The organism is Thioclava sp. NS-SX20, from assembly GCF_057380695.1.
This window is the reverse complement of sequence record NZ_CM170816.1, coordinates 2163475-2219919: the sequence shown is the minus strand read 5'-3', so window position 1 is coordinate 2219919 and position 56445 is coordinate 2163475. Positions and strand designations below refer to the sequence as shown.

54 protein-coding genes (2 of these 54 cut by a window edge) are annotated in these 56445 nt (G+C 61.8%); 25 read left to right on the top strand and 29 right to left on the bottom strand.

Features of this window, described 5'->3' with window-relative positions; all coding sequences use genetic code 11:
• From AC2ISB_RS10870 to AC2ISB_RS10805, 14 genes are all read left to right on the top strand, one after another.
• A protein-coding gene (locus tag AC2ISB_RS10870) for a hypothetical protein (protein ID WP_406736045.1) crosses the window boundary here: on the top strand, positions 1-396 show its 3' portion. The gene continues 315 nt to the left of window position 1, outside the view; only the last 396 of its 711 coding nucleotides appear in the window; its start codon lies off the left edge, out of view; it ends in the stop codon at positions 394-396.
• 24 nt (positions 397-420) lie between these two features.
• On the top strand, positions 421-822 hold the full coding sequence (gene ybgC, locus AC2ISB_RS10865) for a tol-pal system-associated acyl-CoA thioesterase (protein WP_339108222.1): 402 nt from the start codon (positions 421-423) through the stop codon (positions 820-822).
• Between the two features lie 117 nt (positions 823-939).
• Positions 940-1635, top strand: a complete 696-nt coding sequence (gene tolQ / locus AC2ISB_RS10860) for a protein TolQ (RefSeq protein WP_339108221.1) — start codon at positions 940-942, stop codon at positions 1633-1635.
• A gap of 3 nt (positions 1636-1638) precedes the next feature.
• Positions 1639-2109 (top strand): ExbD/TolR family protein, encoded by a 471-nt coding sequence (locus tag AC2ISB_RS10855; RefSeq protein ID WP_339108220.1) that lies wholly within the window; start codon positions 1639-1641, stop codon positions 2107-2109.
• 25 nt (positions 2110-2134) lie between these two features.
• Complete coding sequence (locus tag AC2ISB_RS10850; RefSeq protein ID WP_486574996.1) at positions 2135-3466, top strand: cell envelope biogenesis protein TolA; 1332 nt, start codon at positions 2135-2137, stop codon at positions 3464-3466.
• Between the two features lie 146 nt (positions 3467-3612).
• Positions 3613-4941, top strand: a complete 1329-nt coding sequence (gene tolB / locus AC2ISB_RS10845) for a Tol-Pal system beta propeller repeat protein TolB (protein WP_406721616.1) — start codon at positions 3613-3615, stop codon at positions 4939-4941.
• Positions 4942-5007: 66 nt separating this feature from the next.
• Positions 5008-5541, top strand: coding sequence for a peptidoglycan-associated lipoprotein Pal (pal, locus tag AC2ISB_RS10840; RefSeq protein ID WP_339108217.1), 534 nt, complete (start codon positions 5008-5010; stop codon positions 5539-5541).
• Positions 5541-6383 (top strand): tol-pal system protein YbgF, encoded by an 843-nt coding sequence (ybgF, locus tag AC2ISB_RS10835; protein ID WP_339108216.1) that lies wholly within the window; start codon positions 5541-5543, stop codon positions 6381-6383. The genes pal and ybgF overlap by 1 nt, the downstream gene beginning before the upstream one ends.
• A 9-nt stretch (positions 6384-6392) precedes the next feature.
• The gene (gene tilS / locus AC2ISB_RS10830; protein WP_486574994.1) at positions 6393-7697 is read left to right on the top strand and encodes a tRNA lysidine(34) synthetase TilS; all 1305 of its coding nucleotides are present in this window, start codon (positions 6393-6395) and stop codon (positions 7695-7697) included.
• A gap of 93 nt (positions 7698-7790) precedes the next feature.
• On the top strand, positions 7791-9704 hold the full coding sequence (ftsH, locus tag AC2ISB_RS10825; protein ID WP_339108214.1) for an ATP-dependent zinc metalloprotease FtsH: 1914 nt from the start codon (positions 7791-7793) through the stop codon (positions 9702-9704).
• 198 nt (positions 9705-9902) lie between these two features.
• On the top strand, positions 9903-10490 hold the full coding sequence (locus AC2ISB_RS10820; RefSeq protein ID WP_486574991.1) for an MOSC domain-containing protein: 588 nt from the start codon (positions 9903-9905) through the stop codon (positions 10488-10490).
• Positions 10491-10653: 163 nt separating this feature from the next.
• Positions 10654-10959, top strand: a complete 306-nt coding sequence (locus AC2ISB_RS10815; protein ID WP_339108212.1) for a chorismate mutase — start codon at positions 10654-10656, stop codon at positions 10957-10959.
• A complete protein-coding gene (folD, locus tag AC2ISB_RS10810; RefSeq protein WP_339108211.1) occupies positions 10956-11858 on the top strand; it encodes a bifunctional methylenetetrahydrofolate dehydrogenase/methenyltetrahydrofolate cyclohydrolase FolD in 903 nt (300 codons plus the stop codon). The genes AC2ISB_RS10815 and folD overlap by 4 nt, the downstream gene beginning before the upstream one ends.
• A 214-nt stretch (positions 11859-12072) precedes the next feature.
• Positions 12073-13056 carry a LytTR family DNA-binding domain-containing protein gene (locus AC2ISB_RS10805; RefSeq protein WP_486574989.1) on the top strand — a complete coding sequence of 328 codons (984 nt, stop codon included), beginning with the start codon at positions 12073-12075 and terminating at the stop codon, positions 13054-13056.
• On the opposite strand, the gene AC2ISB_RS10800 is transcribed toward AC2ISB_RS10805, so the two are convergent.
• From AC2ISB_RS10800 to AC2ISB_RS10740, 13 genes are all read right to left on the bottom strand, one after another.
• Positions 13053-14363 carry a P-loop NTPase family protein gene (locus AC2ISB_RS10800; RefSeq protein ID WP_486574987.1) on the bottom strand — a complete coding sequence of 437 codons (1311 nt, stop codon included), beginning with the start codon at positions 14361-14363 and terminating at the stop codon, positions 13053-13055. The two genes, AC2ISB_RS10805 and AC2ISB_RS10800, sit on opposite strands and share 4 nt — an antisense overlap.
• Before the next feature lie 117 nt (positions 14364-14480).
• Complete coding sequence (locus AC2ISB_RS10795; protein ID WP_339108208.1) at positions 14481-14987, bottom strand: A24 family peptidase; 507 nt, start codon at positions 14985-14987, stop codon at positions 14481-14483.
• 1 nt (position 14988) lies between these two features.
• A complete protein-coding gene (locus tag AC2ISB_RS10790) occupies positions 14989-15849 on the bottom strand; it encodes a tetratricopeptide repeat protein (protein ID WP_339108207.1) in 861 nt (286 codons plus the stop codon).
• A gap of 24 nt (positions 15850-15873) precedes the next feature.
• Positions 15874-16434, bottom strand: coding sequence for a tetratricopeptide repeat protein (locus AC2ISB_RS10785; protein ID WP_339108206.1), 561 nt, complete (start codon positions 16432-16434; stop codon positions 15874-15876).
• A 14-nt stretch (positions 16435-16448) separates the two neighbouring features.
• A complete protein-coding gene (locus AC2ISB_RS10780; protein ID WP_339108205.1) occupies positions 16449-17429 on the bottom strand; it encodes a type II secretion system F family protein in 981 nt (326 codons plus the stop codon).
• 24 nt (positions 17430-17453) lie between these two features.
• Positions 17454-18422, bottom strand: coding sequence for a type II secretion system F family protein (locus tag AC2ISB_RS10775; protein WP_339108204.1), 969 nt, complete (start codon positions 18420-18422; stop codon positions 17454-17456).
• Positions 18423-18424: 2 nt separating this feature from the next.
• Positions 18425-19864 carry a TadA family conjugal transfer-associated ATPase gene (locus AC2ISB_RS10770; protein ID WP_486574983.1) on the bottom strand — a complete coding sequence of 480 codons (1440 nt, stop codon included), beginning with the start codon at positions 19862-19864 and terminating at the stop codon, positions 18425-18427.
• Positions 19865-19891: 27 nt separating this feature from the next.
• Positions 19892-21160 (bottom strand): CpaE/TadZ family protein, encoded by a 1269-nt coding sequence (locus tag AC2ISB_RS10765; RefSeq protein WP_339108202.1) that lies wholly within the window; start codon positions 21158-21160, stop codon positions 19892-19894.
• A 218-nt stretch (positions 21161-21378) separates the two neighbouring features.
• Entirely contained in the window at positions 21379-22026 is a 648-nt protein-coding gene (locus AC2ISB_RS10760) for an OmpA family protein (protein WP_339108201.1), read from the bottom strand.
• Between the two features lie 3 nt (positions 22027-22029).
• Positions 22030-23385: a type II and III secretion system protein family protein gene (locus tag AC2ISB_RS10755; RefSeq protein WP_406721281.1), complete on the bottom strand. Its 1356-nt coding sequence runs from the start codon at positions 23383-23385 to the stop codon at positions 22030-22032.
• 195 nt (positions 23386-23580) lie between these two features.
• Positions 23581-24444, bottom strand: coding sequence for a Flp pilus assembly protein CpaB (gene cpaB / locus AC2ISB_RS10750; protein WP_339108199.1), 864 nt, complete (start codon positions 24442-24444; stop codon positions 23581-23583).
• 50 nt (positions 24445-24494) lie between these two features.
• On the bottom strand, positions 24495-24737 hold the full coding sequence (locus AC2ISB_RS10745) for a hypothetical protein (protein WP_486574980.1): 243 nt from the start codon (positions 24735-24737) through the stop codon (positions 24495-24497).
• Positions 24738-24866: 129 nt separating this feature from the next.
• Positions 24867-25079 carry a pilus assembly protein gene (locus AC2ISB_RS10740; RefSeq protein ID WP_486574978.1) on the bottom strand — a complete coding sequence of 71 codons (213 nt, stop codon included), beginning with the start codon at positions 25077-25079 and terminating at the stop codon, positions 24867-24869.
• A gap of 498 nt (positions 25080-25577) precedes the next feature.
• On the opposite strand from AC2ISB_RS10740, the gene AC2ISB_RS10735 reads away from it, so the two are divergent.
• On the top strand, positions 25578-26357 hold the full coding sequence (locus AC2ISB_RS10735; RefSeq protein ID WP_486576793.1) for a lytic transglycosylase domain-containing protein: 780 nt from the start codon (positions 25578-25580) through the stop codon (positions 26355-26357).
• A gap of 439 nt (positions 26358-26796) precedes the next feature.
• Here AC2ISB_RS10735 and AC2ISB_RS10730 read toward each other — a convergent pair whose 3' ends face one another.
• The 5 genes from AC2ISB_RS10730 to tldD all read right to left on the bottom strand — a co-directional run bounded on the left by AC2ISB_RS10730 (position 26797) and on the right by tldD (position 33865).
• Positions 26797-27441 carry a CoA transferase subunit B gene (locus AC2ISB_RS10730; protein ID WP_406736058.1) on the bottom strand — a complete coding sequence of 215 codons (645 nt, stop codon included), beginning with the start codon at positions 27439-27441 and terminating at the stop codon, positions 26797-26799.
• A gap of 3 nt (positions 27442-27444) precedes the next feature.
• Complete coding sequence (locus AC2ISB_RS10725) at positions 27445-28146, bottom strand: CoA transferase subunit A (RefSeq protein WP_406721279.1); 702 nt, start codon at positions 28144-28146, stop codon at positions 27445-27447.
• 124 nt (positions 28147-28270) lie between these two features.
• Positions 28271-31045: a type I DNA topoisomerase gene (gene topA / locus AC2ISB_RS10720; protein WP_486574976.1), complete on the bottom strand. Its 2775-nt coding sequence runs from the start codon at positions 31043-31045 to the stop codon at positions 28271-28273.
• Positions 31046-31158: 113 nt separating this feature from the next.
• Positions 31159-32271, bottom strand: coding sequence for a DNA-processing protein DprA (dprA, locus tag AC2ISB_RS10715; RefSeq protein ID WP_486574974.1), 1113 nt, complete (start codon positions 32269-32271; stop codon positions 31159-31161).
• Between the two features lie 172 nt (positions 32272-32443).
• On the bottom strand, positions 32444-33865 hold the full coding sequence (tldD, locus tag AC2ISB_RS10710; protein ID WP_486574972.1) for a metalloprotease TldD: 1422 nt from the start codon (positions 33863-33865) through the stop codon (positions 32444-32446).
• A gap of 407 nt (positions 33866-34272) precedes the next feature.
• On the opposite strand from tldD, the gene cyoE reads away from it, so the two are divergent.
• The 6 genes from cyoE to AC2ISB_RS10680 all read left to right on the top strand — a co-directional run bounded on the left by cyoE (position 34273) and on the right by AC2ISB_RS10680 (position 40177).
• A complete protein-coding gene (cyoE, locus tag AC2ISB_RS10705; protein WP_339108191.1) occupies positions 34273-35244 on the top strand; it encodes a heme o synthase in 972 nt (323 codons plus the stop codon).
• Complete coding sequence (locus AC2ISB_RS10700; RefSeq protein WP_339108190.1) at positions 35241-35405, top strand: hypothetical protein; 165 nt, start codon at positions 35241-35243, stop codon at positions 35403-35405. Before cyoE ends, AC2ISB_RS10700 begins: the two co-directional genes overlap by 4 nt.
• A 113-nt stretch (positions 35406-35518) precedes the next feature.
• Complete coding sequence (thrC, locus tag AC2ISB_RS10695; RefSeq protein ID WP_406721275.1) at positions 35519-36916, top strand: threonine synthase; 1398 nt, start codon at positions 35519-35521, stop codon at positions 36914-36916.
• Positions 36913-38172, top strand: a complete 1260-nt coding sequence (locus AC2ISB_RS10690; protein WP_486574969.1) for a M16 family metallopeptidase — start codon at positions 36913-36915, stop codon at positions 38170-38172. The genes thrC and AC2ISB_RS10690 overlap by 4 nt, the downstream gene beginning before the upstream one ends.
• Entirely contained in the window at positions 38172-38756 is a 585-nt protein-coding gene (locus AC2ISB_RS10685) for a GNAT family N-acetyltransferase (RefSeq protein WP_406736063.1), read from the top strand. The genes AC2ISB_RS10690 and AC2ISB_RS10685 overlap by 1 nt, the downstream gene beginning before the upstream one ends.
• Before the next feature lie 20 nt (positions 38757-38776).
• Positions 38777-40177: an FAD-binding oxidoreductase gene (locus tag AC2ISB_RS10680; RefSeq protein WP_486574967.1), complete on the top strand. Its 1401-nt coding sequence runs from the start codon at positions 38777-38779 to the stop codon at positions 40175-40177.
• 298 nt (positions 40178-40475) lie between these two features.
• Here the strand turns inward: AC2ISB_RS10680 and AC2ISB_RS10675 are convergent, their stop codons facing one another.
• From AC2ISB_RS10675 to AC2ISB_RS10665, 3 genes are read right to left on the bottom strand one after another with little or no spacing between them, the layout of a single operon-like run.
• Complete coding sequence (locus tag AC2ISB_RS10675) at positions 40476-41006, bottom strand: adenine phosphoribosyltransferase (RefSeq protein WP_339108185.1); 531 nt, start codon at positions 41004-41006, stop codon at positions 40476-40478.
• Positions 41007-41037: 31 nt separating this feature from the next.
• On the bottom strand, positions 41038-41904 hold the full coding sequence (locus AC2ISB_RS10670; protein WP_406736065.1) for an S-methyl-5'-thioadenosine phosphorylase: 867 nt from the start codon (positions 41902-41904) through the stop codon (positions 41038-41040).
• 10 nt (positions 41905-41914) lie between these two features.
• Positions 41915-42517 (bottom strand): flavin reductase family protein, encoded by a 603-nt coding sequence (locus tag AC2ISB_RS10665; protein ID WP_339108183.1) that lies wholly within the window; start codon positions 42515-42517, stop codon positions 41915-41917.
• Between the two features lie 112 nt (positions 42518-42629).
• Here AC2ISB_RS10665 and AC2ISB_RS10660 point away from each other — a divergent pair, with 112 nt between their 5' ends.
• Positions 42630-43130, top strand: a complete 501-nt coding sequence (locus AC2ISB_RS10660; protein ID WP_406721270.1) for a GNAT family N-acetyltransferase — start codon at positions 42630-42632, stop codon at positions 43128-43130.
• Positions 43131-43187: 57 nt separating this feature from the next.
• A complete protein-coding gene (locus AC2ISB_RS10655) occupies positions 43188-43961 on the top strand; it encodes an EcsC family protein (protein ID WP_486574964.1) in 774 nt (257 codons plus the stop codon).
• A gap of 98 nt (positions 43962-44059) precedes the next feature.
• On the opposite strand, the gene ptsP is transcribed toward AC2ISB_RS10655, so the two are convergent.
• Both ptsP and AC2ISB_RS10645 read right to left on the bottom strand, forming a co-directional pair.
• Positions 44060-46300 carry a phosphoenolpyruvate--protein phosphotransferase gene (gene ptsP / locus AC2ISB_RS10650; protein WP_339108180.1) on the bottom strand — a complete coding sequence of 747 codons (2241 nt, stop codon included), beginning with the start codon at positions 46298-46300 and terminating at the stop codon, positions 44060-44062.
• Between the two features lie 57 nt (positions 46301-46357).
• Entirely contained in the window at positions 46358-47620 is a 1263-nt protein-coding gene (locus AC2ISB_RS10645) for an aspartate kinase (RefSeq protein WP_339108179.1), read from the bottom strand.
• Positions 47621-47821: 201 nt separating this feature from the next.
• Here AC2ISB_RS10645 and AC2ISB_RS10640 point away from each other — a divergent pair, with 201 nt between their 5' ends.
• On the top strand, positions 47822-49345 hold the full coding sequence (locus AC2ISB_RS10640) for a pyruvate kinase (protein WP_486574961.1): 1524 nt from the start codon (positions 47822-47824) through the stop codon (positions 49343-49345).
• On the opposite strand, the gene AC2ISB_RS10635 is transcribed toward AC2ISB_RS10640, so the two are convergent.
• The 3 genes from AC2ISB_RS10635 to AC2ISB_RS10625 all read right to left on the bottom strand — a co-directional run bounded on the left by AC2ISB_RS10635 (position 49342) and on the right by AC2ISB_RS10625 (position 51761).
• The gene (locus tag AC2ISB_RS10635; protein WP_486574959.1) at positions 49342-49794 is read right to left on the bottom strand and encodes a DUF1178 family protein; all 453 of its coding nucleotides are present in this window, start codon (positions 49792-49794) and stop codon (positions 49342-49344) included. The genes AC2ISB_RS10640 and AC2ISB_RS10635 overlap by 4 nt on opposite strands.
• A gap of 127 nt (positions 49795-49921) precedes the next feature.
• Positions 49922-50389 carry an NUDIX hydrolase gene (locus AC2ISB_RS10630; protein WP_339108176.1) on the bottom strand — a complete coding sequence of 156 codons (468 nt, stop codon included), beginning with the start codon at positions 50387-50389 and terminating at the stop codon, positions 49922-49924.
• Between the two features lie 61 nt (positions 50390-50450).
• Complete coding sequence (locus AC2ISB_RS10625; RefSeq protein WP_486574957.1) at positions 50451-51761, bottom strand: 3-deoxy-D-manno-octulosonic acid transferase; 1311 nt, start codon at positions 51759-51761, stop codon at positions 50451-50453.
• 296 nt (positions 51762-52057) lie between these two features.
• Between AC2ISB_RS10625 and AC2ISB_RS10620 the strand changes: the two genes are divergently transcribed.
• Positions 52058-53671: a GMC family oxidoreductase gene (locus AC2ISB_RS10620; protein WP_486574955.1), complete on the top strand. Its 1614-nt coding sequence runs from the start codon at positions 52058-52060 to the stop codon at positions 53669-53671.
• Positions 53672-53681: 10 nt separating this feature from the next.
• Here AC2ISB_RS10620 and AC2ISB_RS10615 read toward each other — a convergent pair whose 3' ends face one another.
• The 3 genes from AC2ISB_RS10615 to AC2ISB_RS10605 form a co-directional block, all read right to left on the bottom strand.
• Positions 53682-53846: a hypothetical protein gene (locus tag AC2ISB_RS10615; RefSeq protein WP_339108173.1), complete on the bottom strand. Its 165-nt coding sequence runs from the start codon at positions 53844-53846 to the stop codon at positions 53682-53684.
• Positions 53847-54008: 162 nt separating this feature from the next.
• Entirely contained in the window at positions 54009-54422 is a 414-nt protein-coding gene (locus AC2ISB_RS10610; protein WP_339108172.1) for a hypothetical protein, read from the bottom strand.
• Between the two features lie 210 nt (positions 54423-54632).
• Positions 54633-56445 carry the 3' portion of an efflux RND transporter permease subunit gene (locus AC2ISB_RS10605; protein WP_486574953.1) on the bottom strand. Its footprint extends 1256 nt past the window's final position, so 1813 of the gene's 3069 nt are visible here — the last part of the coding sequence; its start codon lies beyond the right edge, outside the window; the stop codon is at positions 54633-54635.

Genomic DNA, 56445 nt, shown 5'->3' with positions numbered 1-56445 from the left:
GATGCGGGGGCGACCCATTACCGCACCTTCCGCTTCGATGATCAGGGGGCCATTCGGGCCTGTTTCAGTTTCGTGCGGATGGATGAGGCTATGGCCGAGGTGCCTGCCGAGACGATCGCGCTGGGGCAGGCGGTGCAGATGATTCTCGCATGGGGAAGCGAGGCATGGGCCGCGCAGTCTCCGCTGGGGCTGGCGCGCGGGGCCGCTGTGCTGCGCCCCGAGGTGGCGGCGCTGATTGCCGCCAGCTATGATCCGGTCATGCCGCCCGTGGCCGACGAGGCCGCCCATGCGCTGCGCCTTTTTGCCCGTGCCAATCTGATGCGCGAGAAAGCCGAGGCCGCCAGCGCCCGCATGGTGCAGGATATGGCCGAGGCGAAACTGGCCCCGAAAAACTAACGGATTCATAAGTAAGGTCTTGAGATGGCTTTTGAATTTCCGATCCGCGTCTATTACGAAGATACCGATCTGGCGGGGATCGTCTATTATGCCAACTACCTGAAATTCATCGAGCGCGGGCGCAGCGAATGGGTCCGGTCGCTTGGTGTGGATCAGGCGCGGATGAAGGCGGAGACCGGCACGGTGTTCGCCGTGCGCCGTGTCGAGGCCGAGTATCTCAAGCCTGCCCGATATGATGACGAGTTGGTTGTCTCGACCACGCTGCTGGCCGAAACTGGCGCGCGGATCCAGCTTGCGCAGGAGGTCAAACGCGCGGGAGAGGTGCTTTTTGCCGCGCAGGTCACCCTTGTATGCCTGAACGAGGCAGGGGCGGCGCAGCGGATATCTGCCGAAATACGCCGGAAGTTGGCTCCGAGCCTGCATTAGGTGCGCAATTTGGCCCTAGGTGACGTAGATGTTATGGCGTAGCCCCTTTATGTGCGCTAAAATCGCTGCCAATCAACCCGCGACAAACGCGGCCCCTATTTGACGAGCAGTAGACTGATGGAAACAGACGTGCTTGGCGCGGCGCAGCAGATGGATTTCTCGCTGCTTGCCCTTTTTGCCCGTGCCTCCCTAACCGTAAAACTCGTGGTGATCCTGCTGATGCTGTCCAGCTTCTGGTCTTGGGCGATCATCATCCGTAAATTCATCTCGTTCCGCGCGGCCCGCCGCGAGGCCGAGACTTTCGATCAGGCCTTCTGGTCGGGCGAGCCGCTGGACGAGCTGTTCGAGCAGATCGGCACCCGCCCCGATGGCGCGAGCGAGAAGATCTTTGCCGCCGGTATGCTGGAATGGCGTCGCAGCCACCGTCAGGACGGCAATCTGATCGCCGGTGCGCAATCGCGGATCGAGCGTTCGATGGATGTGGCGATCACCAAGGAAAGCGAGAAGCTCAATAACGGGCTGCCCTTCCTTGCAACGGTCGGTTCCACCGCGCCCTTCGTGGGTCTGTTCGGGACGGTCTGGGGGATCAAGGTGGCGTTCGAGGAAATCGCGATTTCGCAGAACACCTCGCTGGCCGTCGTGGCTCCCGGTATCTCCGAGGCACTGGTGGCCACGGCCCTCGGTCTGCTTGCGGCTATTCCTGCCGTGATCTTCTACAACAAGCTTTCGGGCGATGCCGACCGTATCGTTGGCGGCTACGAGGCGTTTTCCGACGAGTTCTCCACCATCCTGTCGCGCCAGCTGGACGCCTGATCCATGAGCGGCGGTGTGATGAAAAATTCCAGCCGGAGAGGGCGGCGCGGGCGCGGCAAGCATCAGGCGATGGCCGAGATCAACGTCACGCCGATGGTCGATGTGATGATGGTGCTGCTGGTCATCTTTATGGTGGCCGCGCCGATGATGACCGTGGGTGTGCCGCTGGAATTGCCGAAGACCTCGGCCAAGGCGGTGCCGACCGAACAGGAAGAGCCGCTGACCATTTCGCTGCAGCTGGATGGCACGGTGTCGCTGATGAACTCGACCGTGCCGGAAGACGAGCTTGTGGGCCGTTTGCAGGCGATCGCCGCCGAGCGGGACAGCAACAAGATCTACCTGCGCGCCGATGGCGGTATCAACTATGCCCGTGTGGTCGAAGTCATGGGCGCCCTGAATGGCGCGGGCTTCAACAATATCACTCTGGTGACCGAATCCGGTGGTCCGTCGCTGACGGGACCGGCGAAACAGTAAGCGCAAGGCACGCAACTTTATGCGGATGGAACGGGCAGATAAGATCGGCACTTGGGTGTCGGGGGTGGTCCATGCGGGGATCATCCTCTGGGCTGTCGTGGGGGATCTCCTGATCAAACGCGATCCGGTCGAGCCGATACAGATGACGCAGGTTTCGGTGATCTCGGATGCCGAATTCCAAGCGATGCAGGCGGCAGCTCCCAAAGCGGGCGAGGTGCAGGACACCGCGCCCGAAGCGATTGCCGCCCCGCAGCAGGACAGCTCTCCGGCAGAGGATGTGCCTGCCCCCGACGAGGCCCCCGATCCGGCCCCGCAGGAGGCTCTGGCCGAGCCGGTTGCCAAGCCCGAAGCCAAGCCCGATCTGTCGGAGGTCCAGACACCTGCCGAGCCGACAGAGGTGACGGAAGTCCCGCCCTCGATGATGCCGGACGTCGAAGTGCCGCAAGACACCTCGACCCCCGAATTCAGCCCGCGTCCGGTGCCCAAGCCCGCGCGGCGTGTGGCCCCCGATCCGCTGCCCACCCCCGCGCCCGAAGCCAAGGTGGCCGAGGTGCCGAAGGAGGCCACGCAAGAGGCCGAGGCGCCGAAGCCTGAAGAGCCGAAGGAAGAGGCGCAGGAGGCCGCGGCCCCCGAGGAGGCGGGCACCGAGATCGAGACCGAAGCCTCGAAGCCGGTGGAAGAGGCCAAGACATCGGCTCCGCCGGTCAGCCCCAAGCCGCGTACAAAGCCCGCTCCGCCGAAGAAGGAAGAGCCGAAGCCGGTGGAAACCGCAGCGGCTGACACGCCCAAAGCCGACACGCCGAAGCCGGTCGAGACGAAAGCCGAGAAACCGGCCGACAAGCCTGCGGCCAAGCCGGTCGAGAAAAAGGCGGATAAGCCTGCGGCCAAACCCGCCGAGAAGAAGACCGAAAAACCTGCTGCTGCTGCGAAACCCGCAGCCCCTTCGCCCAATACCGAGAAGGCGGTGCAGGATGCGCTTGCGCAGGCTCTGGGCGGTGAGGGCACGGGCGGCACCGGCAATGCGCCGATGGGCCCCCCGATCACCCGCGGCGAGAAAGAGGCGCTGGTTGTCGATGTGAAGCAATGCTGGAACGTGGGCGCGCTGTCCTCGGAGGCGCTGCGCACCACGGTGACGGTTTCGGTGCAGATGAACCAGAACGGCACGCCGATCATTTCGACGATCAAGATGATCGGGTCGTCGGGCGGGTCGGATGCGGCTGCCAAGCAGGCCTTCGAGGCGGCACGCCGCGCGATCGTGCGCTGTGGCTCGGATGGCTTCCCGCTTCCGGCGGAAAAATACGGGCGCTGGAAAACCATCGAGATGGATTTCAACCCCGATAGCATGAGGATGCGTTGATGCGGTTTTCAAGGAAATCGTCCGATCATCGCGAAATGTCGTGCGGATGTGATGCGCCCTGCGTCCATTCCGCGCTACAACCGACAAAACCTGCCCGTTCTGACCAGACGGGAACGGACCAGACAAGGAGTGTTTCGATGCTGCGTATGATGTTGGCCGGAGTGGCCGCCGCAAGTGTGATGACGGCGGGGCTGGTTGCGGCTCCGGCGATGGCGCAGGATGGCGAACCTCTGCATGTCGAGATTACCGATGGTGTGATCGAGCCGCTGCCCTTTGCCATGCCGACCTTCATCGCCGAAACCGGCGATGCCTCGAAGATTGCGCAGGATATCTCTAGCGTGATCCGTTCGGATCTGACCGGCACGGGCCTGTTCCGCGAGATCCCGCAAAACGCCCATATCCAGCGCTTCTCCAGCTTCGGCACGCAGGTGAACTATTCCGACTGGACCGCGATCAACGCGCAGGCGCTGATTGTGGGGGCTGTCTCGATGCAGGGCGGCAAGGCAGTCGTGAAATTCCGTCTTTTCGATATCTATTCGGGGGCCGAGATGGGGGAGGGCCAGCAACTGGCGGCCAGCCCGCAAAGCTGGCGGCGTCTGGCGCATAAGGTGGCCGATACCATCTATTCGCGCATCACCGGTGAGGGTGGCTATTTCGACAGCCGTGTGGCCTTCGTGTCCGAAAGCGGCCCGAAAAATGCCCGTCAGAAACGTCTGGCGATCATGGATTATGATGGCGCGAACGTGAATTATCTCACCGATTCCAGCACCATCGTTCTGGCGCCGCGCTTCTCGGCGGACGGGTCCAAGCTGATCTATACCACGTTCGAAACCGGCTTCCCGCGGATCAAGATGATGAATGTGGGCAATGTCAGTTCGCAGCTTCTGCCCGAGACCCCCGGCACGATGACCTTCTCGCCGCGCTTCTCGCCCGATGGCGGCTCGATCCTCTATTCGATGGAGCAGGGTGGCAATACCGACCTTTACCGGATGGGCATCAATGGCGGCGCACCGCAGCGCCTGACCAATAGCCCCGCCATCGAGACCGCGCCCTCTTACAGCCCTGACGGGTCGAAGATCGTGTTCGAATCCGACCGCTCCGGCACGCAGCAGCTTTATGTCATGAGCGCAAGCGGCGGCGAACCCACCCGTATTTCCTTTGGCGAAGGGCGCTATTCGACGCCGGTCTGGTCACCGCGCGGCGATATGATCGCCTTCACCAAGCAGCATGCGGGGCGCTTCCATATTGGCGTCATGCGCACCGATGGTTCGGAAGAACGCCTGCTGACCGCTTCCTTCCTTGACGAGGGTCCGACTTGGTCGCCCAATGGCCGTGTGATCATGTTCACCCGCGAAAGCCCCGGCGCGAACGGTGGTGCAAGCCTGTGGTCGGTGGATATTTCCGGCCGCAACCTGAAGCAGGTGCCGACGCCCGGCGCGGCCTCTGATGTGACGTGGTCACCGCTTCTGCAGTGACATTTCCAAGCCCGAAGAATACTGTTACCCTGCTCATGACGAGCACCTGATATGATGGAACGATCTATGAAAACCGCATTCAAAGCCGCCCTGCTGCTGAGCGCATTGGGCCTTGCCGCGTGTAACAATCCCGACCGCTTCGGCGATGGCTCGGGCGTGAATGATCCGGGCGGTGCCTATGGCAGCGGCTATGGGGACGGCTCGGTCAGCCAAGGCGATATCAACGACCCCAACTCGCCCGCCTATTTCCAGAAGAAAATCGGTGACATGGTGCATTTCATGGTCGACCAGTCGACCCTGTCGCCCGAAGCCACCCAGATCCTGACCCAACAGGCGCAATGGCTGAATGCCCACCCGAATTACACTGCCGTGATCGAAGGCCATGCCGACGAACAGGGCACGCGCGAATACAACCTTGCGCTGGGGGCACGCCGTGCAAGCGCGGCACAGGCCTTCCTGATCAGCCAAGGTGTCAGCGGCAACCGTCTGCGCACCGTGTCCTATGGTAAAGAGCGCCCGATCGCGGTCTGCTCGGCACCGGAATGCTACCAGCAGAACCGTCGCGCCGTGACGGTGATCGCACAAGGCGCGGGTTCCTGATGATGCGTGCGCTGAAGGGGGCGGTCTGTGGTTTGGCAATGATGGCGGGCCTGCCCGCCTTCGCGCAGGACCAGCAGTCTCTGGCCGATATCCGCTCGGAACTGGCGCAGCTCTCGGCGCAGGTGCAAGGCCTGCGTCAGGAGCTGGTGTCCTCCGGCTCTTCGGGACTTCAGGCGGCGGGCGGAGCCTCGGCGCTTGCAAGGATGGATACGATGGAGGCGTCGCTGTCGCGGCTGACCTCGCAGACCGAAGAATTGCAGAACAAGATCAATCGGGTGGTCAGTGATGGCACCAACCGGATTGGGGATCTGGAATTCCGTGTCTGCGAGATGGAGCAGGGTTGCGACATCTCCTCGATTGGTAAAACCGCGCCTTTGGGCGGGGCAGATAGCAGTGCTGCAGCGGCTCCGACGCCGGCAGCGTCCTCGAACGGGTCCGGCCAGTCCAGTGCCGATCTGGCGATGAATGAACAGTCGGACTTCGATCGGGCCAAGGGGGTGCTCGATCAGGGTGACTTTCCTCGCGCCGCGAAAGAGCTTGCGGCCTTTGCCCAATCCTACACGGGTGGCCCGCTAAGCGACGACGCGCTCTATTATCAGGGCGAGGCCTTGCAGAAATCCGGCGATACCGCAGGGGCGGCAAGGGCCTGGCTGAACGCTTTCTCGACCTATCCTGACGGGGATAAGGCACCGGAAAGCCTGACGAAGCTGGGCTGGGCTCTGGGTCAGCTTGGCCAGCGCAGCGAAGCCTGCACGGCCTTGGGACAGGTGGGGCAACGCTATCCGCAGGCGCAGGCCGTGTCCGAGGCCCGCGCGGAGATGTCGAAGCTCGGCTGTATGTGAGGCCCTTGCGTGTCCGATCATGACAAGACCCCGACTGCCGCGCCCTGTCGCGGCAGTTTGCCATTCGGGCCGCCCGTGCCCGAGGCGTTTGTGGCGGCCATGCAGGGCCACCGCGTGGGGCTGGCGGTTTCGGGGGGCGGTGATTCGATGGCGATGCTGCATCTGCTGGCGGGGCGGCTGGATCTGGCGGTGGTGACCGTCGATCACGGACTGCGTCCCGAGGCGGCCGATGAGGCGCGCATGGTGGGGCAGGTGGCCCGAAGCCTTGGCCTGCCGCATTGGACCCTACGCTGGCAGGCGCCATCGGGGGGTAATCTGATGGATCTCGCGCGGCGGGCGCGGATGGAACTGATGGGGGCTTGGGCACGCCAGCAGGGGGTCTCCCATATCGCGATGGCCCATACCGCCGATGACCAGATGGAAACCTTTTTCATGCGCCTTGCACGGGCCTCGGGGGTGCAGGGGCTGTCGGGCATGCGTCAGGCTTGGGTCGAGAACGGCGTCACGTGGCACCGTCCCTTGCTGGATCTCGGGCGTGAGGACCTGCGCGCCTATCTGCGCGGGATCGGTGCGCAATGGGCCGAGGACCCGTCAAACGACAACCCGAAATATGACCGCGTGAAGGTGCGCCAAGCGGCCCCGCATCTGGCGGCGCTCGGGATTACGCCCAAGGAGATCTGCCAGACGGTATCGCATCTGGCCCGCGCCGAAGAGGCCCTGTCGACCGCTTTGGCCGCGATGGTCGCGCGCCATGTGCAGATCGACCGTGGCGATGTGGTGGTCAGTCTCGAAGGGCTGGAGGGCGAAGTGCAGGGCGAATTCCGCCGCCGTCTCTTCGTGGTGATTCTCGGCTGGATCGGGGGCGGGGCCTATGCGCCGCGGGGCCCCAAGCTGGAGACCTTCTGCCGCGATCTCGCCCAGACCAGAACGCTGGCCGGTGTGCAGCGCAGCCAGAAGGGTGGCACCGTGCGCTTTACCCGCGAACTGGCGGCGGTGGCGCAACAGGTTGTGGCTGTGTCATCGGCGCAGATCACGCAATGGGACCGCTGGCGCGTTGGGCGTGATGGGCCAGAGGCACAGGGAGAGACGGGGGCTTACGCATGCAGGGGGCTGACCATCGCCGCTTTGGGAAAGGCAGGGATTGCGCAATGCCCCGACTGGCGCGCGACAGGGGTGCCACGGGCCTCGCTTCTGGCGAGTCCGGCGGTTTGGGACGGTCCGACACTGCTTGCGGCGCCCTTGGCAGGGCTTCCGAATGGCTGGAATGCAGAAATTGCGACCCCGTTCACCCGCTCAATGCTATTCACCCGTTGAACCCTGAGCCTAAATCCCTATTTTCAGATCAACGGCTTCCTGCCCGCTCATCCGGGCGTCGCAAGGATGTCAAAATGAATTGGAGGTTTTTCCTTGGGTAATGCGCGCAATCTAGCCTTTTGGGCCGTGCTGTTCGTGCTGATCCTCGCCCTGTTCAACCTGTTTGGGGATGGACAGAACGCGATGAATTCGCAGCAAGTCGACTATTCCGAATTTATTACGGCAGTCGATAAGGGCAATGTCAGCAATGTTCAGATCGATGGGGAGGATGTGCGCTATCAGCTCAAAGACGGCACGTCGACTTATTCCACCGTCAAACCTCTGACCGATCCGATCGCCGAGCGTCTGATCTCGCAAGGGGTGCAGGTCAAGGTGGTGAAGCAGGAGCAGTCGGGCTTCATGTCCCTTCTGGGCGTCTGGCTGCCCTTCCTCGTGCTGATCGGTATCTGGATCTTCTTCATGAACCGGATGCAGGGCGGCGGCAAAGGCGGCGCGATGGGCTTTGGCAAATCGAAAGCCAAACTGCTGACCGAAAAGCAGGGCCGCGTGACCTTTGATGATGTCGCAGGCATCGACGAGGCCAAGGAAGAGCTGGAAGAGATCGTGGAATTCCTGCGCAACCCGCAGAAATTCAGCCGCCTTGGTGGCAAGATCCCGAAAGGCGCGCTGCTGGTTGGCCCTCCGGGCACCGGTAAGACGCTTCTGGCGCGTGCGATTGCGGGCGAGGCGGGCGTGCCCTTCTTCACCATCTCGGGCTCTGACTTTGTGGAAATGTTCGTGGGTGTCGGTGCAAGCCGCGTCCGTGACATGTTCGAACAGGCCAAGAAGAACGCGCCCTGTATCGTCTTCATCGACGAGATCGACGCTGTGGGCCGCGCCCGTGGTGTCGGCATCGGCGGCGGCAATGACGAGCGTGAACAGACCCTCAACCAGCTGCTGGTCGAGATGGACGGCTTCGAGGCGAATGAGGGCATCATTATCGTTGCCGCGACCAACCGCCGCGACGTGCTGGACCCCGCGCTGCTGCGTCCGGGCCGTTTCGACCGCCAGATCCATGTGCCGAATCCCGATATCAAGGGCCGTGAGAAGATCCTGACCGTCCATGCCCGCAAGGTGCCGGTTGGTCCCGATGTCGATCTGCGCACCATCGCGCGGGGCACGCCGGGCTTCTCGGGGGCCGATCTGATGAACCTCGTCAACGAGGCGGCGCTGATGGCCGCGCGTGTGGGGCGTCGTTTCGTCACCATGGAAGATTTCGAGCAGGCCAAGGATAAGGTCATGCTGGGGGTCGAGCGCCGCTCGATGGTGCTGACGCCCGAGCAGAAGGAAATGACCGCCTATCACGAAGCCGGTCACGCGATTGTCGGCCTTGCGCTGCCCAAATGCGATCCGGTCTATAAGGCCACGATCATTCCGCGCGGTCAGGCCCTTGGTATGGTGGTCTCGCTGCCCGAGATGGACAAGCTGAACTACCATAAGGACGAGGCCAAGCAGAAGATCGCCATGACGATGGCGGGCAAGGCGGCCGAGATCAAGAAATGGGGCCCCGACCATGTGTCGAACGGTCCGGCCGGCGATATCCAGCAGGCATCGGCCATTGCACGGGCGATGGTGATGCGCTGGGGCATGTCCGACAAGGTCGGCAATATCGACTATTCCGAAGCGCATGAGGGCTATTCCGGCAATACCGCAGGCTTCTCTGTCTCGACCGCGACCAAACAGCTGATCGAGGACGAGGTGCGCGAGTTGATCGAGGAGGGCTATCGCGAGGCGGTCCGCATCATCAACGAGCGCGAAGAGGAATGGGAACGTCTTGCGCAGGGCCTCTTGGAATACGAGACCCTCACCGGCGAGGAAATCAAGAAGGTCATCCGGGGCGAGACGCTGGGCGGGGACGATGATACCCCCTTGGGCGGCCTGCCGACCGTCAACTCGATCTCCAAGACCAAGCCCGAGACCTCCGGCGAGACCGCTCCGGAGACGGGCGAGACCGATCCCAAAGCGTGATGCCTTCGGGAGATTTTACAAAAGGCCGTCCTTCGGGGCGGCCTTTTTTGCAAAGGGGCCGGATGTGGCGGCCAAGGTATCGCCCGAACTCTTCGTGTCAGGGCAAAGCTGCGAACGTAACGACGGATCTTGACCTTTCCGCTATGCGGTCCAAGCATGGGTCTGCTGCGTGCTTGCGGTGATTTGACAGGATTATTCATGCCCGCCTTGAAGCCGACGGGGTATCGTGCCGAGATTGTCTGGCTTGGGGTCGTGCCCGAGGGGCAGATGGAGTCGGTGGCGCGGACCGAGCTTGAACTGGATTTCGACGGCCCGCTGGGGGAGGCCCATCGCGGTCGCACACGGCCTGCCTGCTCGCGGGTCAGTGCGCAATTTGCCAAGGGCACGATTATCGCCAATACCCGCCAGATGACGCTGCTTTCTGCCGAGGAAATGGCCGAGACTGCGTTTGCCATGCGCATTCCCGAGCTGCGTCCCGAATGGGTGGGGGCGTCGGTCGTGCTGCGCGGGTTGCCGGATTTTTCCCATATTCCGCCATCGTCACGTCTGCAAAGCGAAGAGGGTGTGGCGCTGGTGGTGGATATGGAGAACCGGCCCTGCGTGCTGCCCGGCACCATCATCGAGGCGGTGCATCCCGGGAAGGGCAAGGCCTATAAGCCTGCGGCCACGGGGCGGCGCGGTGTGACGGCCTGGGTGCAGCGTCCGGGACGGCTGGCACTGGGGCAGAGCTTGCAGCTTTGGGTGCCGGACCAACGCGCATGGTCGAAACTTCAGCACGATTGGTAGGATCAGGCCTTTATCGCGATCTTTCATGGGACAAGAGCGCAATATCGACATGACCTGTCGATCGCGGGCTTGTCCGCCTGTGCTGGGGATGTAATAGGTAGCGCCATCAATGTAAGCGGCGTCAATCTTTGTGCCGCCGGATAGATAAGCAGTGGATTGTCCTATGAAAGATCCGAAGACCATTCCCTCGATGAAAGAGCTGCGCGAGCAGATCGACTGGCTCGACCGCCAGATTGTCGAGCATCTTGCCTATCGTCTGACATTGATTGATCGCGCAATCGATCTGAAGCCGGAAGAGGATATGCCGGCACGGATCGAAGAGCGGGTCGAGGATGTTGTCGCCAAGGTCAAAGCGCATGCCGCGCAATGTAACGGCGATGTTGAACTTTTCGAGCAGCTTTATCGCATCATGATCGAGGCGTCGATCCAGCGCGAAGAGCGTGTTCTTGGCACGGGAGACTTTGAATGACTGCGACGATCATTGACGGCAAGGCCTTCGCGGCCTCGGTGCGCGAGAAGGTGGCCGCTCAGGTCAGCCGCCTGAAAGCCGATCACGGTATTACGCCCGGTCTGGCTGTGGTGCTGGTGGGGGAAGACCCCGCATCGGAAGTCTATGTGCGCAACAAGGGCAAGCAGACCGTCGAGGTCGGCATGAATTCCTACGAGCACAAGCTGCCTGCCGAGACCTCCGAGGGGGAATTGCTGGAGCTGATCGCGCGTCTCAATGCCGATCCTGCCGTGCATGGTATTCTGGTCCAGCTGCCGCTGCCCAAACATCTCAACGAGGATCTGGTCATCAATTCGATCGATCCGGCCAAGGATGTCGACGGCTTCCATATCTCCAATGTCGGGCTTCTGGCGACGGGGCAGAAATCCATGGTGCCCTGCACGCCGCTGGGCTGTCTGATGATGCTACGCGATCATCATGGCGCGCTTTCGGGGCTGAATGCCGTTGTGGTGGGGCGGTCGAATATCGTGGGCAAGCCGATGGCTCAGCTTCTGCTGCGCGATAGCTGCACGGTGACGGTGGCGCATTCGCGCACTAAGGATATCGAAGAGATCTGCCGCCGCGCGGATATTCTGGTGGCCGCTGTTGGCCGTCCTGAAATGATCAAGGGCGATTGGGTCAAACCGGGTGCCACGGTGATTGACGTTGGTATCAACCGCATTCCGGCCCCCGAAAAGGGCGAGGGCAAGCACCGTCTGGTCGGGGATGTCGACTTTGCATCGGCGGCCGAGGTGGCAGGGGCCATCACACCGGTTCCCGGAGGGGTTGGGCCGATGACCATCGCCTGCCTGCTGGCCAATACCCTGACCGCCTGCGCCCGCGCCAATAACCTGCCCGAACCGGAGGGGCTGACGGCCTGAGCCGCCAAGGGGCAGGGGTCGAATCAACCGTAAATTGAACCTTTGACAAACGCCGGAAAATACCCCCGGCGTTTGTCTCGTTTTTGCGACGTTCGCAAAGGTGCAATTATTTTTGTTTATTCTGGAGCGCAGAACAGGAATTACTCTGGGCTCATGACAAAGGCATTCGCTTTAGCGGATGGGACAGGGCACGCCAAGCAAGAGGTCCCTTACGATGTGGAGCACCTATCTTCGTTCACTGAGCGTGCCGACGCTGCTTCTGACTTGGGGCGCCGCGTCGGTGTTCGGGATATTGGGCGGGCCGTTTGGCACATTCGAATGGCTGACTTTCGGTGAAAGGCTGGTCTACTGGCCGTCGCTCTGGGCCTTCGGTATTCTGATCGGCTGCGGGTTCCGGCTGCTTTACGAGACGGTTCTGGGGGTCCGGCAGTTCTGGCGTTATGTGCTGCTGGAATCGGTCAGCGTTGGCGTCATCATGGCGTTTCCCTATCTGGCGCTGCTGTCCTATTTCGCGGATATGGCGCGTGCAAACCTGCCCAGCCTGCTGGAACTTGGGGCCTATAATTTTGCGATGACATTCTTTTGTGTCACATTGCGGCGCGTGTTCTACCCGCAAGAGCAAGAGCAAGAGCAAGAACAAGAACAAGAGCAGGCAGATCTGCCGTCATCGCAGGGCGATCTCTCCCCTGAAGATCCGCCTTCTGTCGTGGGGGCACCTGCGCAGATACCGTGTCAGCCGGTAAACGTCCGCCCGCCGCAAACCGGCCCGTCCGATATTCTGCCTGCCGAATATGCCCCCGTGCCATTTGCACCGGCTCCGAGGCCGCAGCCTGCCCACCGCCCACGCCTGCTGGAGCGGTTGCCGGAGGAATATCATGGCGATATCTGGCATCTGCAAAGCCGCGACCATTATGTGCATGTCACCACCTCGCAGGGGTCGCATCAGGTTTTGATCCGGCTGGCTGACGCCATCACCGAACTGGACGGTGTGGAAGGGCTGCAGGTGCACCGGTCGCATTGGGTGGCCGAAGATGCGGTGACAGAGGCCCGCAAAATGACCTCCAAGGCAAAGCTGACCCTGCGCAACGGGGCTGTGGTGCCGGTGTCGCGCACCTATCTGTCCAATGTCGAGGATGCCGGTCTTTTCGACCTGCCCCTGCCGCCCGCAGAGCCGTCGCCGCAGATGCGTGTGTCCTAATGTAGGATCTCTTCGTCACGCACGAACATATTGGCCCATGCGCGGTCGATCAGCTCGGGCGACATCTGCCGCGGAAGGCCTTCGAATTTACAGATCTCGATCATCTGGTCGATCAGGAAGATCGGCTGATAATTCGCGTAGATATTGTTGATACTGGGGTATTTCACCTTCAGCAGATGGAGCAGGGCAGCTTCGTTCAACGGCATCTGGCGTTTATTCGCGACGAGTTTGAAGATCTTGAGGAAATCCCGCTGATTGGGGCCGTCGATCTTGATCTTGAAGAAGATACGCCGCAACGCAGCCTTGTCGAAGATGGCATTGGGGTGGAAGTTGGTGGAGAAAATCGCCAATGTATCGAAAGGCACCTCGAATTTCTCGCCTGATTGCAGCGCGAGGATATCACGGCTTTCCTCAAGCGGCACGATCCAGCGGTTCACCAGCTTCTGTGGTGGCTCGGACTGGCGGCCAAGGTCGTCGACGATGAAGACACCGCCCGAGGCTTTCAACTGGAGGGGCGCGGTATAGGTGCGCGCCGTCGGGTTGAATTTGAGATCTAGCATATCCAGCGTCAATTCGCCCCCTGTGATGACGGTCGGGCGTGCGCAGAGCACATAGCGGCGGTCAAAACGTGGCCCTGCGCGGCGCAGCGCTGTCGGGTCTTCTTCGGGGATCGGGGCCTCGGTATGGATGATGGGGTCGAAGACGGTGATGATCTGCCCCGAATATTCAATGGCGCGGGGGATATAGATCTGGTCGCCGAGCGCGTCGCGGATCCCGTTGGAAATCGAGGACTTCCCGTTGCCGGGCGGGCCATACATCAGGATCGAGCGCCCCGAGCCGACCGCAGGCCCTAGCTGGTCGATCAGATCCGGCGGCAGGACAAGGTGCCCCATCGCCTGCAACAGCGCCTCGCGGGTCAGTTGGATATTGCGGATGGACTGGCGTTTGACCTGCGCGCGATACTGCACCAGCGGCACGGGAAGCGCGCCGTAATATTCCGACTGCGCCAGCGCGTCCAGCGCGCGGGCGCGACCGGCATCCGAAAGCTGGAAGGCCATCTCGTTGCCGGAATTGGCATGCAGCGTTCCCATCGCTTCGACAAGGCGCTGCTCGCGGGCCAGATCGATCAGCTCTTGCAGCAAGGTGGTTGGCAGGCACATCAGGGCGCCCAATGCGGTCAATGTGGTCTGATTGGTGCGGAACATCGTCTTCAGAAGAAGGTCGCGCATCATCACAAGGCTAAGCCCCGTCTCCGACAGGCTGCGCGGTGTCTGCGGGGCCGTAATCGGGCGGAGCATCATATTCATGGCAGAAACCTTTTCCTCACACATGGTCACCGGAACGACAGACATACAGATATGTCTGGGCAGAAGGTGACGCCGCATTATGGCCGAATTCGGGAAAAATGCGGGCGTGGGGTGGTCTTATGCCGCCGCCAGAACGGCAAGGGCCAGATAGATCCAGAGGGCCAACGCCAGCCCGACGCCAGCGGGGGTGCGTTTGGCGGTCCAGCTGCGCCAGCCGGAGGTCGCACGGGTCAGGGCGGGCAGGCGTTTGAGCAGTTGATGCAACCCCAGCCCCGCCAGCAAACCGACCGAGAGGCAGATCATCGCCAGCGAGATCTGCCCCGGCTCATGCGAGACAAAGAGCGCGGCGACCGACACGAATTTCACGTCCCCCGCGCCAAAGCCTGCAAAGGCAAAAAGCGCGAAACCGATGGCCAAGACCACGGCAAAATTGACCCACCGCCATGCCCAGACCTCTGGAGGTAGCACCGCCAGCCCCAGAAAAACAAAGATCCCCGCCGTGGTATAGACCGCGACATTGCGGATTTTCATGTCCCGCAGGTCGGTGGCGGCCACCCAGAGGCAGACCGGTGTCATCGCCAGCAGGAAAAGGCAGGCTGCTGCAAACGGAGGCGCGGCAAACATGTCAGGCCTTGACCTTATTGGCGTCAAGCGCGGCCAAGGCACGGGCGGCCTCTTCGAAATATTGGGGGTTGGTGTCAACAGCCTCCTGCAGGAGGCTGCGCCCGGTATTCACATCGCCCTGCTTGATGGCCGAAAGCGCCGCCGTATACAGCAACTGGGCCCGCTCGGTCTGGGTCATGTCGACCACCGGCAGGTCATATTTGCGTTGCGCGGCACGGGCCAGAACGAGGTTGTTCTTGGTGGTGAAGCTGGACGGGTCATAGGTCAGCGCTTCAGCAAAAAGCTTTTCGGCGGATTTGGCATCGCCACGGGTCAGTTTCGAGAAGCCCCAGTTGTTCAGCACACCGGCGGGGCGGGTTGTCAGCCCGACAGCCGTATCATAGAAACTATCGGCCTTTTTCCACTGCTTGCCGCTATCGGCCACCATCGCTTCCAGCCGGTAGCGGTCATATGTCTCGTAGGTGGGCGGCACCGTGTTGAGCGTGGCCTTCGCGCCCGCCCAATCATTGCTGCGGATCTGGGCATCGGCAAGACCGACCTTGTCGGCATCCGTGGCACCGGGCATGGCCAGCACCGCCTGCCAGACCTTCACGGCCTGATCATGCTGTTTGGCCCGCACCAGAGACTTCGCCAGCCCCCGCTTGAGGTCGATCCGGTCGGGGTTTTCGTTGGCAGAGCGCTGGAAATATTTCACAGCCTCCTTCGGGTCGCTGACAGTCAGCATGATATCCGACAGGTTCGTTTCGTCGATCGCATTGACGGTCTTGAAGGCCTCGGCCTCCTTGGCACTGTCGCTGGCACCGCAGGCGGCAAGCATCAGCGCGCCTCCCAGCAGGGCGGTCATCACGATAATCTGGCGCATGGTGTTGCGTCCTCTCGCTCGGCCTCAATGCTTGGTCAGCAGCAGGTATTCACCATGCCCGCGCCGCACCAGCTTGAATGTCTGTTCTTGCGGAGAATCATATACCGGTTTGTCGATTTTTGCGAGCGCGCGCATAAGGTTTTCTCGGATCGCGTCAGATTCGCCATTATCAAGACCATAGGCGATGCGGAAGGTCCGCGCGGCCTCGGCGACCTTGCCCTCTTCCATCAGCACAACGCCCAGATTGTTCCAGGCGGGCACGAATTTCGCGTCTTTTTCGGTGGCACGGCGCAGGATCTGTTCCGCCTGTCCCAAGCGCCCGAGTTTGAGATTGGCCGAACCGATGGCCGACAGCGTGTCCACCGTGGCCCCGTGTTCGGCCATCGCGCGGTAATAGGCCTTGAGCGCCAGATCATATTCGCCCGCTGCCATCAGGCGATGCCCGACGATCAGCCCGTCCACCCCGTCGCCATCCGCATAGCCCGGTGCATAGGGCGATTGCGAGGTGCCGAAGGGCAGCGGCACGCAGCCAGCGAGCGCGGCAGACAGACAGGCAAGGGCAATCAGGCGTCGGGTGGCGGGCATCGGGCTCTAGAGCGTCAGAAGTTGCTGAAGCTGTTTATCATATCATAGACCGAAGGCCCAACAAGGATGATGAGAAGCGGTGGCACGGTGAACGCCATTGTGCCCAAGGTCATTTTTGTCGGGATCTTGTTGGCCGCTTCCTCGGCGCGCATGATCCGTTTGTCGCGCATATCGGCGGCATAGATGCGCAGGGCCTCGGCGATAGAGGTGCCGAATGTCTGCGACTGGATCATGACGGTGGCGAAGCTCTGGATGTCGCTCACGCCCGAGCGTTCCCCGAAATTGCGCATCACGGTGGCTTTGTCCTTGCCCGCCTTGATCTCGTAGGCGATCAGACCGAATTCCTCGGAAATGGCGGGGCAGGAAGTGGCCAGTTCGCGGGCCACGCGGATGATGCCCTGATTGAGCGACTGTCCGGCCTCGACACAGACCAGCAGCATGTCCAGCGCATCGGGAAAGCCGTTCTGCAATTCGGCGGTGCGGGCTGCGACACGGCTGTTGACCCATTGTTTCGGACCAAAATATCCCACAACGCCCGGTCCCATGATCAGGCCGATCATCGCCGCAGGTTCCAGCGGGTCGGTATTGGTGAGGGTGAGATAGACCGTGATCAGCGCCCCCAGCGCAAGCCCGCCAATCGCCGCCGAGGCTTGGGTTGCGTGGAAGCTGCGCACGGCATTCGGGCCGCGATAGCCCGCGCTTTGCAACCATTTCTTGGCGGCCGACATTTCCTTTTCGTTTTGCGGTTCCAGAAAACCGGCAAACCGTTCCAGCGCGTCATTGCCGCTGCCTTCGCGCAGTTTTGCGGGGCTTCTTGTGGCCGTTACCGGCTGCGAATTGCGCCGCTGTTGGGCGATCTTGTCCAGCGGATCGCTGCGCCGTTTGAGCAGAAAGGGCAGGGTGGCAAGGATCAGCCCGCCCGCCAGCACCAGAAGCGCGATCATCGGTCCTAGCGGGCCAAGGGATTGGGTCAGGAATTGGGAGAGCGCGCTCATGGGGGTCTCTTTGAAAAGCGGGGCTTAGACTTTGATATTGGTCATGATGCGCATGAACAGCACATTCATGCCCAGCAGGACGAAGACGGCAATGGCCAGAGGCAGGAACATATCGGAATCCTTGACCTTGTCGTAATAGGTGGGCGAGACGATCAGGATGCCCGCCAGCACCACCAGCGGAAAGCCCGAGAGGAACATGCCCGACCATTTCGGCTCGGCGGTAATGGCTTTCACGCGACGGAACAGACGGAACCTTGCGCGGATCACTTTGGACAGCCCGTCGAGCACCTCGGCAAGGTTGCCGCCCGATTGCTGCTGGATCGATACCGCCACGGCGAGGAAGCGCAGATCCTGCATGTCCAGCCGTTGGGCCAGATCGCGCAGGGCATCGGCCACGGGGCGGCCATAGGCGGCCTCGTCCGCGATCATCCCGAATTCGGTGCCCAGCGGGTCGGGGATTTCTTTGGCCACGGCTTGGATGGCCGAGGAAAGCGGATGCCCCACCCGCAGGCTGCGTACCATCAGTTCGATGGCATCCGAAAGTTGTTCTTCGGCCAGGGCCATGCGTTTCTTCGCCTTGCCAGAGACCCACAGGAACACCGCGCCGCACCCCATTGCCACCGAAAGCAGCAGACGTGTAGGCAGGTCCACCGTCAGCCCGACCGAGAGGCCCGCAAAGACCACAAGGCTCATGGCCGCCATGACCCCCATCAGCGCCTGCGGGCTGAAGGCGATATTGGCCTTTTGCGCCTTGTCGGCCAGCAGCGAATAGAAGGGGATGTTGCGCCCCTTCTCGTGCTGCGTCACCTCTTTGCGCAGCTGTTCCAGCACTTCTTCGCGGCGACCGCCCTTTTCCAGCATATCGATGCGGCGGTTGACGCGCCGCGACAGCGAGATCGACTTGCCGAAGACCAGCAGATAGATGCCCTCGACCAGCAAGAGCACCGCGATGAAGATCACCGCATAGATGGCAACGGTGGAAATCGCGCCCATGCTCAGCCCTCCACGGGTTCATAGATCGAGGCAGGCAGGTCATAGCCCCATTGGCGGAACCGGTCGGAGAAATGCGACCGCACGCCCGTTGCGGTGAACCGCCCGATGATCTTGCCCTCCGGCGTCAGGCCGAGGCGCTCGTAGCGGAACAGTTCCTGCATCGAGATCACATCGCCCTCCATGCCGGTGATCTCCGAGATCGAGGTCATCCGGCGCGAGCCGTCCTGCAGACGCGAGGCCTGCACCACAAGGTTCACAGCCGAGGCGATCTGTGCGCGCATCGCCTTGATCGGCATCTCGATCCCTGCCATCGCGATCATGTTCTCCAGCCGCGACATCGCATCGCGGGCCGAGTTCGCGTGGATCGTGGTCATGGACCCGTCATGGCCGGTGTTCATCGCCTGCAGCATGTCGATGACCTCCTCGCCGCGGGTCTCGCCCACGATGATCCGGTCGGGGCGCATCCGGAGCGCGTTCTTCAGACAGTCGCGCGGCGTCACCGCCCCACGCCCTTCAACATTGGGCGGGCGGCTTTCCATCCGGCCCACATGGGTCTGTTGCAGCTGGAGTTCGGCGGTATCCTCGATGGTCAGGATACGCTCGGAATTGTCGATGAAAGACGACAGCGCATTGAGCGTGGTGGTCTTGCCCGAGCCGGTCCCGCCCGAGACGATGACATTCAGCCGTGTCGAGACGGCGGCCTGCAGATAGGCGGCCATCTCCTCGGTAAAGGCGCCGAACCCGACCAGATCGTCAATGCCCAGCTTGTCTTTCTTGAATTTCCGGATGGAAACCAGCGAGCCATCCACCGCAATCGGCGGCACCATCGCGTTGAAGCGCGACCCATCGGCCAGACGGGCATCGACATAGGGGTTGGATTCATCGACACGGCGCCCCACGGCCGACACGATCTTGTCGATGATCCGCATCAGGTGGCGTTCGTCCTTGAAAACGGTGTCGGTCAGCTCCAGCTTGCCGCCGCGTTCCACAAAAACCTGTTGCGGGCCATTGACCAGAATATCGGACACCGTCTCGTCTTTAAGCAGCGGTTCGAGAGGTCCAAGCCCCATCACCTCGTCATAAAGCTCGCCGATCAGTGTCGTGCGCTCGCTTGCGGTCAGGGCGATACCGGCATCTTGCAGGACTTCGGCCCCGATCGCGGAAATTTCCGAGCGCAGATCGGATTCGCGCGCCGTTTCCAGCGCCGCCAGATTGAGGTCTTCGAGCAGGCGGGTATGGATTTCGGTTTTCAGCTCGCCCAGCTTCTGGCGACGACGGCGGTCCTTGTCCTGCGGCTCTGCCTGCGCGGGCGCTGCGGGCGCTATGCGGCGGGTGACCAGCGGGGCTTTCTCCACCACGGGTTCGACCGTCGGGGCCTTGTCGACCGTAGCGGCGGGGGGCGGGGCAGGCTGGGCGGTTGGCTTTTTGTAACGCGAGAACATATCTGTCCTTTCCGATCCCGTCCGGGATCAGCCCTGTGCAGCCTTCGCAGCGTGGTTACGGTCGTAGACGCTGCGCGCCAGCTTCTGATATTCGCGCCGTAACGGCGCTTTGGCGGCCGTTTCGGCAAGGGGCTGGCCGTGATCATTGGCCTGCGTGATGGCGCGCCCCCCATCGGGCAAGTGCAGCTCGATCGTGATATCAAGGCTTTCGGCCAGACGTTTGACGCGCGACTTGCCGGCCAGATCGGTGAATTTCGGTGCGCGGTTCAACACGTAGCGCAGCTTCTCGACCGGCAGATCCTCGGCCTGAAGCGCACGGATCATCCGCAGCAGGTTCTGGGCCGAGCGCATATCCAGTTCCAGCATGGCGAAATACAGATCGGAGGCCGACAGCACCGTTTCGGTCCATTGCACGACGGTTGACGGCATGTCGATGATCACGAAGTCGAACTGGCTCTGTGCCATCTTGATCAGCCGCGAGATGTCCTCGGTGCTCGGCAGATCCAGTGGCAGCATGTCCGCAGGGGCCGTGAACACATGCAGCTTGTCCTGATAGACCTGAAGCGCCTGATGGAACAGCTCGGCATCCATCTGCGCGGTGTTGCTGAGCGTGTCGAAAATGATCTCGCGGCGCGGCAGGTCCAGATAGGTGGAAATCGTGCCGTATTGCAGATCCAGATCGATCACGCAGACACGCGGCGCTTCGGGGAGCGCGGTGCGTTTCTTGCCGCTTGCGCCAGGATTGCAGGCCAGCTCCCATGCCAGATTGACGGCAAAGGTCGATGCACCCACGCCGCCTGCCATGCCATGAACGGCCAACACCGCGCCGTTGCGATCTTGACTGGTTTTGCGTGGCTGGGCGGGGGCGAAATCCTCGACGGTATCCTGGGCATGGCCCAGCCGGTGGATGGCCTCGTGCAGCGCGCCTTCGGGCAGGGGATAGGGGACGAAATCATCCGCCCCCAGACGCAGCAGTTGGTGCAGCGCGATCGGCGAAAGCTCTTCGGCGATCAGAATGATCCGCAGCCCTTTTTCCTTGGCGGTCGTGATGATGCGCGTGATGCGGTCAAGATTGATCTCGTCATCCTCGTCCACGGCAATCGCCAGAAATTCCAGCGTTTCGGCATCGGGCTGGTTGAGAAACAAAAGCGTGTCATCAAAGCCGAGATCGCCCCAGCTTTCGCCAAGTTCGGCTTCCATATCCTCGATCAGCAGATTGAAGTTCGACACATCACGCGACACGGTGCAGGCCACCAGCGGCGCCGGCTCCGGGCTTAGTATAGGTGCTGCACTCATCTGCCTGACGTCCCTTCCGTTTTCGGTCCTCGGAGTGACCATAGGGTGACCCGCCGCGACTCGGTCGCAGGGGCCTCGCTTTGGCTCAAGATCATGCCGAATCTTGGCAAGATTGCGGCCAGACTGTTTCAATTGTGGGGATATAGGCGACGATCATGATAACAGGCGGCCCTTGTTTCCACGGACCACCTGCTGCAAGACATTCGTAACTATGCTTCTTATTTCGCGCCTGTGACCGTTCCGACCGATGTAGACTCACCGCCCGTAAGTTGTGTGGGGGGCTGCGCGCTTGTCACGTAATCACGGAAAACGATCTGCGCGTATTTCCCGTTCATCACCATCGGATTGCTTTCCACAAAGCCCGAGACTTCGGTGACGGTGCGGCGGTTCTGTTCGTTCGGGGCATTGGTCAGAACCAGCGGCTGTGTTTTGCCATAGCTTACGATGGCTTCTAGTCTTGATCTGGAAATCCCTTGCGATGTCAGGTAGTTGACCGCAGCTTTCGCGCGTCGCAGACCAAGTGCCTTGTTATAGGCGTTCGACCCGACAAGGTCGGTGTGACCATAGACACGGAAGCGCACCTCGGGGAACTGGCGGATAAACTTGGCCTGCTGGGCCAGAATCGCACGGGCTTCCGGTGTCAGCACGGCCGAATTGAAGGCGAAGTTGATCGTGGTGGGGACGCTGGCATTGAACTTGCTGTTCAGGTTGACCGCAAAATCCTGAGGATTGGTCATAACCTGAAGGTTGTGCGCCGTGGCGGACCCGTAGCCGGTACTTCCCAGAGAATTCCCGATCTCCTGGCTGCATCCCGCAAGGGTCAGCGCCGCTGCGCAAAGCGTAAGTGTGAAAGCCGAACCGTGCATCTGTTATTCCATCATATAACCGTAAGAGCCGGAATAATCCTGCTTGGCGACTTCGGCGGCAGCCCCGCTGACCGGACGCCCCGTGGTCTTGCCAAAGAGGAACATATCCGATTCCGAGGGGAGCTTCACCCGATCCGTCGGCAGGGCATAGGCCATGCCTTTGGTCGGCGTGACAAGATGCGGGGTGACGATGATCACCAGTTCGGACTGCTTGCGCTCGTATTCGCTTGAACGGAACAGCGCGCCCAGAACCGGCACGTCGCCCAGCCACGGCACCTGATCGTTCAACCCGTTGAAATCATCTTGCAAAATACCCGCGATAGAGAAGCTTTCTCCGTCCCGCATCTCGACCGTCGTAGAGGTTTCGCGCCGCTTGAAGGCATTCACCGAGAAGCCGCCCGATTCCATCGTCACGCTGGTATCGATGGCCGATACCGCAGCCTTCATTTCCAGATTGATGACACCGTCATCAATGACGCGGGGAATAAAGGTCAGCTCGACGCCGAAGGGCTTGTATTCGATAGCGATGCCATCATCGTCGACCACCGGAATCGGGTATTCGCCACCGGCAAGGAAATGCGCTTCCTGTCCGGACAAGGCGGTCAGGTTCGGTTCGGCCAATGTGCGCACGACGCCCTTGGATTCCAGCGCCTCAAGCAGCACGTTCATTTCGAAGGTGCCACGGGTCAGGCTGAGCCCGAACTGCCCGCCTTCACCACTATTGGTCGCATTGGTCAAAGAGGTGCTGGCATTGCCACGGGTTAGGCCCAAGCCAATGGAAGCATTCAGGTTTTTTGCCACAGAACGCTGCATTTCGGCAAAGCGGACCTGCAGCATCACCTGCTGGGTGCCGCCTACGGTCATCAGGTTTGACACGCGGTCGGGTGCATAGCGGTTGGCCAGATCCAGCGCCCGATCCAGCTTGCCGGTCGAAGACACGGTGCCCGAGAGCACGATACCATCATTGGCCGTGCGGACTTCGATATTCTCGCCGGGCAGGATCTGTTTCAGCCGCTCTTTGAACTCGGCGATATCCGGTGTGACCTGCACTTCGACATTCGAGATGAGTTTACCATCCGCGCCCAGAATGGTCATTGTCGTGCGCCCGGGAAGCTTGCCCAGTACATAGATCGTGCGGTCGGACAGCGTGGTGATATCGGCAATACCGGGATTGGCGATGGATAATTCGGTGAAAGGCTGGTCGCTCTCCACCACCACAGCACGGTTCATCGGCACGGCCAGCGGTGCGGATGAGGCACCGGACATAACGCGCAATGTTTCGGCATTGGCGGCGCAAACCACGCCGAGGCCGCAAGACAAAGCCAAAAGCCCTGCCGTGAAGAAAGTCTTTAGGTTCATTGTGATCCTGCCTCTCCGATCACATCGTAAATCTTACGGCTCTGGCGTCCGCTTGGCGATCATTAACTGCGTTCAAAGGAGCATGACCGAAACAGGGACATTTGGCAATAATTTGCTTATAACCGCCCTTGCGGTTTGTGCCGTTGAGGTCACATGCAGGTTTTACCGTCCATCTGTTGCCGGGTTGGGGGTGGCTTAATTGGTGCAGGGGATCGGAGTTTCGATCACTTCGGAACCTTTGCGGGTTTTGATCGTGCAGACTTTGGGGGCAGGGGCTGCGGCAACTTCGGGGGTGCCAAGAAGCTGGTCGCGATCAATCTCGATCGGGCCCATTGCGCTGGTATCAAGCGTATTTCCCACCAGTGCCAGCATGATCTGTCCCGTGCTTTGCGCAAGGGTCAGGGCCGCCACCTGTTCGGGGCTGACCTCTGCGGTGACGGTGCGTGCAATCACGGCCTCGGCGACGCGATCGGCATCGGCGTTCTGATCGACCGCGATCAGCTTGAGATTGGTCTGGATCAGCTTGGTCACATCACGATTGTTGATGCGACCATACCAGTAGACATCCACGTGGTCGCCCGGGCGCAGGAAACCGGACACGCCGGATGCGGCGTTCACTCCGATGGTGAAAGCGCGCATATCTGCCGCCAGTCGGGCCGTAATGCCGGCATCGATGCCGGGTTTGGTGATCTTTGATGCAAGCAAGGGCTCGTTGGCCTCGTACGACCGTAGGGCCGCGCGGGGGCGGGTTTCTCCGTCAAGGAAGGCTGCTTTTGTGGCCTCGTCTCCCTGAGCCGCGCTAATGGCCGAGAACGCGCCTTCGGGCAGCTTGCCCTGCTGGACCTTGATGACCTCGAGATCGGCTTGCGTGAAACGTTCCCCGTATTTCAGGGCATGTTTCACCACGACCATATTGGCCATCTGCGTCATGGACTGCCGCTCCTTCAGCAGGTAATCACGCTGGGCCTGAAATTCGGCAATCTTGCCTTGGGTCATATACACGGCCATGCCGGCCAGTGCGACGCCCAGAATAAAGACCAGTCCAAAGATGAGACGCATCGTGTTTCCCTTTCTGAGAGTACTTTGCGGCGTGAAACCCTAGTTTCGGGTTAAAAATCGTCCTGAATCTCGACGGATTCGAGATAGTCCGCGATTTTTGTGGAGGCTGAATACGCACTTGTCCCGATGACTTTCGCTACTGCGAGCGCCAAAGCCGCAACGACTGCGGTGAGAACGACCCATTCCGCTGACACGGCTCCACATTCGTTTTTACGAAATACTCGCAGTTTTTGTAGGAGCGATTTTTGCTGATCGAAGTTTTTACAAGATAATATCGTGGGGCGCACGCTCATATTTGTCCGTTTCCTCTAGGCACAGCAGAACAAGAAACATGGGCAGCTTCTTGCATGAGGTGTTGGCATGCGAAAGCCGCCCCGAAGGCGGCTTTCGGCGAATAGCTAGTTACCACGAAGTCTTGACTATCAGCCGCCGGTGCCGGTGCCGCTCGCGGTCGTGAAGTCGGGCGCGGTCGGCGACACAGAGATATCAGAGCCGGCTTTGTAAATATTCTGGCCCACAATGGTCACAACAGCAACGCCGAGGCCTACGATGGCGGCGGTCAGCACAACCCAGTCAACGGTCACAGCGCCGTCTTCTTCGTTGCGGAATTTCTTGGTCAGACGAAACAGTTTCATGGCAGCTCTCCAGTGTTAAACTCTCACTCTTTCCGCGGTTCTGGTCATTCACCCTTGTCCCTATGCCCCGCGGCATGAGGAGAATTTGTCGTTGGTTCGTGGCTAGAATGGGGCAGCTTATCGGCCTTTCAGCGACCAAGAGCAGAATCTTTAGCTTTTATTGACCTTTCACGGGGCGCTTGCCACTTTGGGGCGAGTGATCGGTGGCCAATATGTGCAGACGCGCCTTCATGCGCGCGCGAATCCGGTCCTGGCGGGGGATTGCGGCAACGGTTTCGTATGAAAACGGGCCTCTGACGTGGACATCAAGGCGAATCGCTGGCGCTTGCGGTGGGATTCGGGATTTATGACATACAGAGGGCGAAGCCCCGGTTCGAGCAGGATGAGCTTATGAAAGTAAGACAGACCGTCCGTCTGGGCGCTGGCATGGCCCTTGTGATGGCCGCCGCGCCGATGACTTGGGCGCAATCGGTGATCACGACGCCCACCGTGCGCACAATGGCCATGCAGCATCAGGCCCCGACGGTGAACCGTTATTCGCCGAAAACAGTGACGCCGCCCGCGCCGGGGACGAGAAAGCGTATCAATATCCAGATCAACCCCGATGAGCAGCGCGCAGCACTGGCTGCGCGGGCGGCTATGCCCTTCACGCCGGTGATGCCGAAATCGGCAAGCGCGCCTGCTGCCAGTTCCAGCTACACCTGGTACTGGGATCGGGTCTCGCCCGGTCTGGGAGATCGGGCGGGCCGCTTTGACGCCGCGATCGCGGCGCTGTCGCAAGGGCCGGGGGGCAAATCGGTACGCGCACCGCGGCTGGCCGATCTGAAAGCCATTGCCGACCGGCATGGCTCGCAGATTCTGGCGGCGACGATTGGCACACAGGTTTCCCCTGCTTTAGTACTGGCGATGATCTCGACGGAATCTGCCGGACGTCATGATGCGGTGTCCCATGCGGGGGCGGTGGGGCTGATGCAGCTGATTCCCGCCACAGCGGAGCGTTTCGATGTGGAGGACAGCAAGGATCCGGCCCAGAATATCAAAGGCGGCGTGGCCTATCTGGATTGGCTGATGACCGAGTTCGACCGTGATCCGCTGATGGTGATCGCGGCCTATAATGCGGGGGAAAATGCGGTGAAACGCAATAATGGCGTGCCGCCCTTTGCCGAAACCCGCGATTATGTGCCCAAGGTGCTGGCCGCATGGTCGGTGGCGCGCGGGCTGTGCCTGACGCCGCCCGAGTTGGTGACAGATGGCTGTGTCTTTGCCGATCGTGGCTGACGTCCAGCCCCCCCGATTTCACGCCCAATGAAGAAAAGGCACCCGCCTGCCAGCGGATGCCTTTTTGATCTGTCATGCATCCTCATGCGGTCGGGCCGCCGGACGATGCGTGAATGAGGGCCTGTATGTCGATCCCGTGCCATGTCGTCACCCGAGGTGTGTTGGGGTGATGCGGAAGACGATATGTTGACGGGTCTGCTTGCCTCAGTCTTGTTGTTATCTGCTCGTTTTTAATGGCGTTCTTGGCTTCACCCGCTGCCACAGGATCAAGCGCTGCGCCGATAAAGGCAAACTGAAGGCTAATTGGGGCAAGAATAAGGCATCGTTTCCAAATTCGTGTCGAATACCGGAATCGGGCTGAAATTGTTCGGGCCAATGGGGCGTTGCCCATGAAAAAAGGGCGGAAATTCCGCCCCTTCGCTTTGGCTGTTGGATGGGCTTAGTTGACCAGCGTCGCTTCGGTTGCGGCGCGAAGCTCGTCTTCGCTGATGCCATCGGCCAGCTCCACAAGCTTCAGGCCGCCTTCGACCACATCCAGAACGCCCAGATTCGTGATGATGCGATCCACAACGCCGGTGCCGGTCAGCGGCAGGGTGCAGGCCTTGAGCACCTTCGACTCGCCCGCCTTGTTCTGGTGGTCCATCACCACAACGACCTTCTTCACGCCCGCGACCAGATCCATCGCGCCGCCCATGCCTTTCACCAGCTTGCCGGGGATCATCCAATTCGCCAGATCGCCGTTTTCGGCCACTTCCATCGCGCCCAGGATCGCCGCTGCAATCTTGCCGCCGCGGATCATGCCAAAGCTGGTGGCACTGTCGAAATAGGCGGTATTGGGGACTTCGGTAATGGTCTGCTTGCCCGCATTGATCAGATCGGGGTCTTCCTCGCCCTCATAGGGGAAGGGACCCATGCCCAACATGCCGTTTTCCGATTGCAGCGTCACATTCACGCCCTCGGGGATGAAATTGGGCACAAGCGTCGGAATGCCGATCCCGAGGTTCACATAGGTGCCATCCTCAAGCTCTTTTGCCGCGCGCGCCGCCATCTGGTTGCGGTCCCAACCCTTTTTCACATCAGACATGGATCAGGCCTCCTTCGGGCGCGTGGTGACTTTTTCGATGCGCTTCTCGTGCTGGCCCTGGATCAGGCGGTGCACATAGATGCCGGGCAGGTGGATATGATCGGGATCAAGCGAGCCTACGGGCACGATCTCCTCGACCTCCATCACGCAGACCTTGCCGCACATCGCCGCCGGAGGGTTGAAGTTGCGCGCGGTCTTGCGGAAAATCGCATTGCCGGTTTCATCGGCTTTCCAGGCTTTCACAATGGCCAGATCGGCAAAGATGCCTTCCTCCAGAATGTAATCCTCGCCCTTGAACTGCTTGACCTCCTTGCCCTCGGCCACCTGCGTGCCAACGCCGGTCTTGGTGTAGAACCCGGGGATGCCCGCGCCGCCTGCACGCATACGCTCGGCCAGTGTGCCCTGCGGATTGAATTCCAGCTCAAGCTCGCCCGAGAGATATTGCCGCATGAATTCGGCATTCTCGCCGACATAGGAGGACATCATCTTCTTGATCTGGCGGGTCTCCAGCAGTTTGCCCAGACCAAAGCCGTCGACGCCCGCGTTATTGGACGCAACCGTCAGATCCTTGACGCCGCTTTTGACAATCGCGTCGATCAGAAGCTCGGGGATGCCGCAAAGGCCGAAGCCTCCTGCGGCGATCAGCATGCCGTCCGACAAAAGCCCGTCCAGAGCCTCGGTCGCGGAGCCGTAAATCTTCTGCATGAATACTCCTCCAAGTGTTTCAGCCAATAAGGCGCTATCGTTCAGAGCAAGTCAATGCTGCGCTGCGGCGCAGGGTAAGCAGGGCGTAAAAAAGGCAGGCCACTTGCGCGCCTGCCTTTCTGTCTTAGTCTTCGGTCCCCGCGCCGTCATCCTGATCGGTTTCCGGAGCGGCGGTCTTCTTGGGGGCCGCTTTCTTGGCCGTAGGCTTTTTCGCTGCGGTTTTCGGGGTGGCCGCCTTTTTGGCGGGGGCCTTCTTGGCCGCAGGCTTTTTGGCGGCGGTTTTCTTGGCGGCAGGCTTTTTCGCCGCGGCCTTCTTCTTCGGCGATTTGGCGGCCTTCTCGGCCAGCCATTCCACCGCTTGCTCCATGGTCACCTGCTCGGGCTCGACTTCTTTGGGAATCGTCGCATTGACCTTTTCCCATTTCACATAAGGCCCGTAGCGTCCGGGCATCACCGAGACCGCGCCGCCATCGGGGTGCTCGCCCAGCTCTTTCAGCGGTTTGGCGGCAGCGCCACGGCCACCGCGCGCCGCCTTCTGCGCCAGCAGTTCCACCGCGTGGTTCATCCCCACGGTGAACACATCCTCGACCGAGGGCAGATTCGCATAGGTCTTGAGGTGCTTCACATAGGGGCCGAACCGACCGATGGCGGATTCGATCATCTCGCCATCTTCGGGGTGGGGGCCGATCTCGCGGGGCAGGTTCAGCAAAAGCATCGCCTTCTCAATGTCGAGATCTTCCAGCGACCATGTCTTCGGGATCGAGGCGCGCGGCGGTTTCGGCACATCCTCGGTAACCTCGCCCTTCTGCACATAGGGGCCAAAGCGCCCCACACGCAGCGTCACCTGCATCCCCTCGTCATAACCCAGCAGTTTGCCGTCCAGCGCCTGCGCCGCGTCATCCCCATCGGGGGCAGAGAGCGGGCGGGTATAGCGGCATTCGGGGTAATTGCCGCAACCGATAAAGGCGCCACCCGAGCGGGCGGTCTTCAGATGCAGCTGGCCATTGCCACACACAGGGCAGATACGCGGGTTCGAGCCGTCCTCGCGGGGCGGGTAGATATGGGGGGCCAGAACCTCGTCGATCTTGTCGAGCACCTCGGTGATGCGCAGCTCTGAAGTTTCCTCAAGCGCGGCCGAGAAATCCCGCCAGAAGCGCGAGAGCACTTCCTTATAATCGCGCTCCCCCGCCGAGACATCATCCAGCTGGTTTTCCAGCCCCGCCGTGAAGTCATATTCTACATAGCGGCGGAAGTAATTCTCGAGGAAGACCGTGACCAGACGGCCCTTATCCTCGGGGAACAGGCGGTTCTTGTCCTTGCGCACATAGCCACGGTCCTGAATGGTCGTGACGATAGATGCATAGGTCGAAGGCCGCCCGATGCCGAGTTCTTCCATCCGTTTGACCAGCGTCGCTTCCGTATAGCGGGCGGGGGGCTGGGTATGGTGCTGGGCGCCGAGGATCGCGGCATTCTCGCTCATGACAGCGGCGGGGCAGCGACGGATGCCGGGCTTGTCATCCTCGACCAGCGTGTCCTCGCCCTGCGCCTTGCTGAAGGCCTCTTCATAGGCAGGCGCCAGCTTCAGGGCCTCGCCCTGCATGACCTGCGGCAGGCGGTTGCTATCCTCGTCATCATCATCATCGCGGCCCTGGTCATAGACCTTCAGGAAGCCGTCAAAGGTGACAACCGAGCCCGTGGCCCGCAGCTCGACCTGTTCGTCCTTCGAGCCGATCAGCACGGTGGTGCGTTCAAACCGCGCGGCTTCCATCTGGCTGGCAATGGTGCGCTTCCAGATCAGATCATAGATCTTGCGCTGGTCATCGGCAGAAACCTTCAGCTTGTCGGGCGAAACAAACATATCCGTCGGGCGGATACATTCGTGGGCCTCCTGCGCGTTCTTGGCCTTGTTCTTATACATGCGCGGCGATTTGGGGACGTAACTTTCGCCGAATTTCGCCTTGATCGCGTCGCGCGCCTGCATCACGGCCTCGGGGGCCATATCGATGCCATCGGTCCGCATATAGGTGATATAGCCCGCCTCATAAAGCCGCTGCGCCGCCGACATCGTGGCCTTGGCGCCCATGCCGAATTTGCGCGAGGCCTCCTGTTGCAGGGTCGAGGTCATGAAGGGCGCATAGGGGTTGCGGCTGGCAGGCTTGGCCTCGACCGAATTGACCATCAGCGCACGCGAGGACACCGCCTGCACGGCCATTTCGGCATCGGTCTGGTTGGCGAGGTCGTATTTATCCAGCTTCTTGCCGCCCAGCATCGTCAGGCGGGCCTCAAAAGTCTGGCCACGCGGGGTCTCCATCTGGGCCACGACCGACCAGTATTCACGCGGGTTGAAGGCCTCGATCTCCATCTCGCGCTCGACGATCAGCCGCAGACAGACCGATTGCACACGGCCCGCCGATTTCGCACCGGGTAGCTTGCGCCAGAGCACGGGCGAGAGGTTGAAGCCCACCAGATAGTCCAGCGCGCGCCGCGCCAGATAGGCCTCGACCAGCGCGGTATCCACCTGACGCGGGGATTTCATCGCTTCCAAGATCGCATTCTTGGTGATCGCGTTGAAGGTCACACGGCTGACATTCTTTCCCTTGAGCTTCTTTTCCAGCGCCTGTTCAAGGTGCCACGAAATCGCTTCCCCCTCGCGATCAGGGTCAGTCGCAAGGATCAATGTGTCATCATCTTTCAGCGCATCGGTGATCGCCTTGATGTGCTTTTTCGAATCGGACGCAATCTCCCATTTCATGTCGAAATCATGCTCGGGATCGACCGAACCATCTTTCGGAGGCAGGTCGCGAACATGCCCGAAAGAGGCGAGGACGGTGTAATCGGAACCAAGATATTTGTTAATTGTCTTGGCCTTGGCTGGTGATTCGACGACGACAACCGCCATGTGGACCTCGCAGGTAGAGCTATTCTTGAGTCGGGCGGAAGATGTGGGGTTTATTCGGGGAATGTCAATGTAAAGCCTGATCTTCCGGTTTTATGGCCTTTTCCGGCAGGGGCTCATGCAAGGCTGATCCGGCTTCCGGGGTGGCGCAAGACCATACCTTCCAGTTCCAGATCGGTCAGAAGCTGGGCGAATGTGGCCGCGTCGGTTTTCAGATCGCGGATCACATGGTCTTCCAGAACGGGGCTGGGCCCCAGAAGCTCCAGAAGGGCCTGCGCAAGATCATCCGGCACGGCGCTTTGTGGCAGGGGGGGCGTGTGCGACGGCTGTGGCGGGGCAGGGCCCAAAGCCTCGGCAATATCGGCAAAATCGCGGATCAGGGTCGCGCCGTCGCGGATCAGCAGGTTGCAGCCACCCACCCGCCCGTCCATCGGGTGGCCCGGAACGGCCATAACCTCGCGCCCCTGGTCCAGCGCGTTACGCGCTGTCAGCAGGCTGCCCGATTTCGCGGCGGCCTCGATCACGATCGTCGCCCGTGCCAGCCCCGAGATAATGCGGTTGCGCTGCGGAAAATGGCGCGCCTGCGGCTGCATTCCGGGCGGGTTTTCGGAAAGCCGCAGGCCCTGTCGCGACAAGGTGTCATGCAGTCCTGCGTTTTCCTTGGGGTAGATCACATCGATCCCGCCCCCTTGCACGCCAATGGTGCCCGTGGGAAGCGCGGCCTGATGCGCCTCGGCATCAATCCCGCGGGCAAGCCCCGAGACAATCACATAGCCTGCCTCTCCGGCCTCCTGCGCAAGCCCTGCCGCCATGCGCCGCCCCAGAGACGAGGCGCTACGCGCGCCCACAAAGGCCAGAGCAGGGCGTTGGAGAAGGCTGGTATCGCCCAGAGCCCAAAGCACGGGGGGCGCGTCGGGCAGGTCCAGCAGGGCCTGCGGGTAATCGGGCCCACCAAACACCAAAAGCCGTGCGCCTGCCTTACGGCCCGCCTTTATTTCGGCCAGCGCGGTCGCCTCGTTACAGGGGGAATAGTCCGGCACACCGGCAGCGCGGGCGATCTCGGGCAGGGCCGCAAGTGCTGCCGTCGCCGATCCGTGTTCCGTAATGATCCGGTGAAAGGTCGTGGCCCCGACACGACGAGAGCGAAAGAGACGGAGAACCAGCAGTTCATTTTCTTCCGTGGTGGGTGGGGTGAAGGGGGTGGGGTAAGAAAACAAGCCTGTTTTCATCCGGTCCTCCGCCTCAATCGCAAGACCAAATTGCGAGATTAAGATTAACGAATGGTTACCAAACGCTGCGCTGCGAAAATTTTGCTAAAAATTTATTTGATCTCTTGATAGAAAAACCGCCCCAAGGGGCGGATTTTCTAGGTTTCATAAAGGGTTGGTTCGCAAAAGGCGCTCAGGCAGCAGAGCCGCCCACCGTCAGCCCGCCAATCATCAGGCTGGGCTGGCCGACACCCACGGGCACCCATTGCCCCTGTTTGCCGCAATTCCCGATTCCCGGATCCAGCGCCATATCATTGCCAATGGCACGAATCTGACGCATCGCGGTGGGGCCGTCGCCCACCAGCGTGGCCCCTTTCACCGGAGCCCCCACAACGCCGTTTTTCACGCGGTAGGCCTCGGTGCAGTTGAAGACGAATTTGCCGTTGGTGATATCCACCTGACCGCCTCCGAAGCCCACGGCATAGATGCCATCTTTCAGATCGGCCAGAATGGAGGCCGGATCAGCCTCGCCGCCCATCATATAGGTGTTGGTCATGCGCGGCATCGGGCAATGGGCAAAACTCTCGCGGCGGCCGTTGCCGGTGGGGGTGACCCCCATCAGCCGCGCGTTCTGGCGGTCCTGCATATAGCCTACCAGAATCCCGTCCTCGATCAGCACATTCTTGCCCGAAGGCGTGCCCTCGTCGTCGATGGTGATCGACCCGCGACGGTCGGGGATGGTGCCATCATCCAGCACGGTCACGCCCTTGGCCGCTACCTGTTGCCCCATCAGCCCCGCGAAGGCCGAGGATTTCTTGCGGTTGAAGTCGCCCTCCAGCCCGTGGCCCACCGCCTCATGCAGCAGCACCCCCGGCCAGCCCGGACCAAGCACCACATCCATCTGCCCCGCAGGCGCGGCCTCGGCGCGCAGATTGACCAGCGCGATCCGCAACGCCTCGCGCACGGCGGGTTGCCAGGTGTCGGGGGTGATCAGCCCTGCCAGACCATAGCGGCCACCGCCACCATGACTGCCCGACTCGCGGCGACCGTTTTCCTCGACGATGACCGACACATTGATCCGCGCCATCGGGCGGATGTCAGAGACCAGCCCGCCTTCGGGTCGCAGGATGAAGACCTCTTGCAAAGAGGCCGCCATCGAGGCCGAGACCTGCACCACGCGTTTGTCCAGATCGCGGGCGAAAGCGTCGATCTCCTTGAGGATGTCGATCTTGGTGGCAAAAGTGGCATCGCTCATCGGGTCGGTGTCGGAATAGAGCCGCAGATTGGTGCCCTGCGGCGGGGGCGCCATCGTGCCGCCTCCGGCCCCCACGGCCAGACGGGCGGTCTCGGCGGCGCGTTTCAGCGCGCTTTCGGTCAGCTCGGTGGAATGCGCATAGCCCGAAACCTCGCCGCGCACGGCCCGCAGACCAAAGCCCTCGGCGGCGTCATAGCTGGCGTTCTTCACGCGGCCATCATCGAAGACCAGCGCCTCGGAGCGGCGGCGCTCAAGGAACAGCTCGCCATCATCGGCCCCAGAGGTCGCCTCACGCAAAACAGCAAGGGCGCGCTCTTCATCCAGCTGGGTCTCAAAAGGGGCGAAGCGGGTATCGCTCATCCGGTGTCCTTCCTTCGTTGCGCGCCTATGGTCGCGGTTCTTCCCAACGGATATGTCCTGTCATGCGCGCTGATACAAGTTTTGTCGGCAATTCCTGTGCGATCCGCGTGCAAATTCCGGCGCGGCGGGCGATGCGGACCGCGCTGGGAAAATGTAAAGATATGGCGCAGTATCAATATTAGGTGTATCCGGCCGGTAGACCTGTGATCCGCTTGCGGCTAATCAGGCGCTGTTTCAGCCGGATCAGGCAGATCCGTCCCGCTATTTTCCGGCTCTTTGTGCCGGCGAGGTGTCTGGGCGCGGCAGGGGGTCTGCGGATAGGGCTGGACAACGACAATAGCTGCACGGCGGGGCCATGCCAGAGGCTGCGGCGCACAGTTTCAGGAAAGACGAACCGGAAGGCACGTATGAGCGATATCAGCTATGTGAAACCGCAAGGCCAAGATGCGCAGTTCAACGATTTCGTGGCGCTGCTAAAGCCGCGTGTGATGTCTTTGGTTGTCTTTACCGCCTTCGTGGGGCTGGTTGTGGCGCCCGTGCCGGTGCACCCTCTGGTTGGATTTATATCCATTCTTTTCATTGCCTTGGGGGGTGGTGCCTCGGGGGCGCTGAACATGTGGTATGATGCCGATATCGACCGCATCATGAAGCGCACCCAAAGCCGCCCGATCCCCGCAGGCCGTCTCAGCGAAACCGAGGCTTTGGGCTTCGGTCTGGCGCTTTCGGTGATCTCCTGCGTCATGCTGGCGCTGGCCTCGAATGTGTTTTCGGGGCTGTTTCTGGCCTTCACGATCTTCTTCTATGTCATCGTCTATACGATGTGGCTGAAACGCTCGACGCCGCAGAATATCGTGATCGGCGGGGCGGCAGGGGCCTTCCCGCCCATGATCGGCTGGGCTGTGGCTACAGGGGGCGTTTCTGTCGAATCAGTGGCGATGTTCCTGCTGATCTTCCTGTGGACGCCGCCGCATTTCTGGGCGCTCGCGCTGTTCATGAAAAGCGACTATTCGGCGGCGAAAGTGCCGATGCTGACCGTGACACATGGTCGCAAGGTGACCCGCCGCCATATCCTTGCCTATGCGCTGATCCTTGCGCCGGTGGCCATCGGGCTGGGCGTGACCTCGATTGGCGGGCCGGTCTATCTGGCCACGGCGCTGGTGCTGAATGCGGTCTTCATCCACGGCGGCTGGGTGATCTGGCGCCGTGCCGAAGAGACTGCCGAGGCCGAGAAATACCGTTTTGAAAAACGCTACTTCTATTTCTCGCTGCTGTATCTGGCGCTGCATTTCGGGGCGCTCTTGGTGGAAAAGGCGCTGCATCTTTGGCCCGCCTATGCCAGCTTCGCGCAGAGCTTCGATCTGGGATTCCTGTGGTCATGAGCCGTCGCATCTATCCTATGCATCTGGCCCGTGCCTCGCGCAATAAGGGGCTGGGGCTGACATTGGCCGTGTTCTGCCTGCTTGTCTTCGGGCTGACCGTGGTCAAGCTTTCCGCCCAGACAGAGGCCGCAAACGCCCCCATCTCTGCCCAGACACGCTAGACCTTCGGGCTTTTCTGCCGCAGGTTATGCCGATTTCTGGGGGAGATGCGTTGTCAGGGATGACACCGCCCCGGCATTGGCGTATCAGACCCCGACGAACCGAAGGACCGACCATGCGTTATATTTCGACCCGGGGACAGGCCCCGGCTCTGAGCTTTGGCGAAGCAATGTTGACGGGTCTGGCCCGTGACGGCGGGCTCTATGTGCCCGAGACGGTGCCGCAATTCACGCAAGACGAGATCGCCGCGATGGCCGGTCTGTCTTATGAGGAAGTCGCCTTCCGCGTGATGAAGCCCTTCACCGCCGAGACCTTCTCCGACGAAGAGCTGAAGGGGGCCATCACCCGCGCCTATGCCGGTTTCGGCCATGTGGCTCGCGCGCCGCTCAAACAGCTGGCGCCGAACCATTTCCTCTTGGAACTGTTCCACGGCCCGACGCTCGCGTTCAAGGATTTCGCGATGCAGGTGATCGGCCAACTGTTCCAGATCGAGCTGGCGAAACAGAACCGCAAGGTCACCATCGTGGGCGCAACCTCGGGTGATACCGGTTCGGCCGCGATCGAGGCCTTCCGCGGGCTGGAGAATGTGGATGTCTTCATCCTCTTCCCGCATGGCCGCGTGTCCGAGGTGCAGCGCCGCCAGATGACCACGCCCATCGAAGGCAATGTCCATGCGCTGGCGCTTGAAGGTGATTTTGACGATTGCCAAGCCAAGCTGAAGGATATGTTCAACGATTTCACCTTCCGCGACGAGGTTGGCCTTGCCGGTGTGAATTCGATCAACTTCGCCCGTGTTCTGGCGCAGATCGTCTATTACTTCACCTCGGCCGTGGCTGTGGGGGCGCCACATCGCAAGGTGTCCTTCACCGTGCCGACCGGCAATTTCGGTGATATTTTCGCGGGCTTCCTTGCCAAGGAAATGGGGCTGCCGATCGACCGTCTGGTGATCGCCACCAACCAGAATGACATTCTCGACCGCTGCATCAAGGCAGGCGATTACACCAAGCGCGGGGTGAAACCCTCGATGAGCCCGTCGATGGATATCGAGGTGTCGTCGAACTTCGAGCGTGCGCTGTTCTGGGCCTATGGCCGTGACGGGGCGGCTGTTTCGGCGCTGATGGACGAGCTGAAGACCCAAGGCTCTTTCACCGTGTCGAAAAACGCGATGGGCGCTTTGCTCGAGCATTACGACAGCGGCTCGGTCGGCGAAGGCCGCACGCTGGAGATCATCGCCAAGACGCTGAAGACCACGGGCGAGCTGTTGTGCCCGCATTCCGCCGTGGGCGTGGGTGTGGCGATGGAGGCGATCGAGCGCGATCCGGCAACGCCCATGATCACGCTGGCCACTGCGCATCCGGCGAAATTCCCTGCCGCTGTGAACGAGGCGTCTGGTGTGCATCCCGAACTGCCGCCGCGCATGGCCGATCTGTTCGAGCGCGAAGAGCGCGTGACCCGTGTCCCGAATGATCTGGCCGAACTTGAGGCCCTGATCCGCAAAGAGCGCCGCGTATGATCCAGTTTTCGACCCTTTCCAACGGCCTGCGTGTCGTGACCGAGCGGATGCCCTCGATGGCCTCTGCCTCTATCGGCATCTGGGTCAATGCGGGCGGGCGTCACGAACGCCCCGAACAGAACGGCATCGCGCATTTCCTTGAACATATGGCGTTCAAGGGCACCAAGACGCGCAGTGCGTTGCAGATTGCCGAGGCGATCGAGGATGTGGGCGGCTATATCAACGCCTATACCTCGCGTGAGGTGACCGCCTATTACGCGCGCGTTCTGGGCAATGATGTGCCGCTGGCCCTTGATGTCATCGGGGATATCCTGATGAATCCCGTCTTCGACCAGCGCGAGATCGAGGTCGAGCGCGGTGTGATCTTGCAGGAAATCGGGCAGTCGCTCGATACGCCCGATGATATCATCTTCGACTGGCTGCAAGAGGCCGCCTATCCCGATCAGGCCATCGGTCGCACCATCCTTGGTCCGGCAGAAAAGGTTGCGGGCTTCGGTCAGAGCGACCTTGCTGGCTTTGTTGCCGAACATTATGGTCCGGGCCAGATGATCCTGTCGGCGGCGGGCGATGTGGATCATGACACGATCGTCAAACAGGCCGAGGGAATCTTTGGCCATATGGTCCCGCGCACGGATGCGCCGATCCAGCCTGCAAGCTGGAAAGGGGCAGAGCACCGCAAGACCAAAGACCTCGAACAGGCGCATTTCGCACTGGCCTTTGAAGGCCCGAGCTACCGCTCGAGCGATCTTTACGCAGCGCAGGTCTATGCGACGGCGCTTGGCGGCGGCATGTCCTCGCGCCTGTTCCAGAAGATCCGCGAAGAGAAGGGGCTGTGCTACACGATCTTCTCGCAGGCCGGTGCCTATGAGGATACGGGCATGATGACCATCTATGCCGGCACTTCGGCTGAAGAGGTCGCGCAGCTTTCCACCCTGACGGTGGATGAGTTGAAACGCGCCGCCGAGGATATGTCGGAAGTCGAGGTCGCCCGTGCGCGTGCCCAGATCAAGGCGGGGATGCTGATGGGTCTGGAAAGCCCCTCCAGCCGTGCCGAGCGTATGGCGCGTAATCTGTCGGTCTGGGGCCGCGTGCCGGATCTGGAAGAAACGGCGGCACGGATTGATGCGGTAACGGTCGAGGCGGTGCGCGCCTATGCGGGCAAGCTGATCGAGGCCCCCAATTCGGCGCTGGCCCTTTATGGTCCGGTCGAGAAAGCCCCCAATCTCGAGGAATTGCGGCGGAGGCTTGCCGCCTGATGTTGACGCGTCGCCGGAAACCGAAGGTGGAAACCGATCGGCTGACGCTTCGCCTGCCGCAACATTCCGACTATCGCGATTGGGCCAGCCTGCGCGAGGAAAGCCGCGAGTTCCTGACCCAATGGGAGCCGCTGTGGTCGCAAGACCATCTCTCGCGCAAGGCCTTTGCCAATCGGGTTTACTGGTCGGCGCGGGCCGAGGCGGCAGGCACGGCCTTGCCCTTTTTCCTTATCCGGCACGGCGACGAGCGGGTGGTGGGGGCAATCACCCTCGACAATATCCGCCGTGGCCCCGCGCAGTCGGGGACCATCGGCTATTGGGTGGGCGAACGCTATGCCCGCCAAGGCTATATGCGCGAAGCGATCAATGGTGTGGTCGATTATGCCTTCGCCATCCTTGACCTCAGCCGGATCGAGGCGGCCTGTCTGCCGGAAAATGCAGCCTCGCGCGGGGTGCTGGAAAAATCCGGTTTCAAATATGAAGGTGTGGCGCAGGCCTATTTGCAAATCAACGGGCGCTGGCGCAATCATGTGCTCTATTCCAACCTGCGGCCCGACCGTCGGGGCCGCACGGATGTAGGCTGACATTCTATAAAGGAAATTCCATGCGTTCTGCCGATGATGCCTTCCGCCAAGAGCTGTCCGACCTGCTGCCGGATCTTGCGCTATCCGAGGCCGAACCGCGCTATCTGGAAGAACCTCGCGGACGCTGGTTCGGGCAGGGCGGTCTTCTGGCGCGTCCCGAAAGCACCGAAGCTGTCTCGCAGATCCTGAAATTCTGCCATCAAGAGGGCGTGCCGGTGGTGCCTTATGGCGGCGGCACGGGGCTGGTGTCAGGTCAGATCATGCCCGGAGAGACCCGCCCGCTGATCCTCAGCCTCGAGAAGATGACCCGTATCCGTGATGCCGATGCCCATACGATGATCGTCGAGGCGGGGTTGACGCTGGCGCAGGTGCAGGAGGCGGCCGAAGAGCGCGGGCGGCTGTTCCCGCTGTCGCTGGCCTCACAGGGGACGGCCCGTATCGGCGGCTGTCTGGCAACCAATGCGGGCGGGGTCAATGTGCTGCGCTATGGCAATACGCGTGAACTCTGTCTGGGGGTCGAGGCCGTGCTGGCCGATGGCACCGTGGTGTCTGGCCTGAAACGGCTGCGCAAGGATAACACGGGCTATGACATCAAGGATCTGATGATCGGCTCGGAAGGCAGTCTGGGGGTGATCACCGCGGCCAGCCTGCGTCTGTTCCCGCGCCCCTCCGAGGTCGGCACCGCGTTTTTCGTGGTGCCCAGCCCCGAGGCCGCTTTGGAGCTTCTGGAGCTGGCCGAGGCGCGCATGGTGGGCTGTGTCTCTGCCTTCGAGCTGATCGGGCGTCAGGGGCTGGAATTTCTGGCGCAGGTCGGCCCCGAGGTTCATATGCCGTTCCCCGAGGCCCCCGACTGGATGGTGCTCTGCGAGATCGGGCTGCCTGCGGGGATGGAGGCCGAAGAGGCGCTTGCGGGGCTGTTTGAGGCGGCAGGCGATCTGGTCAGCGACGGGGTGATCGCGCAATCGGGTCAGCAACGTATGGATATGTGGGCGCTGCGCGAGAATATCCCCGAGGCGAATAAGCGCATCGGCTCGATCTCCAGCCATGATGTCTCGGTGCCGCTGCCCTCGCTTCCGGCCTTTATCAAGGCGGCGGGCGAGGCTCTGGCCGAATTGGGCGATGTCCGTGTGAACTGCTTTGGCCATGTGGGTGATGGCAACCTGCATTACAACGCGTTTCCGGCGGCGGGGAAAACCCGCGCCGATTACGAGAGCATGAAAACGGCGGTAAAGGATTGCGTCTACGAGGTGGTCAACCGCTTCGGCGGCTCGGTTTCTGCCGAGCACGGGATCGGGCGGATCAAAACCGGCGATCTGGAACGTTATGGCGATGCGGGCAAGCTGGCCGTGATGCGCGCGGTGAAGGCGGCGCTGGACCCGAAGGGCATCATGAATCCCGGTGCGGTGCTCCCCGCCAACTGAGGCACGGCCAAAAGAAAGCGCCTCGCCCTTGGGGTGGAGGCGAGGCGCTGTGCAACGGTTCACGTGTTTGCAAGCAGCAGAACCAGTCTGCGCCTTGGTTCTAGCATATGAAATCCTGCCAAAAGGTTAGCGGATATCCGGCAGCGGCGCAGGGTTCTATTGTTTGTTGTGTCCGGTATGGCATCTGGCCATAAGGCTTTGTTTGCGTTCCGGTGTCATCCCTGTGGTCCATATGGGCGCTCGGGCAGGAGGGCTTCGGACCGGCTTCGAAAGGGGCTGGTCCGAAAGGGCGCAGGTGTCAGAGCCCCTCGAACTCGCAGAGCACCTGAACGTTCTGGCCCATCGCTTCCAGCTTCTTGCGCCCGCCCAGTTCGGGCAGGTCCACGATGAACGAGCAGCCGACAATCTTGCCGCCCAGTTTCTCGACCAGCTTGAGTCCGGCTTCGCAGGTGCCGCCCGTCGCCAGAAGGTCATCGACGATCAACACACGCTCGCCCGGCTGGATGGCGTCTTCGTGCATTTCCATGATCGCCTCGCCATATTCCAGCTTGTAGGCTTGGCTGATCGTCTGCCCCGGCAGCTTGCCTTTCTTGCGGATCGGCACAAAGCCTTTCGACAGCTGATGCGCGATGGCCCCGCCCAGAATGAAGCCGCGCGCCTCAAGCCCCACCACCTTGTCGATGGGTTGGCCCGCCCAAGGGTGCAGAAGCTGGTCGATGGCCATGCGGAAGCCGCGCGGGTCGGCAAAAAGGGTGGTGACATCGCGAAACAGGATCCCCTCATGCGGGAAATCGGCGATGGTGCGGATGTAATCCTTGACGGTTTTCATGGCTGTCTCCCTGCGGGCGCTGCGCGGGCGGTCACAGGACGCGACCGGCCACGCATGTCAGTTTCTCTATCATCTCGGGGTCGCGACGGTCGGGGGCCGTCATGATCGCCCCGTCCAATGCACGGTTGCAGCCCGAAGCGCAATCCGTTTGCGGCCCTTTCAGGCGGGCGGGCAGGGCCGCGACCAGAGCGCGTGCCCGTTCGGCATTGGCATGCGCTGTGGCCACCACCTGCGCCACATCCACTGCGTCATGGTCCGGATGCCAGCAGTCGTAATCGGTGATCATCGCCACACAGGCATAGCAGATCTCGGCCTCGCGGGCCAGCTTTGCCTCTGGCATGCCGGTCATGCCGATCACATCCGCGCCCCAGCTGCGATACAGGCGGCTTTCGGCCAGCGTGGAAAATTGCGGCCCCTCCATCGCCACATAGGTGCCGCCCATATGCAGGGTGCCGCCGACCTCCTGCCCCGCCGTAAGGCAGATCTCCGACAGGCGCGGACAGGTCGGATGCGCAAAGGGCACATGCCCCACAAGCCCCGTGCCGAAAAAGCTCTTCTCGCGCGCGAAGGTGCGGTCGATATATTGGTCCACAACCAGAAAGTCGCCCGGCGCATAGGCTTCTTTCAACGAGCCGACCGCAGACATCGCCACCAGATCGGTCACGCCCATCATCTTCATCGCGGCAATATTCGCGCGGTAATTCACCGTGCTTGGCAAATGCCGATGGCCACGCCCGTGGCGGGGCAGGAACACCATCTTCACCCCGTCCAGCCATCCGGTCAGCAGTGCATCCGAGGGGGCACCAAAGGGCGTGTCCATGCTCTGCCATTGACGGTCTTCCAATCCGGCAATGTCATAAAGCCCCGACCCGCCAATGACCCCGATCACCTTGTCCATATGTTTCCCCTCAGTCCAGTTTCGGGCGTAGCAGTTCCCATGTGTCGGTCACCGTGGCATAGGTGCCGCGGTAGCCCAGACGGCTGACCCATCCCGGCGGGCGGTACAAGCCCTCATGCAGGCAGTCCTCCCGAAGATGGATGCCGATCACCTCGGCATGGACCAGCGTGTTTCTGGCTCCCAGAAGCGGGATCTCCTGCACCAGACGACATTCCAGTGCCGCAGGGGCCAGGGCCACACGGGGGCAGTCGATTTCGCAACATTCGGCCTTGTCCACACCGCAGGCGGTGAACTCGTCCACCCCCGCCGGATAGTCGGCGCAACTGCCATTCATGCCCTCGACAAGGGCAGGATCGACAAGATTGACACAGAACACGCCGGTCTCGCGGATTTGCGCCAGACTGTCTTTCGTCCCGTCGCGGTCGGGCTTTGCCCCCTGCGAGGAAAACACCACCTGTGGCGGCACATAGGCCGCTGCCGTGAAAAACGAATAGGGGGCCAGATTGTCGCCCATCGTTCCGCGGGTGGAAATCCAGCCGATCGGTCTGGGGGCGATGATCGCGTTGAACGGATCATGCGGAAGATCATGGCCTTCCGCAGGGCGATAAAACATTCTCGGGCCTCCTATGGTTTGAACCTGACAGTGCCGCGTGCTAGGCGGAAAGAAAAGCCCCACCGCACGCCTTTCGATACGCGGCCGGGGGGGATCGGACAGGGCATTGCAGATGTATCAGCTCGATGAAGAAACCGATGCGGACTGGTGGGAAGTCGAGGCGCTTTACGACCTCTGTTTCGCCCCCGGTCGAACGGCACTTTCCTCCTATCGCCTGCGCGACGGGGTCTCGCCGGTGCGCCCGCTTTGCCTGACCCTGCGACAGGACGGAATTCTGGCGGCGGTCATCCGCTACTGGCCGATCCTTGTCAGCGGCGCACGCTGCCTGCTGCTGGGACCGGTGGCCGTCCACCCGACCCGTCAGGGCGAAGGATTGGGCGGCATCCTCATGCATGAAAGCCTTAACGAGGCCCGCCGCCTCGGCTGGGAACGCGTGCTTCTGGTCGGGGACGAACCCTATTACCGCCGCTTCGGTTTCTGGAAAATCGACGGGGTCGACATGCCGCCGCCCACCAATCCCGACCGCGTTCTGGCACTGGAGCTGGTGCCGGGGGCGTGGGAGGGCATTACCGGACCGGTCGAGAAATCCCCCTCGGATCCGCCCGCGGCCTGAGCGGGCCCTTGCAGTCCCCAGGCCGCGCTCCATATCTAGAGGCAAAGGGAGATACCCATGCCACAGACCGCAACCCCCGAGATTTTCGAGCCGCTGACCGATCATCGCGTCCTGCAAGAACTGGAGGCTCTGGCACGGCGCTACCGCTCGGCCTCGGGGCCGGGAATGCAGTTGCTATCCTATCTGGGCGGCTCCGCGGAAACGCTGTTGGAAAAATTGCCCAGCCCGCTGCGCAATGGCCTCGAAGGGATCACCTCGCGGGCGCTCCAGACAGCCTTGGCTGCGGCAGGTCGCTCGCGCGGGGTCATCGAGGACAAACCCGACTGGCTCAATAGGGCGCTCACCACGGCGATGGGGGCGGCTGGAGGCTTCGCCGGATTGCCCGGGGCTGCAGCCGAACTGCCGCTGACCATCACGATGCTGCTGCGCTCCATTCAGGGCATCGCTGCCGAACACGGGTTCGATCCGGCCTCCGACGAGGTAAAACAGGAATGCCTGCGTATCTTCGCATCGGCAGGCCCGCTGGAAGAGGATGACGGCACCGATATCGGCCTTATCGCCACCCGTGTCACGCTCACCGGCTCCTCGATGCAGGGCATGATCGCAAAGGTCGCGCCCCGCCTCTCGGCAGTGCTGGGCCAGAAACTCGCCGCACAGGCCGCCCCTCTGCTGGGGGCTGTGGCGGGGGCTGCGGTCAATTATACCTTTACCAGCTATTATCAGGATGTCGCTCGGGTGCATTTCGGCCTCAAACGTCTCGCCCGCGAGGCGATGATGGATGAAGGTCTGCTACGCGAAGAGCTGGTCGCGCGGATCATACGCAAACGCTGATCTTCCAGCTGCCCTAAATATCCCGGGGTGAATTGGGGCCGTCAGGCCCCAAGAGGGGCAGAGCCCCTCTGCCTGCTGCCGTCCTGCCGGAGGCCCGCCTAGAGATGGGCCAGATAGGTGGTTACCGCATTGCGTACCGACTGCTGGCCCTCGTTGCGGGCCCGCTGGACAATCTGGCGTAGCTCGGCCAGATCTGCGCGGCGGATCAGGTGCTTGATTGGCCCGATAGAGGCCGGACGCATCGAAAGTGTCCGCAATCCCAATGCCGCGAAGGTCAGCGCCTCGACAGGGCGTCCGGCATCCTCGCCGCAGAAGCTCAGCACCGTATTGGTGGCCTGACAGCGCACGATGATCCGTTCGAGGAAGGTCAGGAAGCTGACATCCAGCGTATCGTAACGGCGGCGCACACGCTCGTTCTCGCGGTCGGCGGCAAAGAAGAACTGCTTGAGATCATTGCCGCCAATCGAGATGAAATCGCAGGTCTGGTAGAAGCTGTCGGGCGCAAACCCCAATGACGGCGTCTCCAGCATCGCCCCGATTTTCAGGCATTCCGGCACGGGGCGCCCCAAGGCGGCCTCGCGGTCGCGCTGGCGCAAAAGCGCATCGCGACCGGCATGGAACTCGGAGGGGCAGGCGATAAAGGGGAACATCACCTCCAGCGGGCGGCCATTGGCCGCACGGATCAGGGCCTGCAGCTGCATCCGCAGCACGCCGGGTTTGTCCAGCCCCACGCGGATCGCGCGCCAGCCCATCGCGGGGTTCGGTTCGTCCTGCGGCTTCATATAGGGCAGAACCTTGTCCGAGCCGATATCGAGCGTGCGGAATTTCACCGGCTTGCCCTGGGCGGCATCCATCACCCGCTTGTACAGCTGGGCCAGCTCGTCGCGGCGCGGAACGCGCGAACGGGTAAGAAACTGCAACTCGGTGCGGAACAGCCCCACGCCTTCGGCGCCGCTATTTTGCAGCGAGGGCAGGTCGGCCAGAAGGCCCGCATTCATCACCAGCGAAATGCGCGTGCCATTGCGGTCCTCGGCAGGCAGATCCCGCAGATCGGCATAGCGTTTCTGCGCCTCTGCCTGCATCGCGATCTTGTCGCGGAACGCATTGGCCACGGTGTCCTCGGGGCGCAGATGCACCACGCCCTGATCGCCATCCACCAGAATCGGGTCGCCATTCAGCGCCTCGGTGGTGATCCGCTTGGCATGGATCACCAGCGGAATCGCCAGGGCACGGGCCACAACCGCGGCATGGCTGCCCACGGACCCTTCCTCAAGCACCACGCCCTTGAGGCTGCGCCCGTAATCCAGCAGCTCTGCGGGGCCGATATTCTTGGCCACCAGCACGGGGTTGTCGGGCAGTTCGGCACCGGTATTGGCGCCCTGTCCCGTCAGCAGGCGCAGCAGGCGGTTCGAGAGGTCGTCCAGATCGGACAGCCTTTCGCGCAGATAGGGATCACCGGCCTGTTCCAGACGGGCGCGGTTTTGCGACTGTTCTTTCTCGACGGCCGCTTCGGCGGACAGCCCCAGCGCGATATCCTCGGTCATCCGGCGCATCCAGCCGCGCGAATTGGCCAGCATGCGGTAGGTTTCCAGCACCTGCCGGTGGTCCATATCCATGTCGACCGAGCCGGAGATCATGTCATTGACCTGCGCTTGCAACACCTCAACGGCGCTTTGCAGCCTGTCGCGTTCGTGATCGGGGTCATCCCCCACGGGGTTGGTCACCACGACGCGCGGCTCGTGCAGCCAGACACGCCCCTCGCAGGCGCCTTCCTGACCGGAAGATCCGCGGAACATGACGGGGAAGCGGTGGCTATGGCCGATCCCCTCGCCATCGCCCACGAACGCGCCCAGCTCGGTCATCTCGGCCAGCACCATCGCCACGACCTCGAGGCCGTAGACGTCGTCTTCCTTGTAATCGCGCGCCTCTTTCGACTGCACGACCAAGACGCCCAGTTTCTCGCCCACACGCTGGATCGGAACACCAAGGAAGCTCGAATAGATTTCCTCGCCGGTTTCGGGCATGTAGCGGAAACCGGGTTCGGCGGGGGCGTCATGCGTGTTGATCGGGTTGCCCAGACGGGCCACGCGGCCCACCAACCCCTCGCCAAGACGCATACGGGTCTGGTGGACGGATTCCGGTCTCAGACCTTCGGTTGCGCAAAGTTCCAGCGTCTCGGGGTCGCGGAACAGGTAGATCGAACACACCTCTGTGCCCATAGAAGAGGCAATCAGCGAGGTGATCCGGTCCAGCCTGTCCTGACCATTTCCGGGCTCGGCCAATACGTCGCGCAAACGGCGCAACAGATTGCGACTGTCGCTATCACTGCGTTCCGCCATGTGAAAAGGCCGATCCTTTGCTCAACTCTTACGCCCGAAACCGGACGCGAAGGCGCTTCAGCCTTCCTGATCCAGTTCAAACGCATCATGGAGCGCCTGAACCGCCAGTTCCATATATTTCCGGTCGATCAGCACAGAAATTTTGATTTCCGAGGTGGAGATGACCTTGATGTTGATGTTTTCGGCAGAAAGCGCCTGGAACATCTTGGCGGCAACACCTGCATGGCTGCGCATGCCGATGCCGACAACCGAGACCTTGGCGACCTCGGTATCGATGATCAGCTGGTCATAGTTGATCTTGCCTTCGGCTTTCGCCTCTTCCATCGCCTTTTGCGCACGCGCGACCTGATTGATCGGCAGCGAGAAGGTCATGTCGGTCACGGCACCGGCATAGGTCTCGTCGTAATCTTTTTCCGAGATGTTCTGCACGATCATATCGACATTCACACCGGCATCGGCCAGCGGGCCGAAGATGGCCTGCGCCACGCCCGGACGGTCGTGAATGGTGAACAGCGTGATTTTTGCCTCGTCGCGCGAGAAGGCGACACCAGAGACGACTTTCGATTCCATGATTTCTTCCTCGCCGCAGACCAGGGTTCCGGAGTTTTCGTCGGTATCCTCGAAGGAGGACAGCACCCGCAGGCGCACATTGTAACGCATTGCCAGCTCGACCGAGCGGGTTTGCAGCACCTTCGCGCCCAAGGAGGCCAGTTCCAGCATTTCCTCGAAGGCGATGCGGTCCAGCTTGCGGGCCTTGCCCGAGACGCGCGGATCGGTGGTGTAGATGCCATCGACATCGGTGTAGATGTCGCAGCGTTCCGCATCAAAGGCCGCCGCAAAGGCCACGGCCGTGGTGTCGGACCCGCCACGGCCCAGCGTGGTGATTCGACCCTCTTCCGAGAGGCCCTGGAAGCCAGCGACTACGGCGACCTTCATGCCTTCGGCGAATTTCGCGTCGATATTGGCGCGCGGGATCGATTTGAAGCGCGCGGCACTATGGGCCGAGGTCGTGTTGATCGGCACCTGCCAGCCCTGCCAGCTACGGGCGGGCACGCCCATTTCCTGCAGGCGCAGCGCCATCAGACCGGCGGTGATATTCTCACCCGAAGCCACGACGGCGTCATATTCGCGCGCGTCGTAAAGGGGCGCGGTCTTTTCGACCCACCCCACAAGCTCGTTGGTCTTGCCGGACATGGCCGACACGATCACGATGACGTCATAGCCCCGCTCCACTTCGCGTTGGACCTTCGCGGCCGCATTGGCAATGCGGTCGAGATCGGCCACCGAAGTGCCGCCGAATTTCATGACGAGAAGCGGCATATCTTCCCCCTCGCTTCGCTGCCCGGTCCCTGCGCCGGGAGTTCCGGTTCCGGTTAAAGCAACGTGTATCGCTGCGCAAGAGTGGCGATATGGTCATTACATCCTTCTGTCATAAGAATGTCGTTCTAGACCAGTAGCGAGCGCGCAAAGGCTTTGCTAGATCTGGACACTCAAGGCCAGAGCCATCGGGAGGAGGTGCCCATGACCTTGCATGAACGCGAGACAAGGGAACGTCACGCACAGGCTGCGGGGCTGCGGGCATCGCTTGCAGATCTGCGCGCCATGATGGACCGGCGCGCACAGGCGCAGATGGACCTCTGGGAGAGCTGGATCACGCGGCCCGAATTCTACCCCTCGGCGCGCAATCTTGCCGATTATCTTTCCTTGGGTCCCGGAGAGCTTGCGCCCTTCGAGGCGCCGTTTGCCTCGTTCGGGATTTCCTCGCTCAACCGCGCCGAGCCGCATCTGCGGGCCTCGATCGATGCGGTGCTGGCCTCGCTGTCGCTGATTGCGGGGCAGGGGCCGGCAGAATATCCGCCCACCGAGATATTTGCCGCAGGGCCTGCGCGGCTGGCGGCGCGGCGCGCGATGCTGTTCGGTGCGCGTCGCAGCGGGACCCATGCGCGGATCATGGGCAGCATCGGTATCAGCTGTCTGGCCGTGCGGGATGCCGACGCGCCGCCACGCTCGGCGGAAAGCCATCTGCGGGCCATGATCGGGGCGGGGGCGGATGCGATCCGGATCGATACCGGCGAAGGGCTGGCCGAAGATTGGGTCGGGCTTTCGCAGGTGGTGCGCAATCTGGCGCAGGATATGGGGCTGCGCATTCCGGTGCAGATCGACCTTCCGGGGCCGCAATGCACCGTGGCGCGGGTGATCGGTGCGCATGGTCGCTTGCGGGTCGGGGACCGCTTCGAGATCGTCTCGAAGCTGGTCAAAGGGGATTTCCCGCGCATGACCTTAAGCCAGCCTGCGCAATGGGCGGCGTTGACCGAAGGGGCCGCGCTCAGCATCAATGGCGGCAAGCTGCAGGGGCAGGTGATCCGCCTGTCGAAAGGCGTGGCGCGTGTCGAGGTGACCTCGACGCCTGCGCGCGGGGCAAGGCTCAAGCCCGGCATGGTGCTGGCGGTACCGGGAGTGGAGCTGGACCTTCCGCCGCTTGGAGAGGCCGATCTGGCCGTGCTGGATCTGGCCCTGACACATGCCGACAATATCAGCGTGGCGTTGCAGAGCGTGAGTGATCTGGAAACGGTGTTTGGGGCGATTGACAGGTTGCGGGGCGGGGCCGCCGCTCTGCCTGCGCTGATTTTGCGTATCGAAACCGCGAAGGCCCTGCATAACCTGCCGGATCTGATCGTGGCGGCAGGGGGGCGGACGACGGTGGGGGTGATGATCTCCCGACCGGAACTGGCGCAGGAATTGGGCTATGCCCGCCTGACCGAGTTGCAGGACATGATCTTCTGGCTCTGTCGGGCCGCAGAGGTGCCGGTGCTTTGGGCGCCGAACCTGATGGAGCGTCTGGTGCAGGAGGGGCGGCAGAGCCGTGCCGAGCTGAACGAGGCCGCATTGAGCCATCCCGCCGATTGCGTGCTGATCGGGCATGGGCCACAGACGATCGAGGCCCTGGAGGTGTTGTCCGATACGGTGCTGCGTGCCGAACGCTATATGTCCAGAAGCAGCGCCCGTCTGGGCGGCTTCGGGGATTGGTTGATGGCCGAGGGCTAGTTGGTTTTGCGCCCGCTGCGGAAGGGCAGTGGCAGGATGCCGATCCCGTCTTCCATCAGCGCGCGGGCCTCTTCCAGATTGGCCTCGCCGTGGATGGCGCGTTCGGGCGCCTCGCCATCATGCATGGCGCGGGCCTCGCGGGCGAAATCCTCGCCGACATAATCGGAATTTTTCTCGATATGGGCGCGCAGCTTAGCCATTGCGGCCTCGACCTCGTTTGCCGGAGAGGTGAGGGCTGGCGGGGCGGGCGGGCTTTCGCCGCCTTGGGAGGGCTCTGCCTTGCGGGTGGATTGCACCGAAGGCGCCATCAGGGATTTCGTGACCGCGTTCGAGCCGCAGATCGCGCAGGCAACCAGCCCCTTGGCACATTGTGTGTCAAAGGCCTCGCCAGAGGCAAACCAGCCATCAAACTGGTGTCGATTTGCGCATTTCAGCGTGTAGCGGATCATCGATCTATCCCAAGAGCAAATTATCCCCGAAACCGGTCGCGGTCGCAGGGGGCGCAGTCTTCTACCAAGCCGCAGGATGTCCGGCGCGACCGGCATTACTTAAGCATGATTGCAGTAAACGCAAGATTTATAGATGCGCAAGCTGCTTGGGAAGCAGGCGCAGGATCTTGGCCAGATCGCGCTCCAGCACCGATTTGGCCGCCTTGGAGGTGGTCATCCATTTGCGGCGGCGCTGGCCCTTTTCGGGGAATTTCGGCGCAAGGCCGTGGACATGGATCGCATAAAGCGCCACGCGGCAGTCGCGGGCGGCGCCATCCGGAAAGATCTTCGGGTAGGTGTAATGGCCGATGCTGTCCTCCTGCGCGAGGCTGCCCGAGACCCCGGCCTCTTCCCACGCCTCGCATAGGGCGGTCTCGCCGGGATTGCAGTCTTTCATCAGCCATCCCTTGGGCAGCACCCAGCGTCCGGTGTCGCGCGAGGTGATCAGGAGCACCTGCATTTTCCCCGCCTTGCGACGAAAGCAGAGCGCGGCTTCTTGTGCGGTTTTGCCGGACGTGTTTGGTGCCGTCAGGCTGAGTTTGCGGTCGAGTTTCATCGCGAAGAAGGGCCGCCTGTCTGGAGGATGCGCGCTGCGCCGGAGAACGAAAGTTAGGCCATTATGATGACGTGGCAATGACATCTGGATGAAGTTTTGCATCCGGAGGTGGCAGAAGCGGGGCAAGCCTTGCCAGAAGATCCTGCAGATAGGCCGGATCGGTTTCGGGCAGGCCCGCCTGTGCGGCCTGTGTCATGCGGGTGAAATCGGCCTGGGTCGAGGACACCATCGCCTGTGCCAGAGCCTCGGGGGTGGGCAGACAGCGCGCCCCGCCGCAGTGATCGAGCGCGGCATAGGGCTCACGGGCATTCTCGACATGCGGGCCATGAAACAGGGCGCAGTGATAGACCAGCGGCTCGAACGGGGTATGTCCGCCCTTGGGCACGAAGGAACCACCGGTAAAACAGGCGGCTGCCGCGCGATACCAATGGCCCATCTCGCCCAGGGTATCGGCCAGATAGACCGGACCGGAGGGCTGGTCTTGGTTCGAGCGTCGGGCCAGTGCAAACCCCTTGGCGCGGATCATCCGCGCGATCTCCGCCCCGCGCCGCGGGTGGCGGGGGGCAAGGATGAGACGCAATTCGGGGCGCTGCATACGGGCCTTGGCAAAAGCCTCAAGGATCAGTTCTTCCTCGCCCTCATGGGTCGAGGCAGCAAGCCATGTATGACGGCGCGGCCAGTCTTCGGGCCAGCGGGCGAGCGGCGGCAGCACTTGCGGGCTGGCAGCGGTTTTCAGGTTGATGCGCGGCAGAAGATGCGAGGCTGGCAGCCCGAGCGCAAGGAACCGCGCCTGAGAGGCGGCATCTTGTGCCGAAACCGCCGTCAGCCCGGCCAGCAGCGGGCCCAGAGACAGCCTGTGCCAGAAGCGGGCGGAGCCTGCCGAAAGCCGTGCGCCCAGCATCAGGCAGGGGTGGCCCGCCTGCGCCATCATGGCAAAACGGTTGGGCCAGATCTCGTTCTCGATGACGATCAGCGCGGCGGGCCGATAGTGTCGCAAGAAGCGCCGCAGCACCCAGCGGGTATCCAGCGGGGCAAGCGCCACGCAGGTTTCGGGTGGCAGGTCCGCCGCTGCGATCCAGCGTCGTGCCAGATCTTGTGCGGTGGTCGAATTGGTGGTGATCAGGAGCCGGTCGCCGCGCGCCACCAGCCAGTCGATCACGGGACGCGCCGAGGCAAGCTCGCCATTGGAGGCCGCATGCAGCCAGACCGGTGCGCGCGGATCGGGGGGGAGGGGCGTGCTCGGGCCGGGCGGCAGGCCGCCCAGCCGCTCGACAAGCCCCTGGCGGCTTTGCCGCCCGCGCATATATCCCCATAGCAGATGCACCAGCATCAGCGGCAGGGCGATAGACAGGAGCAGACGGTAGCGCAGCACTGGGGAGATCCTTGATTGGCGGGCAGGCAATAGGGCAGGCAATAGGGCAGGCGATAAAGGCAGGGCCACCGGTCAGGCCCCCGTTTGCGGCATCAAAACCGTGCCTGTGCCCGAGATGCAAGCCCGCATGCGGTTGCCATGCATGCGAGAGGAGGCAGGCCGTAAAGGAGTTTGCGTTTTTGCAGGGCATGGAGATTGTGAACAGGCTTGCTATTTCCTCGCCCCGTTGCAAACCTCTTGCGGGGGATGGAGAGGCACTTTCGGGTGCCGCCTGATTTTGCAGGGAGGACTATTCTATGGACCATTTCGATTATGTGATTATCGGGGCGGGCTCCGCGGGATGCGTGCTGGCCAACCGGCTGAGCGCCGATCCGCGCAATCGTGTGCTGCTGTTGGAAGCGGGAGGCAAGGACAATTATCACTGGGTGCATATTCCGGTGGGATATCTGTATTGCATCGGCAATCCGCGCACGGATTGGGGATATAAGACTGCCGCCGATCCGGGGCTGAACGGGCGCGAACTTCTGTATCCGCGCGGGCGTATTCTGGGCGGGTGCTCCTCGATCAACGGGATGATCTATATGCGCGGTCAGGCGCAGGATTATGACGGCTGGCGGCAGATGGGCTGTACCGGATGGGGCTGGGAGGATGTCTTGCCGCTGTTCATGGAACAGGAGGATTTCTACCGTGGTGCATCGGACCGGCATGGCTCTGGCGGGCCGCTACGGGTGGAGAAGGCGCGGGTGCGCTGGGATGTGCTGGATGCGTTCCTTGAGGCGGCCGAGCAGGCAGGCTTCCCGCGCACGGAGGATTTCAACCGGGGCAGCAATGAAGGGGGCGGGTATTTCCATGTGACCCAGCGCAGCGGATGGCGCTGGTCTGCCGCGCGTGCCTTCCTGAACCCTGTGAAATCACGACCTAATCTGGAAATCCGCACCGGCGCGCAGGTCGAGAAGCTGGTGCTGGACGGGCGGCGGGTGACGGGGGTGCGCTACACCCGTGACGGGCGGTCGGTCGAGGTCGGGGCGCATGAGGTGATCCTGTCGGCGGGGGCTGTCGGCTCTGTGCAGGTGCTGGAGCTTTCGGGCATCGGGCGGGCCGAGACGCTGGCCCATATGGGTGTCTCGCCACGGATCGAGAATGCCGCGGTGGGCGAAAACCTGCAGGACCATCTTCAACTGCGTCTGGTCTATAAGGTGCGGGGGGTGAAAAGCCTGAACACGATGGCCTCCAGCCTGTGGGGGAAGGCGATGATTGGCGCGGAATACGCGTTGAAACGCTCCGGCCCGATGGCGATGGCCCCCAGTCAGGTGGGGGTGTTCACGCGCTCGTCCCCTGAAAAGGCCTCGCCGGATCTGGAATATCATGTGCAGCCTGTCAGTCTGGACAAGTTCGGTGATGCGGTGCATCCCTTTCCCGGCATGACGGCGAGTGTGTGCAATCTGCGCCCCGAAAGCCGTGGTTCGATCCATATCCGTTCAGCAGATTTCCGCGATCATCCGGTGATCGCGCCGAATTATCTTTCGACCGAAGGGGACAGGCAGGTGGCGATACGGGCCATCCGGCAGGTGCGGCATGTGGCCAGCCAGCCCGCCTTTGCCAAATTCCACCCCGAAGAATACAAACCCGGTCCCTCCTATCAGAGCGATGAGGATCTGATCAAAGCCGCAGGGGATATCGGCACGACGATCTTCCACCCTGTGGGCACCTGCCGGATGGGGGCCGACACGGATTCGGTGGTGGACCCGCGTCTGCGGGTGCGGGGTGTTCAGGGGCTGCGTATTGCCGATGCGTCGGTGATGCCGACCATTACATCGGGCAACACGAATGCGCCGACGATGATGATCGCGGAAAAAGCCGCGCGCATGATCTTGGAAGACGCGCGCGCGGGCGTAGTGGCCGCAGAGTAAGAGTAAGAGCTTACTTTTCGTCGGTCTTTTTGGTGGCCGCTTTCATGCGGGCCAGAAGGGCGGCCTTGTCGGATTTGCCGCCGAAGGGGTTTTTATCGGTCCCTTTGGCGTTGTGTTCGGCATGGCGGGGGGTGTTTTTGGGGGCTTTGGCGCCACCGGATTTGCTGTAATCCATATTCGGGTCTCCTGAATTGTCTTGTCCCTGCCAGAGCGCGGGCCTTGCGACAAGCCCGTTTCTCATAGCATCTTTCCGATGCTTGGCGAAGACGGACAAAAAAGCCCCCGAGACCGGCTCGGGGGCTTTGGGTGTGACGGGCGCAGACAGCGCAGGCGTGCCTTAGCGACGACCGGTGCCGATATAAGGCGTGGCGATCGGGGCGACCGAATTGCGGGACGTGCCGTTCAGAACGAAATCGGCGTTCTGGATGTTGTTGTCGCGGCGGTCGCTATCGATGGTGACAAGTTCTGCCAGCGTATAGTCAGAAGCGTTCACCCCCAGCTGTGCGGCAAGCTGGGCTTTGCCCTGACCATTGTGCGCGGCGGTCGTGCGGTTCTCGTGATTGAGGTAGTAATTGGCTTTGGCAACATCGCCATCGCGGCGGGCTTCGTTGATATTGTTCAGCTCGGCCGTGGTGAACTGTGCGCCATTGACCTGCAGCAGAGCCGCCAACTGGGCGTCATTGCTTTGTGCGGAGGCGATCCCTGCGGTTGCGGCGAAAAGGATGGCGGCGGTGGTCAGAACGGTTTTCATTGTCATTATCTCCAGTGATATGCCGGATCAGTGACATCCGGCGTTTGTTATGAGACATATCTAGCAATGTGCGATGAAATGCGTAATTCTAAAAAATAAGCCATTATGTGTGCGTAAATACATATATCTCCCCTCTTGAAAGTGAACCGTAAAGTTCAAAAGGCTCCGGTGCGTGGACACCGGAGCCTTGGAGATCAGATTGTCTTCTGTTCAGCCTGCCGCGATCTTGCGCTCTTTTGCCGCCCGCCATGCCTTATCCGAGGGCGAGATGAAGGTGTAGAACATTGGCACCACGAAGAGGGTGAACAGTGTGCCGATGATCAGGCCCGAGAACATCACCACCCCCATCGCCTGACGGGCCGCAGCCCCTGCGCCTTCGGCGATGACCAGCGGAATCACCGCCAGCGCCATGGCGGCGGTGGTCATCAGGATCGGTCGCAGACGGGTGCGGGCGGCGGCGATGATCGCCTCGCGCCGTGACAGCCCGTGGTCCTCGCGCTGCTGGTTGGCAAATTCCACCATCAGGATGCCGTGCTTGGTGATCAGCCCGACAAGGGTGATCAGCCCGACCTGAGAATAGATGTTGAGCGTGCCGAGGCCCAGATTGAGTGGCAGGAGCGCCCCGAAGACCGTCATCGGCACCGTCATCAGGATGATGAAGGGGTCGCGGAAGCTTTCGAATTGCGCCGCCAGCACCAGATAGATCACCAGAACGGCGGCTGCAAAGGCGATGACGATGGTATTGCCCTGCGTGACCTCCAGCCGCGACTGGCCGGAATAGTCGATGAAGAAACCGTCGGGGATGGTCTCATTCGCGATCTTCTGGATCTCGGCCAGCCCCTCGCCGGTGGAGACCGTGGGTAGGGGCAGGGCGGTGATGGTCGAGGAATTCAACTGGTTGAACTGCTCGATTGCAGCAGAGCGCACGCCGCCTTCGATCTTCACGAGGGCCGATAGGGGCACCATCTCGCCGGTCGAGGCGCGCACGAAGTAATTGCCCAGCTCTTCGGGGTTTTCGCGGAAGCTGCGCGGCACCTGTGTGATGATGTCATAGCTGTTCGAGTCGCGGTCGAATTGCGCCACCGACCCGCCGCCAACGAGCAGGCCCAGCGTCTGGCCGATCTGGCTGATCGGCACATTCAGCGAGGCCGCGCGGTCGCGGTCGATGGTGACCTGCACTTCGGGCGCGTCGAAGCTTAGAGAGTTCTGCACGATGATGAACTTGCCCGATTGCATCGCTTTCTGGGTGATCTCTGCCGAGACCTCTGCGACGCGCGACGAGCTGTTCACGGATTGCAAGATCACCGAAATCGGCAAGCCACCGCCCGTGCCGGGCAGGGTGGGCGGAGCAAAGGCAAAGCCCTGCAACCCCGGTGATTTGTCCAGCCCCGCCTGAATGTCCTGCTGTACCTGAGCCTGCGACCGGTCACGGTCGGCCCAGTCCTTCAGTTGCCAGATTTCGATGCCTTGACCGTCATCCCCGCCAAACCCTGCAATCGAGAAGCTCTGCCGCACTTCGGGGATGTCTTTCGTATTGTCATCCACCTGCTTGATATAGGCCGAGGTATAGCGGTCGGTGGCGTATTTCGGCCCTTTCATGATGGCGAAAAGTGCGCCCTGGTCTTCGTCGGGGGCAAGTTCGCCCGAGGTTTTGGTGAACATGAACCCCGTGGTGCCTATGAGCACCCCCACGATCAGCAGCGTGACCCAGCGCAGGTTCAGCGACCCCGTCACGCGGCGCTCGTAAAAGCCCGCAAGTTTTTCGAAAACGCGGTCCACAAAGCCCTGAAACCCGCCGGCATGGCCCGATTTGAGGATGCGCCCCGACATCATCGGCGTGATGGTCAGCGCGATGATCCCCGACAGGATCACCGATCCGGCCAGCGTGAAGGCGAATTCGGTAAACAGCGCCCCTGTCAGCCCGCCGGTGAAGGCCAGAGGTGCCAGAACGGCGGCCAGAGTGATGGTCATGGCGATGACGGGGCCGGTGATCTCCTGCATGCCTTTGACGGCGGCGGGGATC

What these genes read in the sequence shown, in the direction of transcription:
- ybgC (WP_339108222.1), top strand. Translation starts at nt 421, where the DNA reads ATGGCTTTTGAATTTCCGATCCGCGTCTATTACGAAGATACCGATCTG.
- tolQ (WP_339108221.1), top strand. Translation starts at nt 940, where the DNA reads ATGGAAACAGACGTGCTTGGCGCGGCGCAGCAGATGGATTTCTCGCTG.
- AC2ISB_RS10855 (WP_339108220.1), top strand. Translation starts at nt 1,639, where the DNA reads ATGAGCGGCGGTGTGATGAAAAATTCCAGCCGGAGAGGGCGGCGCGGG.
- AC2ISB_RS10850 (WP_486574996.1), top strand. Translation starts at nt 2,135, where the DNA reads ATGGAACGGGCAGATAAGATCGGCACTTGGGTGTCGGGGGTGGTCCAT.
- tolB (WP_406721616.1), top strand. Translation starts at nt 3,613, where the DNA reads ATGATGTTGGCCGGAGTGGCCGCCGCAAGTGTGATGACGGCGGGGCTG.
- pal (WP_339108217.1), top strand. Translation starts at nt 5,008, where the DNA reads ATGAAAACCGCATTCAAAGCCGCCCTGCTGCTGAGCGCATTGGGCCTT.
- ybgF (WP_339108216.1), top strand. Translation starts at nt 5,541, where the DNA reads ATGATGCGTGCGCTGAAGGGGGCGGTCTGTGGTTTGGCAATGATGGCG.
- AC2ISB_RS10820 (WP_486574991.1), top strand. Translation starts at nt 9,903, where the DNA reads ATGCCCGCCTTGAAGCCGACGGGGTATCGTGCCGAGATTGTCTGGCTT.
- AC2ISB_RS10815 (WP_339108212.1), top strand. Translation starts at nt 10,654, where the DNA reads ATGAAAGATCCGAAGACCATTCCCTCGATGAAAGAGCTGCGCGAGCAG.
- folD (WP_339108211.1), top strand. Translation starts at nt 10,956, where the DNA reads ATGACTGCGACGATCATTGACGGCAAGGCCTTCGCGGCCTCGGTGCGC.
- AC2ISB_RS10805 (WP_486574989.1), top strand. Translation starts at nt 12,073, where the DNA reads ATGTGGAGCACCTATCTTCGTTCACTGAGCGTGCCGACGCTGCTTCTG.
- AC2ISB_RS10800 (WP_486574987.1), bottom strand. Translation starts at nt 14,363, where the DNA reads ATGAATATGATGCTCCGCCCGATTACGGCCCCGCAGACACCGCGCAGC.
- AC2ISB_RS10795 (WP_339108208.1), bottom strand. Translation starts at nt 14,987, where the DNA reads ATGTTTGCCGCGCCTCCGTTTGCAGCAGCCTGCCTTTTCCTGCTGGCG.
- AC2ISB_RS10790 (WP_339108207.1), bottom strand. Translation starts at nt 15,849, where the DNA reads ATGCGCCAGATTATCGTGATGACCGCCCTGCTGGGAGGCGCGCTGATG.
- AC2ISB_RS10785 (WP_339108206.1), bottom strand. Translation starts at nt 16,434, where the DNA reads ATGCCCGCCACCCGACGCCTGATTGCCCTTGCCTGTCTGTCTGCCGCG.
- AC2ISB_RS10780 (WP_339108205.1), bottom strand. Translation starts at nt 17,429, where the DNA reads ATGAGCGCGCTCTCCCAATTCCTGACCCAATCCCTTGGCCCGCTAGGA.
- AC2ISB_RS10775 (WP_339108204.1), bottom strand. Translation starts at nt 18,422, where the DNA reads ATGGGCGCGATTTCCACCGTTGCCATCTATGCGGTGATCTTCATCGCG.
- AC2ISB_RS10770 (WP_486574983.1), bottom strand. Translation starts at nt 19,864, where the DNA reads ATGTTCTCGCGTTACAAAAAGCCAACCGCCCAGCCTGCCCCGCCCCCC.
- AC2ISB_RS10765 (WP_339108202.1), bottom strand. Translation starts at nt 21,160, where the DNA reads ATGAGTGCAGCACCTATACTAAGCCCGGAGCCGGCGCCGCTGGTGGCC.
- AC2ISB_RS10760 (WP_339108201.1), bottom strand. Translation starts at nt 22,026, where the DNA reads ATGCACGGTTCGGCTTTCACACTTACGCTTTGCGCAGCGGCGCTGACC.
- AC2ISB_RS10755 (WP_406721281.1), bottom strand. Translation starts at nt 23,385, where the DNA reads ATGAACCTAAAGACTTTCTTCACGGCAGGGCTTTTGGCTTTGTCTTGC.
- cpaB (WP_339108199.1), bottom strand. Translation starts at nt 24,444, where the DNA reads ATGCGTCTCATCTTTGGACTGGTCTTTATTCTGGGCGTCGCACTGGCC.
- AC2ISB_RS10745 (WP_486574980.1), bottom strand. Translation starts at nt 24,737, where the DNA reads ATGAGCGTGCGCCCCACGATATTATCTTGTAAAAACTTCGATCAGCAA.
- AC2ISB_RS10740 (WP_486574978.1), bottom strand. Translation starts at nt 25,079, where the DNA reads ATGAAACTGTTTCGTCTGACCAAGAAATTCCGCAACGAAGAAGACGGC.
- AC2ISB_RS10735 (WP_486576793.1), top strand. Translation starts at nt 25,578, where the DNA reads ATGGCCATGCAGCATCAGGCCCCGACGGTGAACCGTTATTCGCCGAAA.
- AC2ISB_RS10730 (WP_406736058.1), bottom strand. Translation starts at nt 27,441, where the DNA reads ATGTCTGATGTGAAAAAGGGTTGGGACCGCAACCAGATGGCGGCGCGC.
- AC2ISB_RS10725 (WP_406721279.1), bottom strand. Translation starts at nt 28,146, where the DNA reads ATGCAGAAGATTTACGGCTCCGCGACCGAGGCTCTGGACGGGCTTTTG.
- topA (WP_486574976.1), bottom strand. Translation starts at nt 31,045, where the DNA reads ATGGCGGTTGTCGTCGTCGAATCACCAGCCAAGGCCAAGACAATTAAC.
- dprA (WP_486574974.1), bottom strand. Translation starts at nt 32,271, where the DNA reads ATGAAAACAGGCTTGTTTTCTTACCCCACCCCCTTCACCCCACCCACC.
- tldD (WP_486574972.1), bottom strand. Translation starts at nt 33,865, where the DNA reads ATGAGCGATACCCGCTTCGCCCCTTTTGAGACCCAGCTGGATGAAGAG.
- cyoE (WP_339108191.1), top strand. Translation starts at nt 34,273, where the DNA reads ATGAGCGATATCAGCTATGTGAAACCGCAAGGCCAAGATGCGCAGTTC.
- AC2ISB_RS10700 (WP_339108190.1), top strand. Translation starts at nt 35,241, where the DNA reads ATGAGCCGTCGCATCTATCCTATGCATCTGGCCCGTGCCTCGCGCAAT.
- thrC (WP_406721275.1), top strand. Translation starts at nt 35,519, where the DNA reads ATGCGTTATATTTCGACCCGGGGACAGGCCCCGGCTCTGAGCTTTGGC.
- AC2ISB_RS10690 (WP_486574969.1), top strand. Translation starts at nt 36,913, where the DNA reads ATGATCCAGTTTTCGACCCTTTCCAACGGCCTGCGTGTCGTGACCGAG.
- AC2ISB_RS10685 (WP_406736063.1), top strand. Translation starts at nt 38,172, where the DNA reads ATGTTGACGCGTCGCCGGAAACCGAAGGTGGAAACCGATCGGCTGACG.
- AC2ISB_RS10680 (WP_486574967.1), top strand. Translation starts at nt 38,777, where the DNA reads ATGCGTTCTGCCGATGATGCCTTCCGCCAAGAGCTGTCCGACCTGCTG.
- AC2ISB_RS10675 (WP_339108185.1), bottom strand. Translation starts at nt 41,006, where the DNA reads ATGAAAACCGTCAAGGATTACATCCGCACCATCGCCGATTTCCCGCAT.
- AC2ISB_RS10670 (WP_406736065.1), bottom strand. Translation starts at nt 41,904, where the DNA reads ATGGACAAGGTGATCGGGGTCATTGGCGGGTCGGGGCTTTATGACATT.
- AC2ISB_RS10665 (WP_339108183.1), bottom strand. Translation starts at nt 42,517, where the DNA reads ATGTTTTATCGCCCTGCGGAAGGCCATGATCTTCCGCATGATCCGTTC.
- AC2ISB_RS10660 (WP_406721270.1), top strand. Translation starts at nt 42,630, where the DNA reads ATGTATCAGCTCGATGAAGAAACCGATGCGGACTGGTGGGAAGTCGAG.
- AC2ISB_RS10655 (WP_486574964.1), top strand. Translation starts at nt 43,188, where the DNA reads ATGCCACAGACCGCAACCCCCGAGATTTTCGAGCCGCTGACCGATCAT.
- ptsP (WP_339108180.1), bottom strand. Translation starts at nt 46,300, where the DNA reads ATGGCGGAACGCAGTGATAGCGACAGTCGCAATCTGTTGCGCCGTTTG.
- AC2ISB_RS10645 (WP_339108179.1), bottom strand. Translation starts at nt 47,620, where the DNA reads ATGCCGCTTCTCGTCATGAAATTCGGCGGCACTTCGGTGGCCGATCTC.
- AC2ISB_RS10640 (WP_486574961.1), top strand. Translation starts at nt 47,822, where the DNA reads ATGACCTTGCATGAACGCGAGACAAGGGAACGTCACGCACAGGCTGCG.
- AC2ISB_RS10635 (WP_486574959.1), bottom strand. Translation starts at nt 49,794, where the DNA reads ATGATCCGCTACACGCTGAAATGCGCAAATCGACACCAGTTTGATGGC.
- AC2ISB_RS10630 (WP_339108176.1), bottom strand. Translation starts at nt 50,389, where the DNA reads ATGAAACTCGACCGCAAACTCAGCCTGACGGCACCAAACACGTCCGGC.
- AC2ISB_RS10620 (WP_486574955.1), top strand. Translation starts at nt 52,058, where the DNA reads ATGGACCATTTCGATTATGTGATTATCGGGGCGGGCTCCGCGGGATGC.
- AC2ISB_RS10615 (WP_339108173.1), bottom strand. Translation starts at nt 53,846, where the DNA reads ATGGATTACAGCAAATCCGGTGGCGCCAAAGCCCCCAAAAACACCCCC.
- AC2ISB_RS10610 (WP_339108172.1), bottom strand. Translation starts at nt 54,422, where the DNA reads ATGAAAACCGTTCTGACCACCGCCGCCATCCTTTTCGCCGCAACCGCA.